The organism is Betaproteobacteria bacterium (genome assembly GCA_016720925.1).
Taxonomy (GTDB): Bacteria; Pseudomonadota; Gammaproteobacteria; order Burkholderiales; family Usitatibacteraceae; genus UKL13-2.
On record JADKJR010000038.1, the window covers coordinates 1 to 57,671 of the forward strand.

The 57,671-nt window shown below is 57.8% G+C and carries 38 protein-coding genes and 8 pseudogenes (1 of these 46 running past the window's edge); 20 read left to right on the forward strand and 26 right to left on the reverse strand.

Going from position 1 to position 57,671, the window contains the following annotated elements; all coding sequences use genetic code 11:
- Window positions 1-223 (reverse strand): hypothetical protein (locus IPP88_24445; protein ID MBL0125676.1); only part of this gene is annotated, 223 nt, incomplete at its 3' end.
- A gap of 541 nt (window positions 224-764) precedes the next feature.
- The gene (locus IPP88_24450; protein MBL0125677.1) at window positions 765-938 is read right to left on the reverse strand and encodes a hypothetical protein; all 174 of its coding nucleotides are present in this window, start codon (window positions 936-938) and stop codon (window positions 765-767) included.
- A gap of 2,239 nt (window positions 939-3,177) precedes the next feature.
- Between IPP88_24450 and IPP88_24455 the strand changes: the two genes are divergently transcribed.
- Together IPP88_24455 and IPP88_24460 are read left to right on the forward strand one after the other, a co-directional pair.
- The gene (locus IPP88_24455) at window positions 3,178-3,453 is read left to right on the forward strand and encodes a hypothetical protein (protein ID MBL0125678.1); all 276 of its coding nucleotides are present in this window, start codon (window positions 3,178-3,180) and stop codon (window positions 3,451-3,453) included.
- A gap of 30 nt (window positions 3,454-3,483) precedes the next feature.
- Window positions 3,484-3,801: pseudogene (locus IPP88_24460) on the forward strand (class I SAM-dependent methyltransferase).
- Between the two features lie 321 nt (window positions 3,802-4,122).
- On the opposite strand, the pseudogene frdD reads toward IPP88_24460, so the two are convergent.
- The 5 pseudogenes from frdD to IPP88_24485 form a co-directional block, all read right to left on the reverse strand.
- Window positions 4,123-4,477: pseudogene (gene frdD / locus IPP88_24465) on the reverse strand (fumarate reductase subunit FrdD).
- A 48-nt stretch (window positions 4,478-4,525) separates the two neighbouring features.
- Window positions 4,526-4,869: pseudogene (locus tag IPP88_24470) on the reverse strand (fumarate reductase subunit C).
- A pseudogene (locus tag IPP88_24475) lies at window positions 4,866-5,620 on the reverse strand (succinate dehydrogenase/fumarate reductase iron-sulfur subunit). The pseudogenes IPP88_24470 and IPP88_24475 overlap by 4 nt, the downstream one beginning before the upstream one ends.
- Window positions 5,589-7,409 (reverse strand): annotated as a pseudogene (frdA, locus tag IPP88_24480) (fumarate reductase (quinol) flavoprotein subunit). The pseudogenes IPP88_24475 and frdA overlap by 32 nt, the downstream one beginning before the upstream one ends.
- 92 nt (window positions 7,410-7,501) lie before the next feature.
- Window positions 7,502-7,772: pseudogene (locus IPP88_24485) on the reverse strand (c-type cytochrome).
- Window positions 7,773-7,922: 150 nt separating this feature from the next.
- Between IPP88_24485 and IPP88_24490 the strand changes: the two are divergent.
- The 3 genes and pseudogenes from IPP88_24490 to IPP88_24500 all read left to right on the forward strand — a co-directional run bounded on the left by IPP88_24490 (window position 7,923) and on the right by IPP88_24500 (window position 13,163).
- Window positions 7,923-9,912 (forward strand): annotated as a pseudogene (locus IPP88_24490) (cytochrome b/b6 domain-containing protein).
- A 198-nt stretch (window positions 9,913-10,110) separates the two neighbouring features.
- Complete coding sequence (locus tag IPP88_24495) at window positions 10,111-11,742, forward strand: HAMP domain-containing protein (GenBank protein MBL0125679.1); 1,632 nt, start codon at window positions 10,111-10,113, stop codon at window positions 11,740-11,742.
- Window positions 11,739-13,163, forward strand: a complete 1,425-nt coding sequence (locus IPP88_24500) for a sigma-54-dependent Fis family transcriptional regulator (GenBank protein ID MBL0125680.1) — start codon at window positions 11,739-11,741, stop codon at window positions 13,161-13,163. The genes IPP88_24495 and IPP88_24500 overlap by 4 nt, the downstream gene beginning before the upstream one ends.
- A gap of 71 nt (window positions 13,164-13,234) precedes the next feature.
- On the opposite strand, the gene IPP88_24505 is transcribed toward IPP88_24500, so the two are convergent.
- The 7 genes from IPP88_24505 to IPP88_24535 form a co-directional block, all read right to left on the reverse strand.
- Window positions 13,235-13,876: a cytochrome b/b6 domain-containing protein gene (locus IPP88_24505; protein MBL0125681.1), complete on the reverse strand. Its 642-nt coding sequence runs from the start codon at window positions 13,874-13,876 to the stop codon at window positions 13,235-13,237.
- A gap of 12 nt (window positions 13,877-13,888) precedes the next feature.
- Entirely contained in the window at window positions 13,889-15,310 is a 1,422-nt protein-coding gene (locus IPP88_24510; GenBank protein MBL0125682.1) for a hypothetical protein, read from the reverse strand.
- Between the two features lie 149 nt (window positions 15,311-15,459).
- A complete protein-coding gene (locus IPP88_24515) occupies window positions 15,460-16,203 on the reverse strand; it encodes a response regulator (protein ID MBL0125683.1) in 744 nt (247 codons plus the stop codon).
- A gap of 86 nt (window positions 16,204-16,289) precedes the next feature.
- The gene (locus IPP88_24520; GenBank protein ID MBL0125684.1) at window positions 16,290-16,709 is read right to left on the reverse strand and encodes a response regulator; all 420 of its coding nucleotides are present in this window, start codon (window positions 16,707-16,709) and stop codon (window positions 16,290-16,292) included.
- A gap of 107 nt (window positions 16,710-16,816) precedes the next feature.
- The gene (locus IPP88_24525; protein ID MBL0125685.1) at window positions 16,817-17,011 is read right to left on the reverse strand and encodes a hypothetical protein; all 195 of its coding nucleotides are present in this window, start codon (window positions 17,009-17,011) and stop codon (window positions 16,817-16,819) included.
- Between the two features lie 382 nt (window positions 17,012-17,393).
- A complete protein-coding gene (locus IPP88_24530) occupies window positions 17,394-19,835 on the reverse strand; it encodes an MtrB/PioB family outer membrane beta-barrel protein (protein MBL0125686.1) in 2,442 nt (813 codons plus the stop codon).
- Between the two features lie 16 nt (window positions 19,836-19,851).
- Complete coding sequence (locus IPP88_24535; GenBank protein ID MBL0125687.1) at window positions 19,852-20,850, reverse strand: DmsE family decaheme c-type cytochrome; 999 nt, start codon at window positions 20,848-20,850, stop codon at window positions 19,852-19,854.
- A 360-nt stretch (window positions 20,851-21,210) separates the two neighbouring features.
- On the opposite strand from IPP88_24535, the gene IPP88_24540 reads away from it, so the two are divergent.
- The gene (locus IPP88_24540) at window positions 21,211-21,936 is read left to right on the forward strand and encodes a Crp/Fnr family transcriptional regulator (GenBank protein ID MBL0125688.1); all 726 of its coding nucleotides are present in this window, start codon (window positions 21,211-21,213) and stop codon (window positions 21,934-21,936) included.
- A 65-nt stretch (window positions 21,937-22,001) separates the two neighbouring features.
- On the opposite strand, the gene IPP88_24545 is transcribed toward IPP88_24540, so the two are convergent.
- Window positions 22,002-23,018, reverse strand: coding sequence for an LLM class flavin-dependent oxidoreductase (locus IPP88_24545; protein ID MBL0125689.1), 1,017 nt, complete (start codon window positions 23,016-23,018; stop codon window positions 22,002-22,004).
- A gap of 5 nt (window positions 23,019-23,023) precedes the next feature.
- Window positions 23,024-24,709 (reverse strand): hypothetical protein, encoded by a 1,686-nt coding sequence (locus IPP88_24550; protein ID MBL0125690.1) that lies wholly within the window; start codon window positions 24,707-24,709, stop codon window positions 23,024-23,026.
- A gap of 422 nt (window positions 24,710-25,131) precedes the next feature.
- Between IPP88_24550 and IPP88_24555 the strand changes: the two genes are divergently transcribed.
- The 3 genes from IPP88_24555 (at window position 25,132) to IPP88_24565 (ending at window position 28,419) form a co-directional block, all read left to right on the forward strand.
- The gene (locus IPP88_24555) at window positions 25,132-25,314 is read left to right on the forward strand and encodes a hypothetical protein (protein ID MBL0125691.1); all 183 of its coding nucleotides are present in this window, start codon (window positions 25,132-25,134) and stop codon (window positions 25,312-25,314) included.
- Window positions 25,315-25,675: 361 nt separating this feature from the next.
- Window positions 25,676-27,457, forward strand: coding sequence for a tetratricopeptide repeat protein (locus IPP88_24560; GenBank protein ID MBL0125692.1), 1,782 nt, complete (start codon window positions 25,676-25,678; stop codon window positions 27,455-27,457).
- The gene (locus IPP88_24565) at window positions 27,457-28,419 is read left to right on the forward strand and encodes a helix-turn-helix transcriptional regulator (protein MBL0125693.1); all 963 of its coding nucleotides are present in this window, start codon (window positions 27,457-27,459) and stop codon (window positions 28,417-28,419) included. The genes IPP88_24560 and IPP88_24565 overlap by 1 nt, the downstream gene beginning before the upstream one ends.
- A gap of 237 nt (window positions 28,420-28,656) precedes the next feature.
- Here IPP88_24565 and IPP88_24570 read toward each other — a convergent pair whose 3' ends face one another.
- Complete coding sequence (locus IPP88_24570) at window positions 28,657-28,815, reverse strand: hypothetical protein (protein ID MBL0125694.1); 159 nt, start codon at window positions 28,813-28,815, stop codon at window positions 28,657-28,659.
- Window positions 28,816-29,572: 757 nt separating this feature from the next.
- On the opposite strand from IPP88_24570, the gene IPP88_24575 reads away from it, so the two are divergent.
- The 4 genes from IPP88_24575 to IPP88_24590 all read left to right on the forward strand — a co-directional run bounded on the left by IPP88_24575 (window position 29,573) and on the right by IPP88_24590 (window position 37,862).
- Complete coding sequence (locus tag IPP88_24575; protein MBL0125695.1) at window positions 29,573-32,503, forward strand: TonB-dependent receptor; 2,931 nt, start codon at window positions 29,573-29,575, stop codon at window positions 32,501-32,503.
- A 165-nt stretch (window positions 32,504-32,668) separates the two neighbouring features.
- Window positions 32,669-35,347: a TonB-dependent receptor gene (locus IPP88_24580; protein ID MBL0125696.1), complete on the forward strand. Its 2,679-nt coding sequence runs from the start codon at window positions 32,669-32,671 to the stop codon at window positions 35,345-35,347.
- A gap of 358 nt (window positions 35,348-35,705) precedes the next feature.
- Complete coding sequence (locus IPP88_24585) at window positions 35,706-37,043, forward strand: hypothetical protein (GenBank protein MBL0125697.1); 1,338 nt, start codon at window positions 35,706-35,708, stop codon at window positions 37,041-37,043.
- Between the two features lie 72 nt (window positions 37,044-37,115).
- Window positions 37,116-37,862 (forward strand): response regulator, encoded by a 747-nt coding sequence (locus IPP88_24590; protein ID MBL0125698.1) that lies wholly within the window; start codon window positions 37,116-37,118, stop codon window positions 37,860-37,862.
- A 147-nt stretch (window positions 37,863-38,009) separates the two neighbouring features.
- Here the strand turns inward: IPP88_24590 and IPP88_24595 are convergent, their stop codons facing one another.
- The 5 genes from IPP88_24595 to IPP88_24615 form a co-directional block, all read right to left on the reverse strand.
- Entirely contained in the window at window positions 38,010-39,641 is a 1,632-nt protein-coding gene (locus IPP88_24595; protein ID MBL0125699.1) for an exo-alpha-sialidase, read from the reverse strand.
- Window positions 39,642-39,699: 58 nt separating this feature from the next.
- Window positions 39,700-39,909: a DUF1161 domain-containing protein gene (locus IPP88_24600; GenBank protein ID MBL0125700.1), complete on the reverse strand. Its 210-nt coding sequence runs from the start codon at window positions 39,907-39,909 to the stop codon at window positions 39,700-39,702.
- 75 nt (window positions 39,910-39,984) lie between these two features.
- Entirely contained in the window at window positions 39,985-40,980 is a 996-nt protein-coding gene (locus IPP88_24605) for a zinc-dependent alcohol dehydrogenase family protein (GenBank protein ID MBL0125701.1), read from the reverse strand.
- Window positions 40,981-41,039: 59 nt separating this feature from the next.
- Window positions 41,040-42,311 (reverse strand): MFS transporter, encoded by a 1,272-nt coding sequence (locus IPP88_24610; GenBank protein MBL0125702.1) that lies wholly within the window; start codon window positions 42,309-42,311, stop codon window positions 41,040-41,042.
- 2 nt (window positions 42,312-42,313) lie between these two features.
- Window positions 42,314-42,775 (reverse strand): MarR family transcriptional regulator, encoded by a 462-nt coding sequence (locus IPP88_24615; protein ID MBL0125703.1) that lies wholly within the window; start codon window positions 42,773-42,775, stop codon window positions 42,314-42,316.
- A 369-nt stretch (window positions 42,776-43,144) separates the two neighbouring features.
- Between IPP88_24615 and IPP88_24620 the strand changes: the two genes are divergently transcribed.
- The 3 genes from IPP88_24620 (at window position 43,145) to IPP88_24630 (ending at window position 44,386) form a co-directional block, all read left to right on the forward strand.
- Window positions 43,145-43,351: a cold-shock protein gene (locus IPP88_24620; GenBank protein MBL0125704.1), complete on the forward strand. Its 207-nt coding sequence runs from the start codon at window positions 43,145-43,147 to the stop codon at window positions 43,349-43,351.
- A gap of 222 nt (window positions 43,352-43,573) precedes the next feature.
- Entirely contained in the window at window positions 43,574-43,837 is a 264-nt protein-coding gene (locus IPP88_24625; protein ID MBL0125705.1) for a hypothetical protein, read from the forward strand.
- 165 nt (window positions 43,838-44,002) lie between these two features.
- A complete protein-coding gene (locus tag IPP88_24630) occupies window positions 44,003-44,386 on the forward strand; it encodes a YXWGXW repeat-containing protein (protein ID MBL0125706.1) in 384 nt (127 codons plus the stop codon).
- Window positions 44,387-44,412: 26 nt separating this feature from the next.
- Here the strand turns inward: IPP88_24630 and IPP88_24635 are convergent.
- From IPP88_24635 to IPP88_24645, 3 genes and pseudogenes are all read right to left on the reverse strand, one after another.
- A pseudogene (locus IPP88_24635) lies at window positions 44,413-46,198 on the reverse strand (glutamine--tRNA ligase/YqeY domain fusion protein).
- Window positions 46,199-46,271: 73 nt separating this feature from the next.
- Window positions 46,272-46,787: a trypsin-like peptidase domain-containing protein gene (locus tag IPP88_24640; protein MBL0125707.1), complete on the reverse strand. Its 516-nt coding sequence runs from the start codon at window positions 46,785-46,787 to the stop codon at window positions 46,272-46,274.
- 666 nt (window positions 46,788-47,453) lie between these two features.
- Entirely contained in the window at window positions 47,454-48,671 is a 1,218-nt protein-coding gene (locus tag IPP88_24645; protein ID MBL0125708.1) for an MFS transporter, read from the reverse strand.
- Between the two features lie 429 nt (window positions 48,672-49,100).
- Here IPP88_24645 and IPP88_24650 point away from each other — a divergent pair, with 429 nt between their 5' ends.
- Both IPP88_24650 and IPP88_24655 read left to right on the forward strand, forming a co-directional pair.
- Window positions 49,101-51,125 carry a S9 family peptidase gene (locus IPP88_24650; GenBank protein ID MBL0125709.1) on the forward strand — a complete coding sequence of 675 codons (2,025 nt, stop codon included), beginning with the start codon at window positions 49,101-49,103 and terminating at the stop codon, window positions 51,123-51,125.
- A gap of 167 nt (window positions 51,126-51,292) precedes the next feature.
- Window positions 51,293-53,344, forward strand: coding sequence for an elongation factor G (locus IPP88_24655; protein MBL0125710.1), 2,052 nt, complete (start codon window positions 51,293-51,295; stop codon window positions 53,342-53,344).
- A 200-nt stretch (window positions 53,345-53,544) separates the two neighbouring features.
- Here the strand turns inward: IPP88_24655 and IPP88_24660 are convergent, their stop codons facing one another.
- Complete coding sequence (locus IPP88_24660; protein ID MBL0125711.1) at window positions 53,545-54,900, reverse strand: hypothetical protein; 1,356 nt, start codon at window positions 54,898-54,900, stop codon at window positions 53,545-53,547.
- 162 nt (window positions 54,901-55,062) lie between these two features.
- Between IPP88_24660 and IPP88_24665 the strand changes: the two genes are divergently transcribed.
- Together IPP88_24665 and IPP88_24670 are read left to right on the forward strand one after the other, a co-directional pair.
- Entirely contained in the window at window positions 55,063-56,010 is a 948-nt protein-coding gene (locus IPP88_24665) for an ABC transporter ATP-binding protein (GenBank protein ID MBL0125712.1), read from the forward strand.
- A 15-nt stretch (window positions 56,011-56,025) separates the two neighbouring features.
- Window positions 56,026-57,671, forward strand: the beginning of a protein-coding gene (locus IPP88_24670) for an ABC transporter permease (GenBank protein ID MBL0125713.1). 1,963 nt of this gene lie beyond the right edge of the window; only the first 1,646 of its 3,609 coding nucleotides appear in the window; the start codon lies at window positions 56,026-56,028; its stop codon lies off the right edge, out of view.

The window sequence follows — 57,671 nt, forward strand, 5'->3', positions numbered from 1 at the left end:
TGCGTCCGGTTCGCCCCTCGAAGTAGACCAGCAGCAGCGTCAACAGCGCCAGCAGGGAGAACGATCGACCGTATTGTCGGATTGCTGTGTGAAAACTTGGCAGGGACTCAGCCAGCTGGGTCGGGTTGGGATGATCATAGAACAGGGTGCCGGGCCCGGGCCCGTCAGCGACAGCGAGGCGGGCAGTGGGGGAATTGCCAAGCGCCTTGTTCGATCGGTTCACCACATCCCATCCGTCTGCCCTCTTTTGCCCAATTAGAAAAACACCAAGTGCCGCCCACGATGTCGGTGGCAAGAGTTTGGGGATGGTAAACATAAAGCTGCGCCAAACCATCGGGAACGCTTCAGAGCAGAGGCTCGGTTCCGCATCTGTCGTTGCACGTAGGATGCAGATGCCCTCCGAAACTGGGCTCGCGTGTGGTGAATTCACATCAATTATCTGTAGCTGGTGGAAAAATAATATGTCTTTGAAGCCGGTGAACCAGGACGACGTGGTTTCCTGTGCGTGACACGGCCCCGGCGACCGCAAATCGGGGCGAAAGCCCGCCATGGCGGGCGCGTAACATCTTGAGGCGCGATTTCAGACCGCAATGCGCGTCCGGAAACACCTGGGCCGGCGCGCGATATTGCCGAAGCGCTTCGCCGGCGCTTGGCGGCAACGGCAAAGGCGCCATCCTTCGTCCCGCGCCCCACGGTCTAACCAGGGCGCGGTATCGCTGTGGTGTGTTTTTTTTTCCAGCCAGGCACGCGTAACCGAACCCGCATCAGATCTTGTTGGGAGCAACACGGCTGGCAACGACTATGGCGATAATCTCGATATTGAATTTTGGATCGGCGTAGCGTTTGAACAGGTGCCACGTTGTCGTGAAGTGGATCTTGATCCCTGCCGGCGGGCTGAGGCCCTTCGCCCTTATCGGGTTGTCCGAATGTTCCATCATCGGGCGGCCATCGGCTTCAAAGGCCTGACATGTTCTGGGAATTCCGCCACTCCCACCACAGACAGACGACCGGTGGCGGCCTCGCTGGCGGTGCCCTCTGGCCGCGCGAACTTCGGCGTGTCCACCCGCTTCGACATAGACGACACACCGATTTGCCGTCCGGCGGTGAAGCGCTGTACGCGAAATTGCTGGTTTCCACGACAGACATCACCGATCGAGTGGCGACCGGTGGGGGGAACAGTTCACCTTCCTTCGAGCCCGGTTTGCCGAACTTGACGTAATTTGCCGGTGTGCTTGTTCAGCACATGCACTTGGTGGTGAAGGATGTCGACGGCGTGAGCCTCGCCGGCGATGACGGTAATCGGTCGGCCCGGAATTGGTCCTACTCGCCATGGGCGCCCTTGTACCGGTTGTCACGATCGTAAATGAGTACCTGGTTCTTGCCGGTGTCGGTGACGTGTTGGTGCAGTCGGTATCAATGGTTACGTTGATCAGCGGCTTCATTTTTCCGCCGCCGGACCGGTGAACATGCTGAACTGTTGCCCGGCGAGGTCGAAAATGGCGGCCCCGCCCTCTTGCTGTCCACGGCGTAGAGCCGGCCTTCGAAAGTGCGCGACACCGTAAATCTGCGCCAGACTCTGGCCTTTTTCCTCGCCGGCGGCGACAAATTGCGCGGATTCACTGCGTTTGGCGGCAATCCACGTTCGCCGGTAAGGTCACCAGATGCTGGAAACGCGAAGTGGATTAGGCGGAGGCGGGTGAAAGTCACCGTTGAGGTCCTGCCGGTTTTTCTCTGCGGCGGCGCGCCCGCGCGACCGCCAGCCTGGCAATGATCAAATTTTAGCGAAAGATATGGCCTGCCACGGCGGTAGGCGAACTCAAAGGTCACGAGTATCGATTCCTGTGAAAGTGTGGAAAACGATACCTGTTACGCCGTAAGCTCCCAGGACGCCATCAAGGCGCCCGCATGATTAATAAATCTTCTACATGCGGTCGTCCATGCCCGATGACAGGCAAGTCGGCTACCATCAAAAAAAACTCTTTTGCATGATCCCACGATGGCAAGGGAGATCACCAACGAGGGAAACCAGCAACGGAGGTCATTACAAGACTGCTGGCCACTGCAGGGTGCGCCGCAAACCCACTGAACACGCAACGCACTGTTCAACGTTTGGAACCTTACCAACAAGCTAATTGGCGCTGGCAGGTTTGCATACCGAGCTCGATGCCATCAGGGAGCTTTGACAAGCTTTCCAGCCGCGGCCGCCGAAACGTGTTATACGTCGTGGCAGGATGCGCGCACTCCATTTTTCCACCGTGCGACATATTGCTGGCAATCTGCCAACGCGGGTCTGTGCCGGACCCAATTGTCACCACTGGCATCGTAATCGCATTCAGCGCCGTCAGCCGTCGCCAATGCGGCGTCGCCACGTAAACCCGATCAGATGGTCGTTTGTGAGGTTGATACCGAGATTATCCGCCGGTGAGAAGCGTCGTTCCTGTTGCCACCGCCGAAACTATTCCACCGCAACCGTGCCATCCACGGGGCAGGAAGGCAAAGTTTCGATCTTCGATCCATCTGGGCAATCTGGAGTTCGTGGTTGACGATGTATATACGGTGTAAGTCGCGACAAAGTTCGCGTGGTTCCGTAGCGGCGCGTCCGCGATCGGCCCGTATTAGTGCGGCGCGTGGCGAGACAACGCAAATTTGCCCGCCGGACCACGCGGCCACCGGGAAATCATGCGCCGATCCAACGGTGGTGCCGGCACTCGATGCCAGTCCCGCCAGCGCCAGCGCGGCGCCCAACAAACTGCTTCAATTGCGCTTCTCCATATTCATTGCCTTACTCTTATAAGACGCTTGGTTGAAATGCACAAACAGGTCCAAATTTTTATAGGCCAATTCTCATTTTCTTAGGCCTGACTTTTTGACCGGCGCCGACGATTTGAATATTTTGTGAAAAGTTTTGCACTGGTATTTGATCCATCACAAAACTGCCTGCTGGTTAGCTGGACGAGCATTGCACTGTCGCTCTTTGATGCATCGCAAGCGATCCGCAATGGAGTCACAACTTGGGGTCATCAAGAAAATAGGTGCCAATTGATGATTGCACTCTGTGGAAAAAGTGGTGCGTTTGTTGTCCCTCAAACTGCCTGACACGCGGAGAGGCATGCGCGACCAAGTAAGATTCCTGGCACGCGCGAGGCGTCGCACGGTACAATGTAAGGATAGGGCGTCATGAGAACACTGCAGCTGACGTTACCGGAAGCAACGCGTGCAGGCGTTCATTGGTTGGCGCAACAACAGGCAGAAGCCAAGAAAAATATGAGTGTTGGGGCAGTCAAGGTCAGCTTCGATTTACCGCCCCCCGCGCGTCCCGCGCATCTAGAGAAGACCTATCGGTGGGCCTACGTGTCCGCGAAGACGGTGAAGATTTTCGAACGGCAATGGTTGGTGAATGCACGATCCTGCGAGGAATCTCTCCCCTCGGTTGCGCGACGCCACGCTGGATGAACTTAGCCAACACATTCGAGGACGCCACCCCTGCAGATTGCTTGCGTGTATGGCGATTTTCCTCGCGGCGTGATGGGACGGCTCGCGCGAGGCGCTACGCTGGACGTGGTGGACGTGCTGCCAATCCAGCTCGACAACCTGCGCAAAAAACTCGCGCAAGACGCGCGCGTCACGCCGGTGTTGTGCGATTCTGCCGATCTCCGATTCGCCGATGCGACCTACGATCAGACCATCCTGTTTTTCCTGTTGCACGAGCAGCCCGAAGCAGTGCGCAGGCGGACACTAAGCGAGGCGGTGCGGGTCACGCGGCCTGGCGGCAGGATTGTCATCGTCGACAAATATCACTAGCCGAAACGCTTTCATCCGCTGCGGTATCTGTTCCAGCCGGTGTTGCACGTGCTGGAGCCGTTCGCGCTGGACCTGTGGAATCACGACCTGACAACGTGGTTGCCGGACACAATTCGCCCCGAGCAGCTCCGGAAGGAAACCTCGTTTGGCGGGTTGTATCAGAAGGTAGTCATCACGGTTTGAGACCCGCCCCAAACTTCCGTAGATCGCCATCTGGCGGGGCGTTTCAGGCATTTTCGGCCGAAAAGTCCCGCCAGTGCTGGGGTTTAATCCCCGGACACGGCGGCTCAGAATGATCCGCCTCTAATCCTGAGGTGTTGACTACCAGCCGAGGCGAAGCAGGGCGTAGCCTGTCGCCAGCGTTCCGACCAGCGCGCCGCCGTAGCAAATCAGTTTGGCGCCGAGGCCGGCGTGGATGCCGATATCGTGCAGGGTGTGGAAAATCCGGTGCACGCTGTGCCACAGGAACAGCGAAATGATCACGAACAGGAAGCCTTTGCCGGCCCAGTTCTGCGAGAACGCCAGCACCTGCGAATAGCTCAACATGTCGCGCGACAAGAAAGTCCCCTAGGCGCGGCAATGCCGGTAATAAACACCAGCACGGCGCCGATCAGTGCGGACAGCATCCGCCCGCGCCAAACAGGGCCCAGAAGATGGGAGCATTCGAGCGTTTCATGATGCCAACCTCGCGGCAACTAGCAAAAACAGCAGGCTCGCGCAACGGTGCGGCAAGGCCGGTACGGGTGATGGTGGTCGCCTTCACGCGTTCGCCACCGATCAGCATCGGCGGCAGCGTGCGCGGCATGATGTTGAACCAGGTCCAGGTGTGATACAGGAATCCAGCCAGCAGCACCACGTGCAGCACAATGGAAAGCGGGCTCGTCAGGAACCCCAGCCACCTGTTCCATGCCGCCTCGCCTCGGCCAGCGCAATCACGCCCTGCAGCAGGATGAGCGCGTAGGCGGCGACAAAAAATGCCGTGCCCTCATGCACCATGTACTCGACAAAGAAGGGGTTCTTTCGCCACCAGCCGCCCATCGGCCTCAGGTAGGGTCGCCGCGCGCTCATTTTCCGGTCCCTTTCGGTGCGACGAAGCGCAGGAAATAATCCTTGGCGCTCTCGGTCTTGTTGATGTTGACGGCATTGGCCGGATCGACGTTCTTCGGACACACCTCGGAGCAGTAGCCGACCGCGGTGCAGTTGAACACGCCCTCCTCGGCATGCACCAGCGGCATCCGCTGTTCCTTGCCGCTGTCGCGCGAATCGAGGTTGTAGCGATGCAGCAGCGCCATCGCGCCGGGACCGATGAATTTCGAATTGAGGCCGTACTGCGGGCAGGCGGCGTAGCACAGCATGCAATTGATGCAGGAACTGAATTGCTCAAACGTCCAGCTCCGCGGGCGTCTGCAGGTATTCGCCCTCGGCCAGCGCGCGTGGCTTTTCCGGGATGATGTAGGGCTTGATGCTTTCCAGCTTCTGGATGAAGTCATCCAGGACGATGACCAGATCGCGCTCGATCGGAAAATGCGCCAGCGCTTCGACGCGCACGGTGTTCGGGTAAAGATCGCGCAGGAAAGGTCTGGCAGCTCAGTTTTGGCACGCCGCCGATCATCATGCCGCAACTGCCGCAGATGGCCATGCGACAGGACCAGCGAAAGGACAGCGAGCCATCGAGTTCATCCTTGATGTACTGCAGGCCTTGCAGCACCGACATGTCGTCGGTAAACGGCACGATGAAGTCCTGATGGACGGGCTCCTTGTCCTTCTCCGGCCGGTAGCGCAGGACTTCAATGCTGATGTTCCTGGTCACGGCATTCATGCCTTTCGCCTCTGCTGCCGCTTCGGCTTTTCGCCCGCCGGCGCCCGTAGGCGCGAACCGCAGGCTGGGAATGGGTGATCTTCACCTCGCCGTAACTAATCACCGGCGTGTCCTGGCCGGGCATACGTCGCCAGCGAGTGCTTGAGGTAATTGACGTCGTCGCGCTCCGTATAGCCATCCAGGCGCTGGTGTGCGCCCGCGCGATTCCTTGCGATGCAGCGCCGAAACCGCCATGGCCTGCGCGACTTCGAGCTGGTAGCCGAGTTCAATCGCCAGCAGCCACTCGGTATTAAACACGCTAGACTTGTCTTCCACCTTGACATTCTTGAATCGCTCGCGCAATTCGCCAGCTTGTCGCAGGTCCGCTGCATTTCATCACCCATGCGATAGATGCCGCAGCCGCGCTCCATGGTTTCCGCCATTTCGCGCCGCAACGAAATGCGCGTTCGGTGCCTTGCCTTGCCTTCAGCCTTCACCACGTTGAGCGCGCGTTGCTGCGCGATGTCTGCCTGTTTCCGCAGCGTGGCGTGTTGCCGGGCGCCACGGATTTGGCGAATTTTGCCGCTTGCTCGCCGGCCACCTTGCCGAACACGCACAGCTCGGCCAGCGAATTCGAGCCCAGCCGGTTGGCGCCATGGATGCCGACGCTGGAACACTCGCCGGCAGCATAGAGGCCGGGCAGCGGCGCGGCGCAATTGCCGTCGACCGTGATGCCGCCCATCGTGTAGTGCACCGCGGGACGGACCGGAATCGGCGTCTGTGCCGGATCAACGCCGAGGAACTCCTCGGCCAGTTCGTAAATCTGCGGCAGGCGCTCACGCAGGTATTTTTCGCCGAGGTGGCGCAGATCCAGATGCACCACCGAGCCGTGAATGCCCTCGATGGTGCGGCCCTTCTGCTGCTCGTACCAGAACGCCTGGCTCAGGCGATCGCGCGGACCGAGTTCCATCGCCTTGTTGACCGGCTTCGGCATCGCCGGGCCCGAGGCCATAGTCCTGCAGATAGCGATAGCCGTCCTTGTTGACCAGGAATCCGCCTTCGCCGCGGCAGGCCTCGGTGAACAGCAGGCCGGTGCCCGGCATGCAGGTCGGGTGGTATTGCACGAATTCCATGTCGCGCAGCGGCACGCCGTGGCGATAGGCCAGCGCCATGCCGTCGCCGGTGACGATGCCGCCGTTGGTGTTCTCGCGGAACACGCGGCCGGCGCCGCCGGTGGCGATGATCACCGACTTGGCTTCGATCAGGGTGAATTCGCCGGACGCAATCTCGATCGCCAGCACGCCCTGTACGCGGCCATCCTCCACCAGCAGTTCGACGCAGAAATGTTCGTCGAAACGCTTGATCGACGGGTACTTGATCGAGGTCTGGAACAGCGTGTGCAGCATGTGGAAGCCGGACTTGTCCGCGGCAAACCAGGTGCGCTCGATCTTCATGCCGCCGAAGGCGCGCACGTTGATGTGACCATCGGGTTTGCGGCTCCACGGGCAGCCCCAATGCTCAAGCTGCACCATTTCCTCGGCGCAATTCGCAACAAAATAATCGACGACATCCTGTTCGCACAGCCAGTCGCCACCGGCGACGGTATCGTGAAAATGATGTTCCAGGCTGTCATGCGCCTGCACCACACCGGCCGAACCGCCTTCCGCCGCCACCGTGTGGCTGCGCATCGGATAGACCTGGAGATGAGCGCAATCTTCAAGTTCGGGTCGGATTCGGCAACCGCAATGGCCGCGCGCAATCCCGCTCCGCCTGCTCCAATAATTGCTACATCCGCCTTGAATACTTCCACAAGTCCCCTTTTCACGGCTTGAACGCGGCTTGAGCCAAGCCCCTTTTGAATTTGCAGGTTAGATCATTGCCGCGCACGGGGTTGATACAGATCAAACTTTTGTGCTCTTCTTCCGTGCCGTCCTCAAACTTCACCTTGGGTGCCTTGGTGATGTTGTCGATCAGCTTGGCTTCAGCGTCGGTCTTGCCTTTCCACTTCGACGCGGACTTTTTGATAAGAGGGCCCTTTTTTTGCCTTGTCAATCGCGTGGCATTTCATGCAGCCACTCTTCTTGGCCAGGGCTTGTGCGGCGTCGGCATCGGCGGCTACAGCAGGGGTTGCACTATAACAATACAAAATACAATAAAACTTCGTTTGATCCACATCAAGAGCGATCTTAATTTGATCGGCATCATTGCACACGGCGCGTTAAAAGCTGCAGTCGACCTGACTTGCTATTTATTGCCGCCTGAATCCGCTTTTTAAGGGCTTGTCGCGAATAGCGCGCGTGAACTGCAAAGGGAAAAATACAAAATGTCTGCCAAACACTCTGCTCGCTGGTTGATCGCCGTATTCGCCTGCCTGGCCTGGAATATGCTGGCGCCTGCCGCCGCGGCACCGGTCGTGACCCCGCTGGCGGCGCCTGCGGGCGCCACCAAGCTGGACAACGCGACCTGCCAAACCTGCCATGACGGCAGCAAGAGCGATGTCTCGACCACCGACGCGAAGGGCAAGAAACGCGCGCTGCACAGTGTAAGCAATGACAAGATGGCAAAGAGCGTGCATGCGAAAATGCAATGCGTCGATTGTCACAAGGACATCACCGACAACGTCAGCCCGCATGCGAAAGGCACAGTCGCCAAAGCCGATTGCCTCCAGTGCCATCAGGCGCTCTGGGAAACGGTCAAGAAGGAAAACAAGACCGCGGAGCAGCCCGGCCTTGGCCGCGTGGCATCGCAGATCGACGCACAGAAACTTTCGATTCATGCGAAGGCGAGCAAGGATGACCCGACGCAGACCAACGCGACGTGTTCAGGCTGCCACGACTCGCACGCAATCATCCCCCACAAGATCGGAACGCCGGAACATGCCGCATGGCGCCTGGCGGTGCCAGCCGCATGCGGCACCTGCCACGAAGAGCACCTGGAGGAATACTCCAGGTCAATTCATGGCAAAGCGGTCGTCGACAAGAAGGACCCCAAGGCCGCGATCTGCACCGATTGCCACAATGTGCATGGGCGTTGATCAGACCTCCAAAGACGCAGCCAAACAAGGCATGGTCGCCGCGTGCAGCAATTGCCACAAGGAAAATGCCAAATCCTATCGTGACACGTATCACGGGCAGATCACGACGCTCGGATACACCAATGCCGCGATGTGTTTCAGCTGTCACGGCAGTCATGATCTGCGTTCGCCGAAAGATCCGAAATCAAAAGTCCATCCGGACAATCGCCTGAAGACCTGCCAGAAGTGCCACAAGGACGCGACGGCGGGCTTTGTCACCTATGAGCCGCATGGCAACGCCCACGATTTCAAGCGCTATCCGCAAATCTGGCTCACCACGCATGGCATGATCGGGCTGCTGCTTGGCACGTTTGCGTTCTTCTGGGTACATGTGATCCTCTGGTTGTATCGCGAAATCCAGGATCGCAAACAAGGCAAGACCCGTCCGCACGTGCAGGTCGACATGCTGAATATTCCGGCGGGGAAACAGTTCCAGCGTTTCGGACCCTGGTGGAGATTGGGGCACCTGCTGTTTGCGGTAAGCCTGATGATCCTGACCTTGACCGGCATGACACTGATGTACGCCGGCAGTTCGTGGGCACCGGTGGTCATGCAGATGCTTGGCGGGCCAAAGGTCGCGGCTATTATTCACCGCGTCAACGCAGTGATATTTGCCGGCATATTTGTCATACACCTGATTTACATCGTGATTCGCCTCGCCAGAAGCTGGCGTACGTTCAAGATATTCGGGCCGGATTCGCTCGTACCCGGCCCGCAGGATCTTTTCGACGTGATTGCCATGTTCAAATGGTTCTTTGGCCTGGCGCCGCGCCCGGTGTTCGATCGCTGGACCTACTGGGAAAAGTTCGACTACTGGGCACCATTCTGGGGGGTCGCGATCGTGGGCTTCAGCGGCATGATCATGTGGTTCCCCAACCAGACTGCTTCGTTCCTGCCGGGCTGGGTGTTTAACGTGGCGGTTATTACGCACGGCGAGGAAGCGTTCCTGGCGGCGGTATTCCTGTTTACTGTCCACTTCTTCAACAATCACTTCCGCCCAGAGAAATTCCCGCTGGACACGATCATGTTTACCGGCGCCATGACGCTGGAGCACTTCGCCCGCGATCACACGCTGCACTACAAGCGGTTGGTTGAGAGCGGTGAGCTGCACAAATATCTGGTGGATGAGCCGTCGAAACCGATGAAATTGGGCTCGAAGATACTTGGCTTTACGCTGATTGCCTTCGGATTGACCTTGCTGGTGCTGATCGCAAACGGGTTCATCGGAAGTCTGGGGTAAAGCTTTCGGCATAGAGGCAGCAGAAGCACGCGGGCTGTCTGCGCGCGTGAAGAAAGAGAATTCCTCCGGCGAAAGATCGCTGCATGATTCGCCGGGGGAGCAATGCCATGGATTGATATTCATGGCGTTGATTTGCGGATGATGTACTCACAGGCGCCGAAGCAGAATCAGTTCCGTATATGCGGATCGACCTGGTAAATGTTCCAACAAAATCTTAGACTAAAAGTCGGCCTGTATCTGGCTATCGCGCTGTCACCTGCGATGGTTCTGTTCCCTTTTCTCATCGTCAAGCACCAGCAGGAGCACCTGCAGGATGAGATTGCCGCGCACGTCACCCAAATCGCTGAAGTGGTGGTTAGAAGTACCCGTCATACGATGCTGTTGAACAAGCGCGACATCGCTGACAAAATCATTCAGGATATCGGCAAACAGCGGGGCATCGAGCGTCTCCGGGTGATGAACAAGGACGGCACCATCATCCATTCCAACCGGTCCGCGGAGATCGGGTTTTCGGTCGATCAGCAGGCAATGCCTTGCGTTCAGTGCCATCAGACCAGCAAACCACTGGCGCATGTACCCGATGACAAGCGTTGGCGATTAAGCAAGGCCAGGGAAGGGCACCGGTCGCTTGACACGATGGCAGTTATACGAAATGAGCCGACATGTTCATCCGCATCCTGTCATGAACATTCGGCCAGCCAATCCGTACTTGGCATTGTCGAGATCGCCTATTCCCTCGATGAAATTGACCGGTCATTGGAGAAGCACGGCCTGGTTCTTGCCGGCATTACGCTTGGAATCATCCTGCTGGTCGCGGCCAGCGTCGGCGCCCTGCTTCAGCGCCTGATTTATCGTCCGCTGAATGACCTCGAATCCGGCGCTGGAAGGATCGCGCTCGGCGACCTCGACCACACGATTCCCAAGCGCAGCAATGATGAATTCGGTCGGGTCGCGAGTTCAATGAATCAAATGACCACGGCGCTGAAGAAATCGCACGCGGAGCTGCAGGAGTTGATACAAACGCTGGAGTCGAAAGTGGAAGAACGAACGCAGGAGCTTCTGATCGCCGAGGCCGAAGTTGCGCAGGGAGAAAAGCTGGCCTCCGTCGGAATGCTGGCTTCCGGGATTGCCCATGAATTGAACAATCCGCTGACCGGTGTGCTGACATTTACGTCACTGTTACGCAAGAAGATGGCGGACGGCAGTCAGGATGCGGAGGATCTGGACCTGGTCATTCGCGAGACCAAGCGTTGCGCAAGCATCATCAGGCGGCTTCTCGATTTCGCGCGGGAAAAAGTGCCCGTAAAAGGACATTTCAGCCTCAATCAACTGATCGAGGATACGGTACGTTTTGTCGATCGACCCGCATCATTGCAGAATATCCAGATCACGATGGCCCTCGATCCCGGCCTGCCGCAAGTTTGGGGTGACGCCGACCTCATCAAGCAAGTGGTATTGAACATTCTGGTCAACGCACAGCAAGCCATCGAGGGCACCGGAACCGTCAGGGTTGAGAGTCACTACATTACCAACCCGCCGCCAAAACCTGGCGTCAATACAGTGCCGATCGCGGAAATTGCCATCACCGACAATGGCTGCGGAATTCCTGAGGCCAACTTGCAACGGATTTTTGACCCGTTCTTTACATCGAAGGAAGTGGGCAAGGGGACAGGGCTGGGCTTATCCGTCAGCTATGGCATCGTCAAAGCCCATGGCGGCAGGATCACGGTCGAAAGCACGCTGGGTGTGGGGACCACTTTTCGCATCCTGCTTCCGATAACATCACCCTTTAATGAAACCGAACACAACGCAAGTGAAAGTGCCGAATGAGCGCCAGGATTCTGATCGTTGACGACGAGGAAATAGTCATCCGGAGTTGCGTGCGCATCCTCGCCGATGACAGCCATATCGTCGATTCCGTCGAGGACGGCTGGGAGGCGCTGAGAAAGGTCGACGACACCCATTACGACGTTATTGTTCTCGATATCATGATGCCCAAGATCGATGGACTTGAGGTCTTGCAACATGTGAAGGAGAGGCATCCGGACACCGATGTCATCATGATGACCGGGCTATCGCAGGTGCAAACAGCCGTGAAGGCGATGAAGCTCGGCGCGTTTGATTACTTGTCCAAGCCTTTTGATCCCGATCAGCTCAAGCACGTGGTGGATCGGGCGCTGGAGCGGCAGCGCTTGCTGAAGGAAAATCGCAGCCTCAAAAGCGAAGTCAGTTCCAAGTATCGATTCGAGAACATCATCGGCTCCAGTCCGCCGATGCAGAACGTCTTTGGCCTGATCGCAAAGTGCGCGCCGACCAACACCACGGTGCTGATCACGGGCGAGAGCGGCACCGGCAAGGAAATGATTGCGCGGGCGATCCATTACAACAGCCTGCGAAAGGATCAGCCATTTGTCACGGTCGACTGCAACACGCTCAGTGAAAATCTGCTGGAAAGTGAATTGTTCGGTCACACCAAGGGTTCATTTACCGGTGCGGTCGCCAACAAGCGTGGCATGTTCGAGATCGCCAATAACGGCACCCTTTTCCTCGATGAATTCGGCAATATTCCGCTATCCACGCAGGCGAAGTTGCTGCGCGTGATCCAGGAACGGGAATTCCGGGCGGTGGGAAGTACCACTGTCCAAAAAACCAATGTGAGACTGGTCGCCGCGACCAACAAGGATCTCAAGGCGCTCGTCGCTGACGGCACGTTCCGCGAAGATCTCTATTACCGCATCAATGTCTTCCCCATCCATTCGCCCGCCCTGAGGGAGCGTCGCGACGATATTCCTGCGCTGGCGTTTCACTTCCTCAAGCTGTTTTGCGCCGAGCTCGAAAAACCGATGGCGGAAATTTCCGAAGGAGCCATGAGCCTGCTCACAAATTACGACTGGCCGGGTAACGTGCGGGAACTTGAAAACACCATTCAGCGGGCCGTGATCCTGACGTCAGACAATGTCATCCGCCAAGCCCATTTGGCAAACATAATCGATACGTCGCCACGTCTGGATCTGGAAGTGCCGAGAACCAGCGAGGACCTCAAGCGAATCAAGAAAATCGCCCGGGAAAAATCGGTGGAAGAGGTCGAGAAGTTGTTCATTCAGGAGACGCTGAAACGGAATGCGTCAAACGTGACCCGCAGCGCGGAAGAAACCGGCATGCAGCGCGCGAATTTTCAGGCGCTCATGAAGAAGTACAACATCCGGGTCCGCGATACGGAATACGATTCGGGTGAGGCAGAGTCTTCCTGAACGAGCGCGACAGCGCGAAACTCGCGATGCGCCGCAAGAAGTAGCACCGTCACCCCAGCGAAGCCACCGTGTCAAGTGTGGTCGGCTTCATGCTTGTCTTCCACTTCCTCATACCCCGTAATCATTGCCTTGAAATGGGCGGTCGGCGTGTGGCCAAGGCTGGCCAGGTAGATATGCACGATGATGAATCCGCTGAAAAAGATGAATATCAGCATGTGCACCGTATCCACGACACGCAACCCGCCGAACATTTCCACCATGGATGTAAAGCGCGCGACATCCCAGAGCAGCACGCCGGTGAAAAACTGTACCGGCACGAGCACCATCATGATGATTTGGTACATATTGCTTTGCAGGGGATTGAATTTGCGATACACGCTGACGTGGTGTGGGTTGGGGTCGCCCCTGAAGATGCCGTAACCATAAAACTGCATTTGCCGGAATGTCGCGCGAAAATACTTGGTCGGGCTAAGTTCGGGGTGATAGACCTTGATCTTGTCCGAGAACAGATAAAAAGTCAGCCACACAAAAAAGTTCGCGGTCAGGAAGAAGCCGCACCAGCTGTGAACGACGACAGCAGTCTTGAACGACATGAAATCGATCTGGCCGACATACCGGATCTGTACACCGGTGGCAATCAATACCAGAAAACCGATCGCATTGATCCAGTGCCAGACCCTGACGGCAAGCGGATGGATATAAATTTTTTGCATGACTTTCTCCTGCTATTCGGGTTTACCGTCACGATCGGAATGATCGCCGGGGAGTGGCTGGACCGGATGCTGGCCGGTGGCAGCTGATACGGCAGCGTTTATCTCGGCGGCACGTCTTTCGCGAAATCCTTTGAACAAGCGCTTGACCGTCATGTGCGCGAGTGGCCCGGCGATGCTACCCAGCAACACCATGATCAACAACGTATCCAGCAGCTTGATGCGGGTGCTGCCGATGACATAAAACCCGCGGATTGACTCAACGGATAGCAGCGAATTCAGGACTTCCTTCTGGACACCGTGTCGCAACGGCCTGCCATCCGGTCCGGCTATCGTCAGGGTAACGCTTTGGAATGGTTCAGCGCCCGCCTGATGACAGAATTTGCAGTCCTTGATCGCTTTGGATTTTTCGCTCAGCTGATGCGCTTCCACGCCGCTTTTTACTTCAAGCCGGCCACGCAAGACGGTCTTTCCTTCACCGCCATCCTGGTTGAATTCCTTTAGGAGGCTCCACAGCGCCCGCTCATCCAGCCCGGCATTTTTTGCGTCGGCGGCGTGGGTCCGTTTTTCAAACAGCGGTACGCCGGATTTCTCGGACAATTGATGATGCTTCGCACCCTCGCCATCATAGAGTCTCAGGTTCACGCGCCGTTGCGCATCCGGCGCATGGCAGACCGGGCACGAGATGGACTCAAAGTGCAGTTCTGATTTCGGCAGCCAGTCCTGATGCTCCTTGACCGCATTTTTGTGGCATGTAAGACACGCATCCTTGATACCCGCACCAAGCGATGCCGCCTTCACGTTATGGGCCTTGTGGCAGTCGGCGCACAGGGGCGCGGCCTTGCCCTTGGCAACACGCTCGAGACCGTGCACATCCTTTGAGTAGGCTTTGAATATATCGCCGTGACAATTGGCGCAGGGTGTGTCCGCGATCGGCGCGGGTATTTTCCAGGAACGAACCGTATGCGGATTGTGGCAGTCCGCGCACATCGGCGCTTTCTTGTTGCCGCCTTTTATGAGTGCCGCGTGGACGCTGTCGTCATACTCCTTGAATTTCTGCTTGTGGCAGTCGCGGCAGGATTCGCGCATGGACGTGGCGAATTCGCGCTTGCTCTTGGTAACGGTCTTTTCCTTGCCGTGGGTCTTGGCGTCGATGTCGGTGTGGCAGTCCTCGCAGTTGGTCTCGTTGTGCATCGACTCGCCATAAGCCTTGGTGGAGATCTGCAAGGAAAGTGTCTCGCCGCTCTCGAGCTTTTTTTCGAGGCCAACTTTGTCGTGACATTTCAGGCACGACTCGCTTTCTTTCGACAAATCTCCTGCGCTGGCGGGCGCGGGGGCGCCCAAAACGAAAATAGCCAGGCTGGCCAACCCGGCGAGAATCAGTTGCCTTGTGCGTGGCAAGAGTGCCACCTGGCCTGTGTTGCAGGCACTTTTCATTGTGGATTCCCTTTGTTTGCGGACATGCGGGTCAAAAAAACAATCGGGGAAGGCAGCCTTCCCCGATGTTGTTCACCTCATTCTGGCGATTACAGGTAGCGCGGCTTTTGTGATTCTCTACCTGTTTTTCCGCACGGTGTTGATCTACCTCATACCGCCCGCACTTTCATCATCAGTCCCTTGACCGCAAACCAGGCCAGCATGGCCGCGCCGATGATCGGGAACAGGATGATAAAGGCCAACCCGACGAACGGTGCCGCAACGAACTTGCCGACATTCTTCAGGAAAGTGAGCGCACGTCCTGCCGCCGGCACCTTCTTGACCAGCGCCTTGACCGCCATGCTCGTCACAATACCGATCCCGACGAAGGGAAGCATCACCGCATAGAGCAAGCCAATGAACGGCGCCAGCATGAACAGGGCGATGTTCTTCAACAGGTTTTCCTTGACCACCGCCCTGATTTCCACCGCTTCTGCCGGTGCCGCGACGACCGGTTCGACGGCCGGTTCAAATGCCACCGGTTCCGTTGCCCGCATCGCGTTCAACGCACTTTCTTCAATCATTTCCGGCGACAACGGTTTTTGCAGGAAAGCCGACACCCCCGCCGCCCGGGCGCGGGCTTCATTGGCCGCCGTGCCATAACCGGTCACGATCACCACCGGCGTCCAGGGGGTCCTGGCTTTGACGCGTTCGGCCAGCTCCAGGCCATCCATGCCCGGCATGCGGATATCGGTAAAGACGGCGTCGTAGCCACCTTCCTGCAGCTTGGTCAGGGCTTCCTGCGCGTTTTGCGCGGTGATGACCACATAACCTTTGTTTGACAGCACACGGTTGAAACTTTTTCCAACCACCGGGTCGTCATCGACAACCAGCACTTTATGATTTGCACGCATGATGTTTCTCCTTCATTTGACTGGCTCAGTGCGCAAGATTGCGACGAGTCTTAACTTGATTCTTGAATTGATTCTTTCGTGGATTCCTATTGAAGCCCGGCACCCTGATTCGACCGGTCACAGCGCAGCGCCCAGCGTTTATGCAGCATCGCTCCGTTGGCGGCGTTGATCACATCGTCCGGACCGACCGGTTTGGCGAGGTAGTCGTAGGCGCCCAGCGTGACCGCTTCCTTGGCCGCGTCCACCGCCGGATAGCCGGTGATGATGATGACTTCGCTGTCGGGCCATTTTTGCTTGATGGTTTTGAGCACCGCCATGCCGTCCATTCCCGGCATCCGTACATCGAGCAGCACGACATCGAACGGTTGTTGTTCCATCCTCCGCAGTGCATCGTTGCCATTGGTGACCGCTTCGACGTTGCTGTGTGCACCCGATAACACGCGCAGATGACTGAGGCGGACGATTTCTTCATCGTCGACGATCAGGATTTTGGTTTTATCGGTCATTTGGTTTGCCTCTTTGTGTTCTTTTCTCTTGGCTATGTATGAGCAATCCCCGTGCCATGTGCGGCCGCTCGTGAGACTTCAATTTGGTATCAATGACTTAGGTGACTTCATGGACGGTTTGCCCCGATTTCGTCTGCGCCGCAAGGCAGGACGAAGTACATTTTTTCCATGCGCTTTTTGGGCGCGCGGAGAATAGTCTTCGCGGAATCAACAGCTTGCGGAGTTCCGGCCGAGATGTTTTTTGCATACACCTGCGTGACGGCATTCCCGCGCAGTCCGGTAGGGTGGGCAATTTCGAACATCAAACACCAGCACCGGCGCGCCGTTCAGGCCTTAATCGCCTGAAACGCCGCGCCAGTGCGAGGGTCTGGCATTGTTACCGTCTGCCCACACAATCGCCTTCGCCACGAAGAAACTTTTCTACGGCGACAACCTGCAAATCCACGGGAACATTTTTCAAACCGGCTTTCACCGCGTATGGTGGGCACGCTGCGCTTTGCCCACCATACAAATCATCGCGCTCTAGAATTGAAGAGCCATGATTGCGTGCGCCGCCGCGATGAAGTCCTGCGCAATCCCTGGTCGCCGTGCATGTCGTGGTTGATACGCCGCGCACAAAAAAAACGGGGGCGATGTGATCGCCCCCGTTCATCCTGCTACTGCCAGACGTCGGCAGTGGTGCTATTACCGGAACTTGTAGATATAAGTCACACCCACGAAGGTCACCGTTTGATCGACCTGCTGTTTGACCGACGTGTTGTCGGAGAAGACGAACGGATTGTTGGTTGTTCCCCAGACCCAGTCGTCGTACTTGGCTTTTTGATGCGCCAGATCCAGACGAACATCCGATTTCTTGTCCAGCGTGTACTGACCAAAGACGCTCACGATGGCTTTGCGGAACGTGACATCCGGCAGGCCGACCGCCGCCTGTGCGAGATTCGTCGCGCTTGGTTGCGTGACGGTCAGTCCGGTCAGGCGGTCGCCGGAGGTTCCGGTGGCGGCTGCCGAGCCGTACTTGTTGATGTCATTTATGTAGGTCAGGTTGGCGCCCACTTGCAACTTGCTGCTCGCCTGGCCGGTCAATGACATTCCCAGCGCTTCGCTGCGATTTTTCAGGTCGCCAACGTAGCCGGTGCTGTGGTTGATATGGTTCGTTTGTTCACCCTGCGAGACATAGCCGGTCAATCTCCAGCTATCCGACAAGGCATAGGTCACATCAACGCCGTAGAACGAGACACCACTGTCGCGCCAGCCCTTTCCGCCGGCCGCCGGATCAACCGGCATGGTATTTTTGTCCTTGCCATCTTCAGCCGTCAGTTGCAGGCTGAGTTTCTCAAACGGCGTCCAGTCGACGGACACTTTCCATTTGTCGCGCTGCACGTCCGCCATTGAGGACGGGAACGGTGTGTTTGCGCTCAACTGGAGAATGGCGCCGGCTGGCAGCACCTGTCCATAACACTCGCGTCCACCGCAATAAGTGTTGATCAGGTAGGTGTTGACCGCGCTGATGGTTGTCGGTGCGCCGGGATTGAGAGTAGAGAGATTGGTCCAATCCGAGCCGCCGCGCTTGCTGGTGGACACACCGATGCTGCCGTTGAGAGTGTCCGACATGTTGCGACGCAGATCGATGCGATAACCGGTTTCGGTGTTCTTCTCGCGCAATGGGCCCAAGCCCGCCAGTGCTTCTTCGACACGCGATTCCGGTACCAGACGCTCGTGCAGCCGGTAGTCCACGCCCGCCGTCAGCCGGAAATTTTCCGGCAGCCGATAGGTGGCTTCCAGTTTACCGACGAGGTTGGTATTGGACACATGGTTGTTATTCCACACCGCGCCCGGCACACCAATCTGATTCAGGTTGGTGTAACTGGTCGGTGTCGTGGCCGGAAAGACTGCCTTGGCTTCGACGTTATAAAGCGCGTTAGGCGTCTTGTCTTCTTTTCTCGCGTAGTTGATGTTGGCCAGCAGATTCAGATCCCGCATCGGCTTGTACGTAAGGCCAAATTGCGCGGCGACCGTATCCACGCGACCGCCCAGATTCTCGGCGCCCGGCGCGCTTCCACTCAGTCCCATGCCGGCGAAATCCCTGTTCTGGCTGGCGTGGGTGTAGGAGTACTTGAAGGTTGCCTTGACCTTTGGCGAGAACGCGTAATTGCCGGCCAGTGAAAACTGATGTGCCTGGTTGTCGGGTTGCAAGGCCATCGGCGATTGCAGCACGTTCTGCAGGCTGGTGCCGCCACCGGCGATGATGTTGGTACCCACGGCCGGATACAACGCGGCGACCAGTGTCTGGTTGCCGCCGTAAAGGCTGTTTGGCACGACCGGGCTGATGTTGCCGTTTTCGTTGGTGTAGAACGAGCCGTAGTAAGCGGCAGTCAGATTCATCTTTTCGTCATGGAAGACGAACTTGGCATCGAACTGCTTGATATTGGAGTTGATCGGCTCCGGAATCATCAGGATGGCATTTTTCAGGAAGTTGGCCTGATTGATCGCGGTAGTAGTCGAGCTGCCGCATACATACCCGGCGCAGTCATAGCCGCGACCCCACATGCGGGTGCCGTCTTTATCTTCGCTCTTGATGGTGGCTTCGAATTTCAGGTTGGGCGACAGCCATTTTTCCATGCCGGCCGATGCCGCTTTGCGCTGCAACTTGAAGTCGAGGTCATTGCCGGTGCCCGCGACCGGAATCGCGATGACGATCGGCTTGGTCGAGCCGGCATTCTGCATCGCGGTGTTAACCGAGAAGGGGCTGTAACGGATGATCTCGTTGTATTCGCCGTAGACTTTCCAGTCGCCTTGCTTTTGCATGCCGCCGCGGAGTTCGCGATTGCTCAGGCCGAGATTGCGGCCTTGCAATGTGGTCCAGGTGCCGGTGGCGTTGTCGCGCGTGGCGTAGTCGAGATCGAACAACAGGTAGCCGCTGTCCTTGCGCATGCCGTTGAACATGCCATATTGCGCGCGATCTTTTTCGTCGCCGTCGACACCGCCCACACCGATGGTGACTGAACTGTCTGGTGTGGTGAGGTCTTTAACAACGTCCGTCTGGGCGCGGGCCTGGCCAATCGCCGCAAGCACGGCGATGGCGAGGATGGTTTGACTGACACAGAGATTTTGTTTGATGGTTTTCATTTTGAATGACCCTTTCTCAGCGCAACATGAATTGCGGGGTTGGGTTGGTGGCGCTCGGATTGTTGCTTCCGTGCACCTCTGTGTGGCAATTCAGGCAGGAGCGTCCTTGCGTGACGTTGGTCGTGCCTTTGCCGAGCCCGTTCGCGGTCGTGGGCTTGAGTCCCGTGACCTGGCTGCCGACCAATGCCGGGATGAAGCCGCCGTGCGGGGTGTGGCACTGATGGCACAGGAACGGTGCGCGAACTTTCAACATGCTTTCGACGACGGTGCCGTGCGGGTTGTGGCAATTGCCGCAATCTTCGCTGACCGGTTCGTGGTTATGCACGAATGGTCCGCGTTTTTCAGCATGACACTGGTAGCAGGTATCGACCACGCTGTCGCGCTTCATCAGTTTCGGTCCGACCGAGCCGTGGGTGTTATGGCAATCCGAGCAGGCAACCTTGCCTTCCAGGACCGGGTGATGCGAGGGACGATTTACCTGGGCGCGCTGTTCCTTGTGGCACGCGAAGCAGACTTCAAATTCGGTTGCCTTGCTCAGGATCTTGTCCTTGGCAACGTGCAGCGAGTGGCAGTTGGTGCAGCTCACGTCGCGCGTCTGGTGGGCGCTGCCATCCCAGTGTGTTCGTTTCGCGTCGCTCTTGTGGCAGGCGATGCACGAAGCGCTTTGTGCTTCTGCGGAGGAGCCACCTTTTTTCGAGAATACGACATCGGGTTTGGTGGGCTTCTTGTCGCCGCCGGCGCTGGCGCTCTTGATGTGGTTTGCGCTATCGCCGTGACAGCTGGTGCAGGTGGGTGTGCGGCCATCGGCTACCGTGCCATGCTTGGTCTTGCCGATGTGCAGGATCTTGGGTCCATCGCCTTCATCGTGGCATTCCGTACATTTTGCATCGCCTTTGAGAAACAGGTCGACCTTCGGTTTGGCGGGCTTTGGATCGGCGGCGGCCCAAGTGGCCGTTGCCGCGCCGAACATGCCAACGACAGTCAACGCTGTGAGCGCATTTCTGAGTAATTTCATCGGTAATTTCATATGGATCTCCCTGAAAGGGTGGCGTGGTGCGGTAGTGAAGCTAAAAGGAACTGAAAAAAATGCTGAAAGAGGGAACTGGAAAAAGACTTGTAAACAACGGCATTCGGAAGCTTTTCTTGAGGTTTGCTGTTTGAAAATGTCACCGACCATTTATTGCATTGCGCAAATTTATGAGAAAGCGATTAGTGGATGTTTGCGTTAGATCAAACGACGTGCAAGCGCGGGAACTTTTCGGCAAAAATGCAACAAATCATTTTTTCGCGATCGTGTTTTGTTTGATCCAGATCAAAAAGTCCCGGTTGCTGGCGCGCACGATGTGGCCAAGGAAACACCAAACCGGGGGCGATCATGGACGCAAAACGGCAGCAGCAAATCAGCACCCTCGCCAAAGCGGCGATGTTCATTCAGTTGCCGGATGCGACGCTGGAGCGGCTCGCGGCCGGGATGACCGAATCGCTGTTCCGGCGCGGCAATGTGGTATTTGGACGCGGGGCCGCCGCCACCGGCATGTATATCGTGGCATCCGGCCAATTGAAGCTCACGCAGGAAACGCGCGAGGGCGCCGAACACGTGGTCGAGTTGTTGCAGGAGGGTGACAGTTTCGGCGAAGCGGCATTGCTGACCCAACGCCTGCATCTGGTGACGGCAACGGCGGTCAGCGAATGCAAAGTGCTGCATATACGTCGCCAGACACTGTTGAACGAACTGGAGAACGATCAGGCGTTCGCGCGAACAGCAATCAGCATGCTTAGCGACCGTCTCTACCGTCAAACGGCTGAAATGGAAAGCGTATTGCTGCTGACGGCGGCCGCGCGCGTGGCGCGATTTATCTTTCACCGATTGAATTTGAATGTCGCCAAGGCCAGCCGGCGCGTGGCGCTGCCGTTCAGAAAATGCCTGATTGCCTCACATCTGAACATGACCCCGGAACATTTCTCGCGAACCCTGCGCGACCTGACCATGATTGGACTCATCAGCGTCAAGGGCGGCCTGGTGGATATCATTGAAGTTGACCGGCTTCGCGATGCGGCCGGATTGATGATTGCGCCGGTAAATTCGCGGTTGGCCGCGTAGGGCCGGGAATTTTGACGCCGTCCGGCGATTGGCCGAATGCAATTCGCGCCTCCGCCGGGCCCGCGCTAGTTCGCTACGGTCAAGCCCAACTCTTTTCCCAGCAACGCATACGAGCGATGCCGTGCCGCGGGATCGTGCGTCCAGGTATTGACGACGATTTCATCGAGCGAGAATCTCTCCGCCAGTTCACGCAGCCGTGCGGCGACTTGCGATGCCGTGCCGACGATAGCCTTCCTGCGCAACGATTCAATGGTTGCGCGCTCGGTATCCGTATAGCCGGAATAAGCGGCCTCTGCGTCCTGAGGCGACATCAGCGGCGTGCGCAAACCTTTCTCGAAACCGACGCGCCAATGCTCGCGCGTCATCAGCAACCGTCGTGCTTCGGCTTCGGTGTCCGCCGCCAGCGCCCAGACGCAAATCGTCGCCTGTGGCGCGGGATAACGCGCGCTGGGGCGATAGCGGTGGCGATACAGTTCCAGCGCCTGTTCGGTGCCGCGACCTTCGGTGAAAAAGTATGCGTAGGCATAGGGCAAGCCAAAATGCGCGGCCAGTTGCGCGCCGTAATCGGAGCTGCCGAGAATCCACAGCTCGGGACTGGTCGGACCCAGTGGATGCGCCTTGATCGCGCCGAACGCGTGCCCCGGTTCGAGCGGAAGGCCCGAGACCCACGCCTGCAGGTCCAGCACCTGCTGGGGAAATTCTTCCGCCGCGTTTTGAAAGGGGTTCAATGCCAGCGCCGTCTGCCGATCCGAACCCGGCGCGCGACCGACACCCAGGTCAATGCGACCGGGCGCGATTCCTTCCAGCACACGAAACTGTTCGGCGACTTTCAGCGCCGAATAGTGTGGCAGCATCACACCCGCGCTACCGACGCGAATACGCGTGGTTGTCGCCGCAATCGCCGCGATCAGGATTTCCGGCGCCGTGCCGACAATGCTGTCGCTATTGTGGTGCTCCGACACCCAGTAGCGGTGATAGCCGAGTTGATCGCAGTGACGCGCCAGCGCCAGGCTTTCCTGAATGGCGAGATGCTGGCTCTTGCCGTGGGCAGCGGGGGATTGGTCGAGGACGGAGATTTTCATGACGCTTAAAATGAGTATTCGGTTTTTACCAGGAACTGAACCGGCTTGACGCCCGGTGCACGATTCAGCGGCACCGCGATATCGGCGTGAAGGACATTGGCGAATGCTGCACGGTCGAGCGCGATGCGCAAGCCCATTCCCACATCCGAGAGTGTGCCGCCGTTGATGGTGTTCTGGTTCAATCCCCCCCAGGCGCGACCGGCGTCGAAGAAAACGGCGCCGCCGATACGCAATAGCCGGAACGGGTACCAGGTCGTGAAGGCGCGCTTTTCGATGGATAGCAGCATGCGTTGCTCGCCCGCCTGGTAACGCGAGGGGTAGCCCCTCAATCCATAAATGCCGCCGATCATCAATTGATCGGCGATGCCACCGCCGCTGATTCGGTCTGCCGACAACGATGCGTAAAGCAAGGAGCGTCTGGCTTGCGGCGCATAGTACTTCAAGCTCGCGGTGGCCCGGGTCATAGGTTGTCCGGTGCTGGCAATGCGCCGTTCAACGGCTGCGCCGGCCTGAACGATATGGTTCGACGAAAAGACATGTCCATCGTGGACCGACGCGGCGAAAAGCCAGTCAGAGCGGGTGGACCCCAATGCGGCCAACGACTTCGTCAGTTGCGCGCGAGCGTTGAAGCCGACGACGAGGAATTCGGCCCGCTCGATCAGGTTGTAGTTTTTCACCTTGAGAAACCCGTCCTCGACGAGCTCGACACGCAGGAACATTGCCCGCAGGTCATTGTCGATGGGTAGCGGAACGGGCGCTGTTTTCCCAGGCTCGGGGTGATAGGTATTGTCCAGAATGAGCGATCCGGCGGAATAGCGCTGGGTCCATCCATTGACGAGGCCAGGTGACCAGCCGCCGGAAAATTCCGCCGATTTGATCCGATGGCGGTATTCGCTGACGATATCGCCCGCGTTATAGATCGAATCGATGCGGTCCTCGTCGCTCCATGTGCTGCGTGCCGCGAACCGCGTATCGAGAGAATAGAACGGACGATCGACAATGAATGCCGTGCGCTTGCCGTCATTGAAGCGTCCACGCTCGAACGCGATGCTGGTCCAGCCATCGAAGGCCTGTGCGTACGAAACGTAGAGCTCTGAACCCTTGCGGTCGAGGTCGGATGTACGCGAATATCCAACGGCAATACCGGTGCCGAACAGATTTCTTTCCTTGAGTCCGAAGGCGGTCTTGTTATCGCCGCCCGAACGCGAATAGGTACCCGTAAAATCGAGCGACCAGGCATCGCGCGTCGAGACTTCTATATCGACGACACCATCCTTGTAAGCGGTTGGTGTGATATCCACATCGTAGCGAATGCTTGAAGCCCTGAGCAGCCGCTCGGTCTCATTGATTTTCTGCAGGGAAACCCGCTGGCCGCTCTTGAACAGCAGCACTTTGGCGATAACCTCCGCGTGGGTAGGAACATGCAGGCGATTTACCAGCCGGTAAAGCACATTGTTCTCGGCATCGTCGGTGAGGTCGAAGATATTGTGGGGCTTGATTTGTATCTGGCCGATGACCGCGCCGGCGGATTCGAGTTCGGCAAAACTTGGCAGACTGTTTTGGGTCGTTGCCACATTGGCCAATGCGAGGTTGGCGAATGCAACATGAGCCGGCAGGAAGCAGCAGAAAAAAAACAAGCGGCACGCACTTCGAAAAGTGGCGTCAGGAATATCAGTGCGGAAGAGCGTCATGGGGAAAGCATAACCGGGATTGCGGCGCGCGGATTTTGCGTAACATCAATGGCGCGCAATTTTTTTTTTGCGACCGCGCCGGAATGCTGCCGGCGTCATTCGAAGGATTGCCCTGGCAATTGAAGCGGGGTCGGCAATCGATGCTGCGCGATGGGCGAAACACCAGCGCGGGCGCGGGCCGCAGGCCGAAAATGGCCGCTAAGGCGCGTGGAATGGCGCTTTACGTATTTGCGCTTGAATCTTCTCGCAAATATTTTTCGGCATGCGGGTGATGCATTGACGCTGCGCTCGCAGTTACGCCGTTGCGGCATCACCGTCCGGCGCGAGGCAACGGGATTCGCCAGCGTGAATACTATCCGGCAGGCCGTCTGCAGTTCGTGCTTAACTACCATCTGCTCAACTTCACGAGTCCGGGGTAAATCATGGCATCAGTCACTGTCTGTTCGTATGAATGTTATGAAGCCAGTTCGGACAACGCCGGCGGCAAGCGCCGCAAGATCAAGAAGTCCCTCATTCCGTTCATGAGCAGTTGCGCGCCGGTCGATGGCACCGATGAAGTGGTGGATGATGCGCGGCTCGATGAGGATGGTTTCCTCGTCAGGTAGGACGGTTTGTTTGTTGGCCAGTACTTTGCGGAGGCGCTGTCGCGACAAAGAGCTTGCCCGCAAATTAGATACGATGCCTGACTTGCCCTTTTTTGCCTCACTCTGCGTTGCGTTTTCTTGCAATAGGTCGCTATTGCCGCGAAAAGCACGCCTTGATTGAGACAGAAATTGCTGCGTCATGCATTCGCGCATATTTACGGACAAGTTCCAAGCCTTCCACGCCTTTCATTGGCGCGGCACGCCGTTGGAGGGACAGCCTTAGATCGGAAATCGCTGTCCACAATAATTAACAATTGAAGTGGGCTAAAATCTGCGGCAAGGCCTTACAATCGGCTCATCTGCCCTTAACAAACGTATAGCCTTGAATCTCGAGCTCGAACCCGAAATCCACGCAACCCTTCCCTTGTCGGTATCGCTTGAGGCAGCGGAGGCTCGCTTGCTGGATCGCACTCACCCGGAGGGCTACCGGATGTTCGATGCTTTGCTCAGGCGCATGCAAGTGCCGTTGGAGGCGGGGGATGCCCAGATGGCGAGCAACGTGGCGTTGCGGATATGCCAGAAGCTGTATTCCAATGCCCGATCGTTCGATGCGCTGCCATTTGGCCGGGCCAATCTGGTATTGGCGGAACATGCAAATGATGCGGCGCTGAAGCGCCGTTCGCATACGGCATGCGGATTATTGCTCGCGGATACCGCTGATATCGCCGGCGCGATCGAGCAGCATATGCACGCACTGAAACTGGCTGCGGCGGTGGACGACACCATCGAGATGAGCCGTATCTGGAACAACATTGGTGCTGCATTCATGGTGTCCGGGCGTTTTGCGCTTGCAGTGGGGTGCTATCGACGGGTGCTCACACTTTTGCAATCGCAGCCGGATCCCGTCTATAGCCGTTATGCCGCACTCACCAATCTCGCGCACTGTCATTATCACCTCGATGAATGGCAGGAAGGGCTGCACTTCGCCGCGAAGGCATTGGCGGAAATGACGCCGGAGTTTGGTCAGCAGGACCCGAACGGTGCGCTGTTGCTGCAGCGCAATTGCGTGAAACTGTATCTCGCGACAGGGCGCCTCGACGAAGCACGCAAGCACGTCGAGGAAGCGGTCCGGATGGCGGAGCGCGCCGGCACGCTGCGGGCTTCGATTGCGGCATCCACCGCGCAGGCTGCGTATGAAATGGCGCGCGGTGATCACGATCTGGGCCTGACCCGGCTCGATCAGGCGCTGGTGATGTCGCGTGCCGTGCCCGCGACCTTGCGCGACACGCTCGTGACCATCATTCGTGCCGAAGAAAAGGCCGGATTTCCGGCGCATGCGCTGGTCAGGATGCAGGAGTTGTCGGACCACGTTTACCGCATGGCGATTGGCCAGATTCGCCGCCACGTCGAACTGGCCGAGCTGGCGCCGGCGTGGAGCCCCAGCACGGAGCAGGCCCTTGAGCAAACCAGGGCGCGTTTGACGGCAAGCCTTTCCGTACCTAGCGAACCCGCGGAATGGAAAACCCTGCAACGCCTCGCCGTCGGCGCGGCATTTCGTATCGACAGCTCTGGCTGGCATGGTATTCGTGTCGGGGCGTTGACGCAGGCGTTGGCACTGGAATACGGCATGTCGCCGATTCAGGCGCTGGAATTCGGACTGGCCGCTGAGCTGCACGATATTGGCATGGCATCCGTCCCTGAGCGTATCCTGTCGAAACCGGATGGGCTGAATGAGGTCGAACGTGCCCTCATGCGGAAGCACACCACGGCCGGCGCGGAAATACTCGCGGGTGATCAACATCCGCGGATGGTCATCGCCGCCGATATCGCGAATTACCATCACGCGCGCTGGGATGGTGAAGGCTATCCGGCACACGTGGCGGGAGAATCAATCCCGTTGGCCGCGCGCATGTGCGCGGTCGCGGATGTATATGACACACTGGTGACCGACCGGCCATATCGGATGGCGTGGTCGATGGAAAGTGCGTTGGAAGAATTGCAGCGCGTGGCCGGATCGCAACTCGATCCGGATCTGGTACGCTGCTTTGAAGTGGTCATTCGCCGTGAATCGGCGAATGAAGGCATAGACCCGTCCGTAGATGGCGGGCTGAAGAATTTCCAAAAATTGATCGTTGCACTTACAGAGGACAGGGGCTTTCTATGATGAAAAATTCAATTGTTAACGACAAAGAACTGAAGATGCTGGAATTGCTCGCGCAAGGCGGCACGAGCCGATCGATGGCACTGAACATGGGTTTCAAAGAGGGAACGATGCGTGTCTATATGCATCACCTCTACCGAAAGCTGGGGGTGAATTCCAAGACACGCGCCGTGACCTGGTACCTGGCGAATGTGAGCCGTGATGTCGATGGCAGTCCGGAAGAAGCCACGGTGGCGCGGGGCCCCGCGGGCGAAGAGACTTTCGGCGATATGGCGTTGCGTACCAGTTTGATGGCTTCGCTCGGGGTCATGAACATGTTCATCGGCGCCTACGGACGCATGTGGGAAGTAGCGACACGATTGAAGGGGACCACCATTGACAAGGCAACGGATCAAACCCGCCGTACATCACGCTTATTGTGGGAAGCGCTGCTGGCGGGGGATTTTGCGTTTGGCAAACGCCTGTACGATCGCGGTGTCGTGCCGAAGCTGTTCATCGATTCGCCATCGGATTGCCTGCTGGTGGCCGTCATGCTTCTCATCGGTGGCTACACAAACGCGGCGGATCAGGTCATCATTCAACTCAAGCGGCGCGAAAAAGGTCGTCTCGGCGTTTCGGCGAGCGAACACAAGATGATTCGTGTACTGCGTGATGCCGTCAATCCGCACGGTGGAAACAGTGAAAACGCGCTGGCGAGCCTGTATCAAATGGCGTCGGAGAATACCTCTCAGCCGGTATTCAAGCACCTGGCGATGACGTCGCTATTCTATGTTTACCGGGACCGTCAGGACCTCGACCGGGCACGTGGCGCCGCCAATGCGATCTTGGCCGAAGCCGAAGGTGTACGTAAGCATTTGCAAGCGATGGGGGAAAAGCCGCTTTACAAAGAAGCTTCCCTGCCGGCGCCCGCCGATTTTTCAGCGCCGGAATTGCGCGCGTACATGGACAAACTTGCCGTCGCCTAGTTTAGTTGCCTTCGCGGCTCCCCTCGGGAGAGGGCAAAAGGCGGTTGTGTATTCAGAATTGCCGGGAAGCATTCCCGGCTGCACGCTCACATGAGCGTGCGTTACCGATCATCCACTGAGTGGCGAAAGCGCGCGAGCCGATTGGTTCGCGCGCCGTTTCATTCGGGGCAACAATTGCCGGGGCCGCCGCGCTGAATCGCATCGATGGCGCCCGCTGCCGCTCATATCCCGATCGGGCTACCAGCACACAACACCTTCGCCGCCGCCTGCCATCGCCAGTTCCCACTCTTCGAGTGCCGGGAATTCACATTCTTTTCTATCCGCGTGCGATTCGACTTTCGAAAGGCTATTCGCAAATTCGACGGCGTTGACGTTGTTCGCTTTGATCATGTCCATGTGAGTTCCTTTGAGTGTGGGTGGGGTTTGGGGCGCCGCCTGTGCGAGGCCTGACAACATTATTGCTAAAGTTATTTTTTACCGCAATAGGTATATCACATGCTATATTAGTCGCTTTTTCTCGATGATGTCGACGACACGATCCAGGGCAGGCAATGGGGACGAGGAGACGTGCAATAGTCAGTAGCTGAGTGCGCAAATCTTCGTATTTGCAGCGCACGCGGGTATGCGCGGGGAAGGCATGCTCGATTCGAGCGAGAGTGAGGCATGGCCGGGACCGACCGCGGCCTTCTTGACCGTTCCTGCGCGAATGCAAATCGGGTTCAGTGATTTGGCACGGCAACGAAGAGCGCCATTCCACGCGCCTTTCCAGACATTTTTCGCCTAAAAGGCGCGCCTGCGCTTGAGTTTGATGCACGCAAGCGCTCGGGGATGTGGCTTTCCAATTCCTGTCGTTGCTTACTGTTGCAGGCGTGCAACAAAAATATTGGCACGTATCGAAGTTCGGCCATGCCGAATGTATCCGGTGTTATCGCCATTGGCGGTGATATCACAGAAATGCATCGAATATGACCAAACCTGTCCGCGCGGCATGCATGCGCAATATTCGAAATCGCTTCCGTTTCGAATCGATATAGATCGGTGCAATCCGTCGCCGCGCCTCCGTCGATGATGCGTCCTTGCTAATCCGCCGGCACTGCACTGTATCGCAGCGCCTACGGACCAACCATTGACCGACCATCACAGGGAGAGATTCATGCGCAAGCAAAAGCAGGCAGGCCAATCCTTTGCCAGAAAACCCAGTGTCATTGCCACGAGTATTGCGATATCGCTGATGGCGATCCAATCGAGTTACGCGCAGCAAGCTCCTGTGCAGAAAGTTGAAAGGATCGAGATAACCGGATCGTCGATCAAGCAAATCGCCCAGGAAGGCGCGCTGCCGATTACGACGCTTACCAAGGCAGATATCGAAAAGTCCGGGGCCACGTCCGTGACCGACCTGATCCAGATGCTTCCGTCAATGCAGAACTTTGTGCCGGCGGCCAGTTCGGTAAACGGCGGCGGCGCCGGTGTTACGACGGCCGCATTGCATTCGCTGCCTTCCAAGTACACGCTGGTACTGCTCGATGGGCAGCGAGTGGCACCGCTGGCACTCGGTGCCGTACAAGGCGGCGGGTTCGGCGTCAATCTTTCAAGCATTCCCATCGGTGCAGTGGAACGCGTGGAAATTCTGACCGACGGCGCCTCGGCGTTATATGGCTCGGACGCGATTGCCGGCGTGGTCAACTTCATCCTGAAGAAGAACAAGACCGACGGTGAAATTTCCTTGACTTACAACAAGCCGCAGCACCCGGGTGCGGAAAGCTACAACGTCGCAATGAGCAAGGGTTTTGGCGAACTGTCCAAGGACGGCTTCAACGTATTGTTCGGCTTCAGTTACGACAAACAGGAAAGGCTACGAGCGAGCCAGCGCAAATTCTCGGCCGTGGGCGCATTTTTCCCGTTTTCGTTCAATGGCACGAATTACATATTCAATCAGGCGACTGCCAATACCGAGCCCGCCAACATTACCTTCAACGCGAGACCGAACGCCGGCGGCACCGCAACTGCCTACTCTATAAACCCCTACTACCGTCGCAACGGCAATTGCGGCACATCATTTGCCAACATCATCGCCGACCCGGTTGCCCTTGGCGCAATCGGCGAATCGTGCCGCTTCAATTACGCGGCGACGGTGGAGAACATCCCGGCATCGGAGCGTTCCAGCGGATTGATGAAAGGCGCCTTGAAAATCAACGACGACACAACGGCGTGGGCCACTTTGGCTCTGTCGAGCTTCACCATCACGCCGCAATTTGCGCCGGCCGCCCAGCCGTTTCCGCTCGATGCCGCCACCCGCTTCCCAACGCTGTACAACCAATACATCGTGCCGTACCTGACCGCCAACAATCTGACTTTCACCGGCGCGGCCAGACTGGGTTATCGTGCCGTGCAAAGCGGGGGCCGCACGGATGAATTCAAGACCGACACCACAATGTTTTCGACCGGCATCGATGGTAGCGCGATGGGTTGGGACTACAAGGCTAGCGCCACATTTTCGCGAGCCAAATTTACCGATACCGCTGCCGGCGGTTACCTCGATTTCGACAAGCTGAATGCAGCCATCGCCAACGGCACCTACGATCCGGTTCTGGGAACGGGCGTGGAAGCCCTCTCGTCGGCCGTGCTGGGTTCGCAACTCACGAAGTCCATATCGGACCTGAATTCACTGCATTTCGGGGCGCAGCACGACGTGTTCCAGATGGCAGGCGGCACCTCCGTGGTCGCGCTCGGCGTCGATTACTCGACCTTCCATTACAAGGTCGACCCGAGCGATCTGTTTCTTTCCTCGAGCGGATTCTCTACCCAACCGGCCTCGGCCAACTTCCCGGTGGGCGGTGCTTCGGGCCTCGTGCCGTTCGATGCGAAGCGAACCAACTGGGGTGTCTACGGCGAGTGGCTGTTTCCCGTTACCAAGCAATTGGACGTGACGGCCTCGGCGCGCTACGACAACTATTCCAAGACGCACAGCAAATTCCAATTCGGTACCGACCCCGATCCCGTCACCGGTCTGATCAACAAGGCGCCTGATGCCGACGTTGGCAACACATTCAACTCTGCTACCGGCAAAGTGAGCATGCGTTTCGTTCCCGTTGAGAACGTCTTGCTGCGTGGCTCCTTTGGCACCGGCTTCAAGGCACCGAACATCAGCGACATTGCCGGTGCGCTGGCGTTCAATGGGAGCACGGCCGGTAGCTACTCTTGCCCCTTCCCAGGCTCGAACGGCTGTGCCCCAGGTAGCGCCCAGTACGATCTGGTGGCCGGCCCCAATGGACTCTCCGGTGATGCCGGTCTGAAGGCGGAAAAATCGACGCAATATTCGTTGGGCCTCCGGGTCGATCCAGTGCCGGGCCTGTCGCTTGGCCTCGATTGGTGGGACGTTAAGATCAAGAATCAGGTCCTCTCGCAAGGCATTGCGGAACAGGTGGGGTTCGCCAGTCCGCAACAGTACGCGAGCCTGTTCATCAACCCCTACCAGGACCCGGCCGGATTTACCACCATCGCCTTTCAACAAGTGCCGTTCAACGGCGGCGAAGCGATTTATCAGGGAATTGACTGGGACTTCAGCTACAAGAGCAAGATCCCGCTGGGTGCCATGGCATTGAACTGGACCGGTACCTACATGATGAAGCAGAAATACAACTTCGGTCCGGGCCTGCCGTTCAATACCAATCTGGGCGTTTTCGGGCCGGATCAGCAAGTGGTCTTTCGTACCGTCATGAATTTATCCGCGACCTTGCAGACAGGTGCGTTCACCAATACGCTGACGGCGCATTACAAGTCCGGATATCAGGACACAACTTTCCCCGCCAACACCAGTGTGTTTCTCGCCAAACCGGATGGCTCGTTGGGTGCGTCAGTCGCTTTTTCCGGCCTTCGCGTGCCCTCGTATACCACCTTCGATTGGCAAACCAAGTTTGCTTGGAACAAGTCATTCTCGGCGATTTTCGGCATAAAGAATCTGCTCGATCGCGATCCGCCGTTAACGCTGCAAAACGGCGGTGGCGGCAATCAGATTGGTTATGACGGCCGCTATACCGATCCAATCGGGCGTCAGTTTTATCTCACCGGTCAATACAGGTTCTAGCCAGTTCTCGCAATCCCGATTGCCGACAGACGGCCCGGGTATCCTCCGGGCCGCCGAAGAAATTCACTCAAAGGAAAACAAAAAATGCAGGCGAGAAGAAAGCAGTTAGTCAATTCAATTGCAGCAATCTGTGCACTTGGTGCTGCGGGCGCCACACCTATTGTGATGGCGCAGACAACGCCGGCGGCACAAAGAGTCGAAAAGATCGAAGTCACCGGGTCCAACATCAAGCGAGTAGATGCCGAAACATCGTCGCCTATTACTATCATCACATCTGAAGACATCAAACGCAGTGGCGCGACATCCGTGCAAGAACTCCTGAATACGCTGTCGATTTCATCGGGCAGCGCGCTAAGCGATATAGATGGTGGAAATGGATTTTCCCCCGGCAGTGCCACGGTGGCGTTGCGTGGCCTTGGCTCCGCTGGAACATTGACACTGATCAACGGCCGTCGAATCAGTCCGGCGGCGTTCAACGACCCGAATATTGGCTCGACAATCGTGACGAATCTCAATTCAATTCCGACTGCCGCCATTGAGCGAATTGAAGTTCTGCGGGATGGTGCCTCCGCCATTTACGGCTCCGATGCCATCGCAGGTGTGGTTAATATCATCTTGCGCAAAGACTTCCAGGGCGCGTTAGTCTCGGGGACTGTTTCGCAGAGCCCAAGAAACGAATTCCTGATAAAGCAGGCGAGCGTGGCGTTCGGATTTGGTGACATTGCCAAGGATCGCTACAACGTCTTCGGCACTTACGAGCGTTTCGAGCGCGATCCGGTGTTGATTCGAAGCGAGGACAACGTCAGTCCGTTCCTGCAAAACACGACCTTCATTCAACGCCGAACCGTGCTGAGTTCACTCTCCTATCCTGGCAATTACTATCGCGAGGGCGTGCGCGGCAGCGGTATCTTCGGGACATTTCAGGCAGCCCGCGCCGGGTGTCCAGCCAACCTGGTGATTGGGGGTCTGTGCCGTTACAACCAGTGGGATGATCTCGAGCAAAGTGGCAAATCAATTCGTGACACCGCGTTTGTGCGCGGTACGCTTGACGTCAACCCGAATATTTCCGCATTTGCTGAAGCCAGCTTTTCAAAAGCAGTCAACACCTTTACAGGCGCACCGATTTCGAGCAACCCCCAGGCGGCGACGTTTTGGCGCGATCCGGCCGGCCAACTCCTGCGTTTCCAGTTGGTATTGCCGGTCGGGCATCGCGAGAATCCGTTCGCCTTTCCGATTGGCTTGCGCTATCGATGGGTCGACTTGGGTCGGTCAGTAGTAATCAGCAAAACTGAAGACTCGCGATTGCTCGCCGGGCTGAAAGGAACTGTCGGCGCATGGGACTGGGAATCTTCTTTTCTTTACAACAAAAGCACCTCCGACACTGTCGCTGGCCGTCGGCTACTCTTTCCTGCCATACAGACTGCCATAAACGATGGGTCTTACCGATTCGATGGGCAGAACAGTCAGGAAGTGATCAATCGGGTCAGCACGTTCACGACCAACAAAGGCGAGGGCAGTGCAAAAATCTGGGATATCAAGGGGACTACTGAATTTGGCTCGTTGGCGGGTGGGCCGATTGGGGTCGCGGCAGGCGCTGAATTCCGCAAGGACAGCATCGTTATCCAACCCGATCAAAACATTGCAGCCGGGAATATTGTTGGCCTTGGCGCCTCCTTTTCAGATGGCACGCGCAACGTCTCCTCGGCGTACGTGGAAGCGGCGTTGCCGTTAACGCGCAGCCTGGAAGCAACTCTCGCGGCCCGCTATGACCGCTACTCCGACTTCGGCAGCAGCACCAATCCCAAAATCGGGCTGAAGTGGAAGGCGCTGCCAAATGTGGTGTTTCGCTCCAGTTACTCGACCGGGTTCCGGGCACCGACACTTTCGCAAACGAATCGATCTGCCATTCGCAGTTTCCAAGCGGTAAACGATCCCATCCGCTGTCCGGTAACAAATACCGATGAAGACTGTGGCCGTATTGGATCCGTCTCTTCGCGGATCGTGTTCAATCCAAACATCCAGCCGGAAACATCGAGAAACCGCAGCCTTGGCATGGTCTGGGACGTCAGCAAGGATATGAACTTTTCGTTGGATTATTTCGACATTCGCCGTGACTCTGAGATTGACCGTTTTTCATCCGGTTTTCAGGTCAACGCGCTCTTCAACGGCGACCAGCGGTTCGCACCCTTTGTCTTCCGAGACTCAAATCCACTTTCCTGGATACCGGGCGTCCCGAATTCCGGCCCGGTCATTGGCGTTGATCGGGCGTGGTTGAATCTTGGTACATCGCAAATGACAGGTGTCGACCTCGAAATGTCTCATCGCGCCAACTTTGGAGAAATGGGCAAAGTGACGAGCACGGCGTCCATGACTTACAACATCAGCGCAAAGGCATCGCGCGAAAAAGGCGACCCTCTGATTGACTATGTTGGTGGCGTCAACACCGTCACAACTGGAAATGGTTTGCCACGTTTTCGCGGAAACATAGGCTTCAATTGGGAGCGTGGCGATTGGTCCGCGGGTGCCCGCCTCAATTACATTGGTGGCTGGAACAACTATAGCAGCCAGTTCGATTGTGCAGGCAATTTGGGGGCTGCCGTCAGCGCTGCCATCCCGGAAGTGTGCCGCACACGTTCCTGGCGTACGGTCGATGTCAATGCGACTTATACCGGAATCAAGAATCTCACCTTGCGTCTGGTGATCCGAAACTTGACGGATGAGATGCCGCCCTTTGACTACAATGATGTTCTCAACGCTGCCAACGTAACGCTGGGTTATAACCCGCAATTCCACAACGCGCTGGGGATCTACCCCTCTTTGAGCGCCACTTACAAATTCAAGTGAAAGGAGCAATGACTCGGCAATCGACAGGCACGATGTGAAATCTCTCCAGCCGCGATGCGCCATACGATGCGAGCCAGCCCACGCCCGGTTTCAACCCGTCGTTCCACAATCCGTATGGCAAGAATTGTGTCGCGACGGCGTCATGCAAGTACAAGTAAACATCGCATTTGTGCGTGCCGGCGTGCAGGCGGAGCGACATACTCCGCTTGCTTGTTGTGCGCGGGATGCCTTCACAGCCCCTGAGATCGTAGCCGTGCACGGCGGCTCCCGATCAATCCGATAAACGGTCCGTCACCGGTCGATTCAATTTGTCGCAGTTTGTTGCATTTCGAGTCGTCCGTGGCTGATACGATAGCTGATGGGTAAACTCTTCCTCAAACTTTGGGCGCTCGTGCTATTGACGTCGTTGACGTCGTATCAAATCCAGCGGTTTGTTTTCGACTGGTCTTCGGACGCGACCGCTGTTTCCAATTCGAATGAACGCTTCAGGCGCAACTTTGTGATGATAGAAGAGGTGCTGGCGCCGTTTCCACAGGAAGAATGGCCCGAACGATTTGAGCGGCTCAAGGCAAAGGTCGGTTCGCCCGATGTGTTTTTGGGGCCATCACAAATTGTGAAGGTCGATGAACTTGCCAGAAACAAGGATTTTTCCGCGGAAATTTTGGAACAGATTCGATCTGAAAAACCTTTTTCGAAGGAGTTGCCGAGTGGCAATGGGTATGAAATTTTTCATACGATCCTGGGGACGGATTTTGTGGTCGTCCTGAAAGCCCCCTTCGCAAGACAGCGGCCGATGCTTATTCTCGGCGCGTTGACGCCGACCCAGTTCACGTGGTTGGTCGAGTCGTCGATGTACGCGCTGGCCATACTGTTGTGGCTTCGATTATTCCGGCGCGATATGCTGACGCTGGAAAAAGCCGCCACCCGCGTTGGCGAAGGACATTTCGATTTTCACGTCAACATGGGCAAGGGTGCGGCACTTTATCCCCTCGCCGATTCATTTAACAAAATGAAAGAGCGCATCGCCGCGTTGCTTGGTTCGCACAAGAATTTGACCAATGCCGTTTCGCACGAATTTCGCACGCCGATCACCCGCCTCAGGTTTCGCCACGAGTTGGCAATCAACGCGGTTACGCTGGCGGAAAAAGATCTTGAACTTCAACATATGTATTCCGCGATCGATCAGCTCGATGATCTATCCACCGAATTGCTCGAGTATGCGAGGCTCGACCGCGAGGACCCAAAAATCGATTTGGCGCCCATTGATGTCGAGCCTTGGCTAAACGAGCTGGCGCATGATGCGCGCGAAATGGCGAGTGCCACGGGACGCGCCGTGAAAATATCCGTTCACCGGGGCTGTGAGGAAGTGGATGGTGACTATCGCTATTTGTCCCGCGCGGCCGCCAATTTGCTGCACAACGCGGTTCGATACGCAACGCAACGTGTCGAGCTGAGGGTGGAGCTTGCCGATGGCAAGCGCTGCCTGCATGTGGATGACGATGGCGCTGGAATCCCGGCGGCGGACCGCGAGCGCTTGTTTGAGCCATTCACGCGCCTCGACAGCAGCCGTGACCGGCAATCCGGCGGTTCCGGGATTGGCCTGGCCATCGTCAAGCAGATTGCACGCTGGCACGGCGGTACCGCGCGGATATCTGAATCCGGACTTGGCGGTACCCGCGTCTCAATCACATGGTGAGCAATTGAGTATTTGATGATCACGGCGATTTTACCGAAGCATCGTTCAACAAACGAGCGGGAGCGGCCCCTGATGAATGCACTGAATGAAGCTATTTCACTGGAAAAAGACGCCGCCACTGCTACTCGTGTGCTGCTGGTGGAGGATGACGCCGATCTATGCCGCGCGATTTCCGATTATCTGGGCAAGCAAGGCATCGTCGTGGCGGTGGAAGGCCGCGGCGATCATGCGCATAGGCGAGTCACGGCGGATAAGCCTGACCTGGTGATTCTCGATGTGATGTTGCCAGGCAAGGATGGGTTTGATGTCTGTCGCGAGATTCGTGGCGCTGGCAATTCCGTTCCGATCATCATCCTTACCGCCAAAGAGGAAGATTTCGATCAGGTACTCGGCCTGGAATTGGGTGCCGACGACTATCTGGCGAAGCCGGTGCAGCCGCGGGTGTTGCTGGCGCGAATCAAGGCGATCACGCGGCGTCTGCAAGGTCACGCGGCCACGGTCGCGGACGGCGATATCCTGCAATTCGGCCGCCTGAGAATTCACGGCGTCAATCGCGAAGTCATGCTTGACGATAAGCGCATTGAACTCTCACCCGCGGAGTTCGATTTGCTGTGGCTGCTCGCAAGCAATGCGGGCAAGGTAATGCAGCGCAACGACATCCTCAAATCCTTGCGCGGTCTTCACTACAGCAATGCCGATCGCTCGGTCGATGCGCGGCTGTATCGGTTGCGGCGGCGCTTCAGCCAGGACAAGGAATCCGGCTGGAAGATAAAGACCGTGCGGCCGCACGGGTACATGTTTTGTCTGGAGCCTTGGTAGGCGGTGCTGTGTACATTTGGACACGCGGATTGGTTGTCGCCAACGACACATTACACGTAGAACGCCATTTCACGGGAGTCGGCAGCCATTTGTGGCTGGAAAGCCGCACCAGTGCTTGAGTTTGCTAACCAGTTTTTGTTCTGCAAGCTATGGCGTGTCAGCGCGCCATCCCCGCCTGCTTGCCCAGCCTGGCGCCCGTTGCTCCATGGCACGGACGATGTTGGCATGCACGCGCTGCCGGTGTTCCTCGGTTGGCGAGAATGCCCGTGGTTCATCAGCGAGCCGCAGGTTGATGCTTGATTCCGCCGATGCCATTGGAACCGCCATCGGCGTAATGTAGACATCGTTGCGATTGGCGAGGTCGTTGTTGGTGCGGACGTAGAACGGGAAAAATGTCGTGCCGCTGCTGACGAGGCCCATGTAGTCGCCGAGGAAATAGCCGCGGGCAACGGGTGCCAAGGCAAGATCAAATGAAGCTGTCGTCACGCGCCGGTCGATCCACGCAGCGGTATCGCGCGTCGTGGCCAGCCAATGATCGACCAGTAACGTGTTTGTGTCGCTGGTGTTGTTGCGCATGTCGGCATAGCCCACGCCGATGATGCCGTCGGCACGGGCATTCACGGTACCAATCATCGCCTGTACGCTTGGATCGGCATTGACGCGTTGCGGTCCGGACCAGGTGAGGCCGCCATCGATTGAACGCGAAAGGGCGATTGCATCGCGAACGCCATTGGAAAAACGCGCGTCCTGCCAGACCGCATAGAGCTGGCCTTGCGGTCCCACGGAGATCTGACCGAGATAGCCGGCATCACGAATCGCAGCGCCGGTTTCCGGATCGCGCGTGCCGATTCCGAAGAAATCCGCCACCTTGATCGGTGCCGACCAGGTGGCCCCTTTGTCGCTAGATCGCATGACCTGAAAGCTGCCGACAAGCGCGTTGTTCACGGTAATGAGCTGGTTGAAGAAGTTGATCAGCGTGCCGTCGGGAAGCACGACGATGATCGAGCCGAGGGTTTGATTGTTGATTCCAGGATCGTGGATTGCGCGCGCGGTTTCCCACGTCACGCCGCCATCGGTGGTGCGCGCAAAAAACGCCGGGCCGCGGTTGTCCTGGGTGAGTCGATCCCACACGGCGTAGACAAAGCGCGAATCGGTCGGGTCCGCGGTGATCGAATTCTTGTCATTGAAGAACTGGTCGCCGTCGCGGATCAGCGTCACAGCATTGCTCCAGTTTCTGCCGCCATCGACGGATCGAAACACCAGCATTGCGGATTGAGAACCGGGTTCCAGCGTCGCGCCACTGACCGCCAATGACATCTGGTACGCAGTGCCGTTGGGGGAGATGGTTACCCACGGATCTGACGCGCGCTCATAGTCGCCACTGTTCGCCGCATTCCCGCCTCCGCAGCGCGATGCCGGCAGCGGTCGCGTGCTCCAGGTGGCTCCTGCGTCGAACGAGACACCCACGGCATTTCCCTGCGAGGCGCCATTGGACCAGCGATCCTGTTGCCACGAGCCGATCAGGTTATTCGGGTTGGCGGGGTTGATCGCAAGATGTGGCTCGACTTCGGCATTGGTGTACAGCGTTCCCGGATTTGGGACGCCCGCACAGTTGACGGCAAAGGCCGATGCGGATGAAACCAGGCCTGACGGTGTCGGCGGTGAAACCGGCGCCGGCGGCGTGACCGAGGATGAACCGCCACCTCCGCCGCCTGAGCATGCGCCCAGCGCTAGCACAAACATGCCGGCCAGTTTGACAGCGAGAAAGCGAGTGCGCATTCGATGGCATCGCCGAATGGGAAACCCCTTGCCGGGAAGCGAACGCAGCTGTTTGAATTTACCCACGTTTGTAGATAATTTTTTTCGTCCCGCCATCACAGGTGCCGACGACGCGAAGATCGGTCTTCGCCTCTGTTGGCACAATGGTCAGCGTAAAAGCCTTGACGCCTTTGTCCTTGATTTTCGTTTCAATTTCCGCCATCAGGATTTCGCAGGAGGTCCTGGCAATCACCGGACCGCTGACTATGCCGGCTACGAGGGCCAGCATTGCTGGCACGTTTGCGAATTTCATTGTGAACGCATCCTTTCCACTGAATCAGTCACGCAATTGCCTCGCCATGGGTCAACCCTTTGGCACCATGAGAATCTTGCCGTCACGCTCGCCAGCGGCTGCCGCGGCAACGGCTTCCTTGACCTGGCTGATATCGTAAGTCGCCTGAATGCGGGTTTTCAATTTCCCCGTGGCAATCAGTTTCGCGATTTCACCGAATACCTTCATCTGTTGCGGCGGCGAGGCCTTGCGGAACCACAGCGCCAGCCAGAATCCACGGAGCGTCACATCGCGAAACACAAATGAAGCGGGCGAAACCTGACACGGCTCACCGCTCATCATGCCGTAGTTGACGAGCGTGCCGCCTTCCGCAAGACACGTCGCCAGGTTATCGGTGGATTTACCGCCGACCGCGTCAATTGCCAGCCGGATTTTTGCGCCGCCGGTTGCCTCCGCCACACGTTTCGCGAGGCCGCCGCCATCGACCAGCGCGACATCGCCACCAAGTTCTTTCACACCCGCCATGGCGGATTCGCGGCGGACGATATTGACAGTTTTCAGGCCGCGAATCCTGGCGAGCTGGATCAGGTACGCGCCAACGCCCGAGTTCGCGGCATTCTGGATCACCCATTCGCCCGGCTGCAGATCGACGAATTCGCTCAGCATCAGCATTGCGGTTGGCGGATTCACCGTCATCATCGCAAGTTGCAGTGGATCGGCGTCGTTGGGTAATGGCAGCAGTTTTTTTGCTTCGCCCACGACGTGTGTAGACCAGGTACCGCTGCCCACCGGTAACAACACCGTTTGCCCCACGGCGGGGAACGTTACATCCGGACCGAGCGCGATCACCTTGCCTACACCCTCGTTGCCGCCGACAGCAGGCAGCGGCGGCAGCATTCCATATGCGCCGGTCAGGGTCAGCACATCGGAGGGATTGATGGGGGCCGCAAGGACTTGGATCAACACCTGTCCACTGCCGAGCGTTGGCAGCTCGAAATTGACGGCTTCAATAAATTCCTGCGGCATCGGGCCGCGTTGGGAATATTGGGCATGTTGTGCGTTTTTCATCTTGAGTTTTCCGGGCGTGGGCAGGTGGAAAATCAGTCTAGCATGGCAGCCTGTGCGAGCTAGGCGGCCTTCAGTGTTCGTGACGGAGATCCAACGGGCCCTTCCTTGATCGGCAAATTGCACAAGGCTGCCGCAGAGGCCAGGGCAATATCCGCATACCACATCCAGTCGTAACTGCGTTGTTGCGTGATCGCAATGCCGCCGAGCCATGCGCCAAAGAAACCGCCGGTCTGGTGCGACAAAAGCGTCAGGCCGAACAAGGTACCGAGGTAGCGAATGCCGAACAGCTTTCCCACAACACCCGCTGTCGGCGGCACGGTGGCGAGCCAAGTGAGCCCGAGCCCGGCGGCAAACAGATAGAAAGTGAGATCGGTTTTCGGCAGCATCAAGTAAACGGCCACCAGGACAGCGCGCGAGGCGTACATCCAGAAGAGAATGTATTTGCTGCGGTAGTGCTGCATGCCCCAGCCCGCGCAAAGGCTGCCGATGATATTGGTGAGGCCGATGATGGCCAACGACCAGCTTGCCACCTCGACCGGGAGGCCGCAGAGCTGGACTTCCCCCGGTAGATGCGTGACCAGAAACGCAATGTGAAATCCGCAGGTGAAGAACCCTGCGTGCAACAGCAGATAGCTGGGATTGCCAAGTGCCTCCTTTAACGCAGCGCGCAACGTTTGCTCTGGCGCGGCGAGCACGTGAGCGGTCGCGGCGGCGGAATGTGCGGCGTTCGCGGAATGAGGCAGGCGACGCAGCACCCGGGTCAAGGGCAATGCGGCCAAGGTGATTAGCGCCATCGACCACATTGCTCCCATCCACCCGAAGGTGGAGATCAGGCGCTGCACGAGCGGCGCGAAGACGAACTGTCCAAAGGAGCCGCCGGCATTGACGATGCCTGACGCCATGCCGCGTTGTTCAGGCTTGATGCGTTGTGCGGCTGCGCCAATCAGCACGGAGAAACTGCTGCCGCCGGAACCGATGGCGGACAGGAGGCCAAGTGAGAAAACCATTCCCCAGGCGCTGGTCATGTAAGGCGTCAACGCACTACCCATGGCGAGAAGGATCAGTCCCGTGGACAGCACCCGTCCCGGCCCATATTTGTCGGCGATCGCGCCGGCAATGGGTTGGATCGCGCCCCACGTGAACTGCGCGATCGCCAGTGCGAAGCTGATGGTCGTGATGCCAAGGCCGGTTGACGTGTTGAGCGGAGAAAGAAACAATCCCATCGAATTGCGTACACCCATTGTGATCATCAGGATGGCCGCCGCGACCAGCGTGATCGTCCAGTAGCTTTGTGCTCGGGGCTGAGCAGTTGGTTGCTGTTCGATTGTCATGATCAATTGTCGTCAGGCAAGAGCGGTTTGAGTTGCGCAAGGGCGCGTTCGAGCTGCATATTGAGATCGGCGACGAATTTTCTGCCGAGTTGCGCCTCCAGTGCGGTTTGTGCGCCACTCCACACCGCTTGCGCACGATCGCGGAAGCGTTCTCCGGCATCAGTGAGTATCAGCAGTCGCTGGCGCCCATCTTCGCTGGCCAACTCGGCCACCCAGCCGTTATCCACCAGCGGCTTCAGGCTCCGGGTCAAGGTGGTGCGATCCATTTCCAGGCGGTCCGCCAACTGAAGCAATGCTTGCGCTTCCGCCGAAATATTCATCAGTACCGAGAATTGCGACAGCTTGAGTCCGATGGTGCGCAAACGCTGTTCGTAAAACGACGTCATGCGACGCGTGAGCTTGCGCAGGCGCGCGCCAGTGCAGGGCAGGGGGACCAATGCGATGGATGGCGAGGCGCTTTTCATGTCGTATGGGATATAAACGTGTATATGCACATAATATCAGAAAATCCGGTGTGTGATGCGGCGCCAGCGATCATGCCATTGGCGTCAATTTCGCCGGAATGGGCCGAGCTAGCGCCGACAGCTGATCTTCATAAGTGCGGAATAACCGCTTTTTGCAGTCGTCAGAGGAACTTTTCATTTTCCTTGACGAATCAATGGGTTTGCCGTATCTTTCGTTTCGCAGTCGCTTGCGCAGTGTATGCACTTAGGTCGTGCTGAAGTATCGCTCAAAGTACCGGGCACTCTTTGCTCCCCATTTTCGCTACCTGATTTTTGTTGGCTGCCTTTCCTCCGGGGAGTTGCCCGGTGTATTTTTCCAAAGGAAAATTTATGAGCAATACAGGTACCGTTAAATGGTTTAACGACGCTAAAGGTTTTGGTTTTATCACTCCCGATGGTGGTGGCGAAGATTTGTTCGCACACTTTTCGGCGATCGAAGGCAATGGCTTCAAATCGCTGAAAGAAAACCAGAAGGTGTCGTTTGAAATCACGACCGGCCCCAAGGGCAAGCAAGCTACCGCCATCAAGCCGCTGTAATCTGGCTTAACCGGTTAGCAAGGAAAACGGCAACCTTCGGGTTGCCGTTTTTTTTCGCGGGCATTCCGGTATCTCCGAGTGCCGGTCGCGCCTATGCAATGTCGGATGATGTTTCGCCGGTGTGACGCCACGAAACAAGCAAGAAGTGCATTGACCTGTCACTCAACAATCGTCACGCCATTGCGGGTACGATAACTGTTCACAAATTGTTCAGGAACCACTATGCCCGCAGATAATCCATCCGACGTTCACAGTCCCGTGCGGGACATGGCGGCGCAAATATACGTGCAACTCGTCAGCGCTCAGGTCGCAATTAGTGGAGACGCCATCAAGATCGGCACGAATCCCGAAGGCCTCGCCAAAGTCAGTTTCAAGCTGGCCGAGGCATTTCTCACAGCCGAAAAAGAAATCAAAGCCAGCGCCGCGCCAACATCGGTGAAGTTCGACGTCAACAAGCTGGATTTTGATGCCTGGACGACCAAGTAGTACGGTTGGAATCAGCGGATGATGGACGTTACGTCTGATTACAATTTCCCGGTGCCAAATCGGTAAACCGTACTCCCGCCGTGGCGTTATCGGGATGTGTGATTGCTTGTCGCCCGGTCATTCGATTCAGTAAAACATGGGGCGGCCTTACGGGAGGTCCCGATCATGGTTAAGACCAAGTACGCGCGAAAATTTCTGTCTGCTTTACTGATTGCAACGGGCACCCTGGGTGCCGCGGCGATTCCGCAGGTGAGTGTGGCAGCGGTAGGCATTCATGTACAGGTTGCTCCGCCAGCGCCTCGATTCGAGCGAGTGCCGGTACCGCGCCGGGGCTATCTTTGGGTGCCCGGTTACTGGGATTGGCGCGGCCATCGCCACGTCTGGGTTGGCGGCACATGGGTGAAGGAACGGCGCGGTTATTACTACCAACCGCATCGCTGGGTTGAACGCAATGGTGGCTGGTATCTGGATCGCGGACGCTGGGACCGTGATCGCGACGGCATCCCCGACCGGGTCGACCGGCATCCCAACAATCCCTACCGGCCATGAGTCGCGGCGACGCGGCAATTTAAACGCTACTTTCGCGCCGTCCACGGATCTTTCAGGGTGACGGCACGATTGAACACCGGAAGGCCGGGTTTTGAGTCAACGCGATCTGCAACGAAATAGCCATGGCGTTCAAACTGGAACCGGTCTTCCGGGTGCGCAGTTTTCAGCGACGGTTCCAGAAAGGCGCTGATGGTTTTTTTTGAATCGGGATTGAGGTCATCAAGATAGTTTCCTGAGTCGCGCCCCGGATAAGCAGCCTTGAACAGGCGGTCATACAGCCGCACTTCGGCCGGCCAGGCGCCCTTGGCGCACAACCAGTGGATGTTGCCCTTGACCTTGTAATTATCGCTGCCGGGTGAGCCGGATTTGCTGTCGGGGAAGTATTCGGCGAGCACCTTGGTGACATTGCCGGCCACATCCTTCTCGCATCCGGTGCACTGGATCACGAAACCATAGCGCAGGCGCACCTTGTTGCCCGGAAACAGCCGAAAGTATCCTTTGGCCGGGGTTTCCTGGAAGTCCTCGCGCTCGATCCACAGTTCACCGGAAAACGGCACGGCGCGTTTGCCCAGTTCCGCCTTTTGCGGGTGATTCGGTGCAAACGCTTCCTCACTTTGACCCTCGGGGTAATTGGTGATGACGAGCTTGACGGGATCGAGTACCGCGACGCGGCGCGGTGCGACTTCATTCAAATGCTCGCGCATGCATTCCTCGACCAGGCTGTAGTCGATCCAGCCGGCCGCCTTGCTCACACCCGCACGCTCCGCCATCAGGTGAATTCCCTCCGGCGTGTAGCCGCGTCGGCGTGCGCCCGCGAGAGTGGGCATGCGCGGGTCGTCCCAGCCATCGACGTGCTTCTCCGTGACCAGCTGATTCAGGTGGCGCTTGGAGAGAACAATGTAAGTGAGGTTGAGGCGTGAAAACTCATACTGCTTCGGCAGCGGTTCGGCGAAGTAGCCGCTGTCGCGCAAATGTTCCAGCAGCCAGTCGTAGAACGGCCTCTGATCCTCGAACTCGAGCGTGCAGATCGAATGCGTGATCTGCTCAAGCGCGTCTTCCAGCGGATGCGCGTACGTGTACATCGGGTAGATGCACCATTTGTCACCGGTGCGATGATGGTGCCCGCGCTTGATGCGATACAGCACCGGGTCTCGCAGGTTGATGTTGGGTGAGGCCATGTCGATTTTTGCGCGCAGGACCAGTGTGCCGTCCGCGTATTTGCCATCGCGCATTTCGCGGAACAGTGTCAGGTTCTCGTCGATGCAGCGCGCGCGATGCGGAGAGTCGCGTCCCGGCTCCGTCAAAGTACCGCGGTAATCCCGTATCTCGTCGGCGGTCAGGTCATCGACGTAGGCGAGTCCCTTTTCGATCAGGGACTCGGCGAATTGATACATCCGGTCAAAATAATCCGACGCGTAATAGAGGTTACTTTCGCCGTCTTTCTCGTAGTCGAAGCCCAGCCAATGGACACTGTCGAGAATGGAGTCGACGTATTCCTGCTCTTCCTTCGCCGGATTGGTGTCGTCGAAACGCAGGTGACAGCGTACCGCCATAGTCGCGGGCGATGCCGAAGTTCAGGCAGATCGATTTGGCGTGGCCGATGTGAAGATAGCCGTTCGGCTCCGGCGGAAAGCGGGTGCGGATTTTTGCGCGATCCGGCGCGCCAGTAGCGTGCTCGGCAGCGATGCCGGGCTTGCCGGCCCATTTGCGGGAGGCGAATTTGTTCGCGGCGAGATCTGCATCGACAATATTGCGGATGAAATTGGTGACGTGCGCGGCGTCGTTTGCGGGATGTTCGTTGCCGTTGGACATGGTGGCGTATTGTCAAGTTGCGTAATCTGAAATTTTCTCATACGCGCGAGGCAAATACGAATCCTGCAGGTGCTTATTTGGCTATTGCAAACTCGGGCCCGGAGCCGCCACGCGGCGCCATATCCGCGATCCAGTCGGCGGGCACCGCGAAGTTGAGGTTTTGTCCTGTCCGGTGCTGAAAAGTGGTGATACCGATCAACTGACTGGAAATATTGAACAACCCGCCGCCACTGGAGCCGGGCGAAATTGCCGCCGTCGTCTGCAGGATCTTGCCGAGGCTGGTTTCCCGCAGCGAGGAAACGATGCCCTCGCTGATGGTGAGGTCAAGACCTTGCGGCGCACCGATGGCAAAGACTTTCTGCCCCGTGCGCACATATTGCATATTGCCGATCTCCACCGCGGGAGCGCTGAAGCCGCCGGCGACATTGAGCTGACAAAGGTCGTAGGTTTCATCCGCGAGCGAAATTGTTGCCGGGAAACTGTCCTTGTCCGCGCGCACCTCGATGATCGGGCCCTTCAGGGCGACGTGGCAATTGGTGATGACAGTCGCGCGGGCGGTCACCACACCACTGCCGCCGCCGATCGGCATATGCGATTCATCCAGAACCACAATCCGAACGATGCTGCGCGACACTTCGGCGAACACTTGATCACCGGTGCGCGGCGCGGTGTTGGCGGGATTCTGTTGCGCTGGGGCAGGCGCCTGCGCCGAAGTTAGCGGCTCGGAAGAAACCGGGATGCTCGATGCGCTCGTGACACTTGGCGCGACGACGATCTGAGCAGTGGGCACCGAAGATTTGCCGGCAAACATCAAGCCGGCCAACACGGTCAGCAACGCTGCACCGGCTGCAACGGCGATACCAATCCATTTTCTGCGCGTCCCGGTGTCAGATCTGTCGCGGCCAAGGTCGGCATCCATCGCGTCCATCGAGAATTCACTCGGCGGCGCGACCACGGCGCGCAATCGCGGCGGAGGCGCTGGCGGCTCGCTCAGCGACAGATCGTATGCCGCGCGGTTGCGCTCGTCGAACAGCGTTTCATAGGCATCTTTCAGCAGTGCCAGCGTATCCGGGTCCTCGATGCCGGACTGCGCAACGCGGTCGCGCGCGCGATAGTAGGCATCGCCGATCTGTTCCGCCGTTGCGTCGTTCTTGATGCGCAGAATCTGGTAATAGTTTTTTTGCATGAAGGACCGGAGCCGCGTGCGTGTGAATCATCATTATTCAGCCGCAAGTATAGCCGAGCGGGCAAGGCGCTATCGTGCGGCCTCGCGCCCGCGCGCCTCGTTCACGCCCGCCAGGACCAGTAGCGCCGCAATGAAGAATACGATCGTGATCAGCATCGCGAGGCGATGATTGCCGCCGCTGGCCCACGATACCGCGCCGTAAGTCAGCGGGCCGAGAATGGCCGACAATCGCGTCGCCACGCCCCATAATCCGAAAAATTCCGCGGCGCGATCGGGTGGCGAGAAAAACGCAACCAGTGCGCGACCTGCCGATTGGCTGGAGCCCATGCAGATGCCCGCAAGATTCGCCGCGACCCAGAACAGCGGCGGGGTGGTAGCGAACCAGGCGAACCCCACCATCGCCATCCAGCCCAGCAGCGTTATCGCCAATGCGTTCTTCTTGCCGATGGCGTCCTGCACATAGCCAAACGCCAGCGCGCCGATACAGGCGGTGACGTTGACCACCAGTACCAGGACCAAGGTGTCCTGTGTCGAGAATCCCATCACCTGCTGGGCATAAATGGCCGCCAGCGTAATGACGGTCGCGACACCCGCCTGATAGAACGTGCCGCAAAGGAACACGCGCAACAAGTCGTTGTAGCGGATCGCTTCGTGAGCGGTTCGGGCGAGACGACGGAAAGCGCTCATCGTGTCCTTCGACGGTGGCGCAGGCTCTGCGCGCTCCTTGAGCCAGAAAAACGTGACACTTGCCCCAAGCGCAAAGACGGCGGCGGTGATCAGATTGGTTGCGGGCACGGCTTCTGACGTGGATTGACCACGCGCCGCGGCCGTCATGATCCACGCCAGACAAAGGCCCAGCGCCACCAACCCGCCTACGTATCCCAAACTCCAGCCCCACCCGGAAACCTTTCCCAGCGCCTCTGGCCGCGCCAGCTCCGGCAGGAATGCCGCCGTGATGTTCTCGCCGATGGCATAGCAGAAATTGGAAATGATGATAAATACCGCCGCCCACGCAATGGTTCCCGGACCGGCCCGATACAGCAGAGCCGTCGAAATCACGCAGCCGATGGTGGCCACCATCAACACCTGCTTCTTCGCCGCGTGCGCGTCCGCGTAGGCGCCGATGATGGGTCCGGCAATCATCACCGCCAGATAGGAAACCGCGAGAATCGCCGTCCATGCAAACGTCGCCCACTCGGCCTTCTGCGCGATGACCGAAACGAAATAGGCGTTGAATACGGCCGTGAGGACGACCGTCGTGTAGCCCGAGTTCGCGAAGTCGTACATCGACCAGGCGAAAACTTCGCGTTTCATTACGCCGGGGTTGAGGGCAGAGGGCGCAGCAGGGGCGGAGGAGGCAGAAGTCATGGCGCATGATAGCTGACCATTTGTCTTCCCGGCATTTCATGCGGGCGCGATTGTAATCCGCGCGCCTTTGGATTTCCCTACCCATTCGCGTGGGAAATGGCGAGGTCGAAAAATAAAATTGCAGACGCGGTCAGCCGTTAGCATTTCTCGATAGATTGTCGACTGAACAACCAATGCGCAGTTGCAGTGCCGGTGGCACACCTAAGTTGTTACCGCTACATGCCCAGCATAATTAGTTGTAAATCGCCATTTGGCGAGGTGTTTCAGCCATTTTCCATTGAAATGCCGCGCCAGTGCTTGAGTTTGTCATTGGCGGCGATACAACCGATCACGAAAGGAAGGCCGCTGGTGACAATCGCAAACGGGATGAGGAATGCAACGGTCGCGTTTGCATTGATGTTGCCGGGTTTGGCTGGCGCGGCGCCATCTGTTCCGCTTGCGGATTTTTTCCGCTACCCGGCTGCTTCGCAGGCCATCATGTCGCCCTCAGGCCGGTATGTCGCGGCGACCATGAAGGGCGGCGCCAAAGGCCGGCTGGGACTGGTGATGATCGATTTGACCGCCGCCGGACAATCGCGGGCATTGGCCCTGTATGCCGACGCCGATGTCGTATCAGTGCGCTGGGTCAACGATGACCGGCTGATTTTCAGTGTGGTTGATTTTCAGTCACCTGCCGGTGAGCAGATTGGCGGTGGGCTGTTCGCGGTGGACCGGGAAGGCAAGGAGCAACCGCGCAACCTCATCCGCCGCCAGTTTTCGACCGATGAAGTGGGCGGCGTCGTTGCTGTGTCGGGAACGCGCCTCACGGAAGCGGGTTTGTCCATTTTCCACCGCTTTCACTCGGTGGTGCGCGATGGCAGCAACGATATCATCGTGCAGCGCGTGGATCGCGACGATCGCTATCAGGTCCGCGGATACTCACTGCTGCGTCTGGATACCGTCAATGGCAAGACGCGCATCCTCACCCAAGGCGGGCCGGACTTTGTCCACACCTGGGCGCTCGATCGCAATGGAACGCTGCGGGCGGGCATCAGTCATTTCGAGGGCAAATCGCGCCTTTACTGGAAGGCTTCGGCGGACGCGCCATGGAGCAAGGTTTCGGAATGGGCGACCTACGGCGATACGCGTGACCATATCAATTTGGTTGCCGTCGAAGGCACTAGCATGTTGTATGTTGCGGGCCGTCGCGGCAAGGATTCCGACAAGGAAGTCCTTTCACGTATCGACATGAGCCGCCCGAATATCGAGTGGACGCCTCTGGTCGAACTCGATGGTTACGACTTTTTTGGCTGGCTGGTTTTTGGCCGTAACAATGCGGTCGTCGGCGTTCATTTCCTGACCGATGCGCGCGGCACACACTGGTTTGATGCAACGTTGAAGGGCATGCAGGCGCGCATAGACAAGGCGCTTCCGGGGCGCATCAATGAGATCAGTTGTGGGGATTGCATTGATCCGCAAAGACTGCTGGTGCGATCCTGGTCTGATCGGCAGCCGGCAATCATGTACATATTCGACGCGAACGCGGGCACGCTCTCGGTGCTGACCGAATCGCGGCCGTGGCTGAAAGCGCAAGCCATGTCGGGCCGGGAAATGCGCCGCGTCGTCGCGCGCGATGGATTGAGTATTCCCGTGCATGTGACCCGGCCAACCGGCCAGAAAGGGCCCGCGCCGATGGTGGTATTGGTGCATGGCGGACCCTATGTGCGCGGCGGCGAATGGGCGTGGGACGCCAATTCGCAGTTCCTCGCGTCGCGAGGTTATGTTGTGCTGGAGCCCGAGTTTCGCGGTAGCGCGGGGTTCGGCTTCAAGCACTTTCGCGCGGGGTGGAAGCAATGGGGACTCGCCATGCAGGACGACATCGCCGATGCCACCCGCTGGGCCATCGAGCAGGGCATCGCGGACCCTGGCCGGATTTGCATCGCCGGCGCCAGCTATGGCGGATACGCGACGTTGATGGGGCTCATTCGTTATCCGGATCTCTATCGCTGCGGCGTCAATTGGGTGGGCGTCACGGATCTGGACCTGCTCTTTACCAGCCGCTGGAGCGATTTCAGTGACCTGTGGCGGGAATATGGCATGCCGGTATTGGTCGGAGACCGCGACAAGGACGCGGCGCAATTCGCCGCGACTTCGCCAGTGAAGCAGGCCGCGAAACTGACCCAGCCGCTATTGATGGCGTACGGTGGCGATGATCGCCGCGTGCCGATGGTTCACGGCATCACGCTGCGCAGCGCCGTGGCGTCGCACAACAAGAACCTGGAATGGGTAACCTATCCTGACGAGGGGCATGGCTGGATGCTCGAAGCGAACACCTTTGATTTCTGGACGCGGGTGGAAAAGTTTCTGGACAAGAATCTGAAGCAGGCAAACTGAGCGGGCTGCGTTGGCGCTGCGCCGCACTCCATTGCGCACAAGACATCCGATGACGTCCAGAGGGAGCGCAATATTTCAGCATTCTTTGATCTAACCCTTTGATGCAAATCCAACTCGGTGGTAGGCTATTTTCAGCAACCAGAAAATAATTCCGCATTGGAGAATTCATGTCGACCTACACGACGCAACAGATCCGCACCATCGCACTTGTCGGCCACGGCGCCGGCGGCAAGACGACCCTGGCTGAAGCCATGCTGCACCGCACCGGGACGATCGCGACGCCCGGCAGTGTAGAAAAGGGGACGACAGTCGCCGACTTCGATCCCCTCGAAAAAACCTACCAGCACTCGCTCAATTCCTCCCTCCTGCATTTCTCCCACCTCGACACCCACATCCACCTGATTGACACCCCCGGGTACCCGAATTTCATGGGCCCGGCGATATCGGCGCTGGATGCGGTCGAAACCGTGGCGGTGGTGATCAATGCACAGAATGGAATCGAACTCACCACGCACCGCATGATGACGCTGGCGCAAAAACGCCATCTCTGCCGGATGATTGTGATCAACAAGATCGATGCGGATAACGTCGATTTGCCGGCTCTGCTGCTGGAAATTCAGGAAGCGTTCGGCAAGGAATGCTTGCCGATCAATCTCCCTTCGAACGGCGGCAAGGCGGTGATCGATTGTTTTTTCAATCCGGCAGGCGATGCGGATTTCTCATCGGTGGCCGCGGCGCACTCCGCGCTCGTCGATCAGGTGGTGGAAGTCGATGAAGCCTTGATGACACTGTATCTGGAGCAGGGCGATTCGATCACGCCCGAGCAATTACATGCGCCTTTCGAAAAAGCGCTGCGCGACGGGCACCTGATTCCGGTGTGCTTCGTCTCGGCACGCACGGGTGCGGGCGTGCCGGAGTTGCTGGATATTCTTGCCAAGCTTGCACCCAATCCCATGGAGGGCAATCCGCCGCTGTTCGTCAAGGGCGAGGGCAAGGACGCCGCGGAATTCCGTTCCGTGCCGGCTTCCAACATGCACGTCATTGCCCATGTTTTCAAAGTCATTGTTGACCCTTTTGTCGGCAAGGTCGGCGTGTTTCGCGTGCATCAGGGAACCATCACCCCCAATACGCCGCTGTACGTCGGCGAGACCAACAAGCCGTTCAAGGCCGGGCACCTTTACATGCTGCAGGGCAAGGAATACCAGGAGGTGAAACAACTGGTGCCGGGTGATCTGGGTGCAGTGGCAAAGGTCGAGCACATCGCGTTCGATTCCGTGTTGCACGATTCGCATGACGAGGACCAGATTCACCTGTTGCCGCTGGAGTTTCCGCAGCCGATGTACGGCCTTGCCGTGGAGCCGAAGCGCCGCGGCGACGAGCAACGCATTTTCGAAGTGCTGCACAAGCTGGAAATGGAAGACCCGTGCTTTGTGATGGAGCGGCATCCCACCACGCACGAAACGGTGATCAACGGCTTGGGCGATTTGCACATGCGCATCATGCTCGAGCGCATGAACAAGCAATACAACCTGGAAATCATCACCAAGCCGCCGAAGATTCCCTATCGTGAGACCGTGATGGCCAAGGCCGACGGCCATTGCCGCCACAAGAAGCAATCGGGCGGGGCGGGACAATTCGGCGAAGTCTTCCTGCGCATCGAGCCACTGGCGCGCGGCGCGGGTTTTGAATTCGTCAACGATATCCACGGCGGCACCATTCCCACGCAATTCATCCCTGCCGTGGAAAAAGGCATTCGCGAGGTTCTGGTTTCAGGCCCGCTGGCGAGTTTTCCGGTGCACGATGTGCGCGTCATCATTTACGACGGCAAAAGTCATCCGGTGGATTCGAAGGAAGTGGCCTTTGCCACCGCGGGACGCAAGGCGTTCATCGATGCGATTTCCAAGGCGCGGTCCGTGCTGCTGGAACCGATCGTGAATGCCGAGGTCACGGTACCCGATACATACATCGGCGCGGTGACCGGCGATTTGTCCTCGCGCCGGGGGCAGATTACCGGCACGCGCGGACTTTCCGCCGGCGTGTCGGTGGTGACGGGGGTCGTGCCGCTGTCGGAATTGCGTGACTACCAGACGCGACTGAAGTCACTTACCGGCGGGCATGGCAGCTATGGAATCGAGCTCTCACATTACGAACCGGTGCCGGCGCATACGCAGGCGGAGTTGGTGAAGATTTACAAAGTGCATGCGACGGAAGAAGACTGACGGCGAGTATTGATAGCCGGGGAATCCCGACCAGGGTTCATGCATAAAACGCTAGCACTGGCGCGCTGTTCAGGCCGAAAAGGTCTGAAAAGGCGCGCCAATGCTGGAGTTTTGCAATTATTCTCTATATACCGCGCCGCGCTGATGGAGACGTCCACCGGGATAGCCTCCGGTTCCCCCGGCGTCGCGACGCTGGATCTTCATTTTTGTCTGGACCTTGATTTTTCCTTGAGGAACGCGTCCGCGGCTTCCAGCGCCCGATCACGATTGAACAGAATATCCTCGCGCGTCAGTTTGATTTCGATATCCGGTTTCACGCCTTCGCCTTCAATGCGTTTTCCTTTCGGCGAAACGAAGCCGATCTCGCTGTATGCCAATTGTCCCCCACCGGGTAAGTCGGCGTAGCCCAGATAACCTAGCAGGCATCCACAACTGCGCTGCCCGATCACGGTTGCGCGCCCCAGATCCTGCAGCGTGCTGGAAAATATTTCGGATGCGGATGCGCTGAGTTCGTTGGTCAGTATGACCAGCGGTTTCTTATAGGCATTTTCCTTGCTGCCGTTGAGTTCCGTTTCCAGTTTGATGACGGGAATGAACGCCACCGTGACTGGCTGGCCGCTGCGTGTCAGGACGCGTGCCCCCTTGGCTTTTTCGCTCAGGAATCGTGTGATCAAGGTGCTCGACATGGCGAGCGATCCACCGCCGTTGTTGCGAAGATCGACGACCATGCCAGGCGTGTCTTTCATGTTGTCAATGGCGCTGAGTATGCCGTCCTCCATTCCCCCCAGGAAATTGGTAAACCGCACGTAGCCATGCCCGGATGGCAATATGCGCCAAGTGATTTCCGGCGGTATACGGAATATCCGGCGTTTCATCGTGACCGGAATATCGGCACCAGCACTGTCGGCAGTTCCGGAGCGGGCGAACGTCATGCTGACCATGCTATCAACATCGCCGGCGGTAATTTTGCGAATCGCGCCGCGCGTGCGTGCCCACGGCGTGGACGAATCGCGTACCTCCGTCATCAGGCGTTTGTAGCGCGCCATCGCGGGTTCGCCTTCGATCGACTTGAGCGTCATTCCCGCGCGGACGCCTGCCCAGTAGGCATCCGACTGTATATGTACACTGGTGACGACGAGCTCATCGCCAATTTCCAGGAAACCGATACCGAGCGAATGTGATTCGTGATCGCGCTGCTGCGCGACCTGCTTGGGGCCGTGCACCCGCGTGTGCGAATCCCTGAGTTCGCCGGTCATGCGGTCCAGCGCCTCCCAGTAATCGTCATCGCTGGCGGCGGACAAGATGGACGATTCGTATTTCCGGCGGGCGGCGCCCCAGTCAACACCGTTCAGCTTCGGGTCGTAGTACTTCTCGTTGATCGTTGTCCACACGTAGTCAAGTGCCGCCTGCCGCCACGAGTTGTCAGTCGATGGCACCGGTACGTTACTGGCGGGTTGATCCGGATAATGCCGGCCGACGATATTGTGCGGATCGAGCACGGCACAACCCGGGATGAGCATCAATACACCGAGAATCAATGGGAGCAGTTTGATCATGTTGGCGATGGACGCCGAAAATTGAATCGACAATTATCTGCGATTCAACCGCGATATCGCGAACATCGTCACGCCTTTCAGCCGTTTCGTCGCCCTTGGCTTGTTTCTGGGTGGGGGCAAAGGGATACTGCCAGCTTCGACCACTCTGCACGGAAAAATTCCATGGAACTCGTGATCAACGGTCTTTCCAAGACCTATCCCAACGGCGTGCAAGCGTTGAAAAATGTCACGCTGACCATCCCAACGGGAATGTTTGGCCTGCTCGGCCCCAACGGCGCGGGTAAATCCACACTCATGCGTACGCTCGCGACCTTGCAGGACGCCGATGCCGGTTCCGTGCGTCTGGGCGACATCGACGTGCTCAAGGATAAAGACGCGGTGCGCCGGCAACTGGGCTATCTGCCGCAGGAGTTCGGCGTCTACCCCAAGGTGTCGGCCATGGACATGCTGAATCATCTGGCGGAACTGAAGGGGTTATCCAACAAAAAAGAACGGATGGAGGTCGTATCCGGCCTGCTCAAACAAACGAATCTTCATGACGTGCGCGACAAAGCCCTGGGAGGATTCTCCGGCGGCATGCGCCAGCGCTTCGGCATCGCGCAGGCGCTGCTGGGAAACCCGAAACTCATTATTGTTGACGAGCCCACGGCCGGCCTGGATCCGGAAGAGCGGGTGCGTTTCCACAATCTGCTGGCGGAGATCGGCGAGCAGGTGATCGTGGTGTTGTCCACGCATATCGTGTCCGACGTCAGCGATTTGTGTCCGAACATGGCAATCATTAACAAAGGGGAGGTTCTGTTGACCGGCAAGCCGGCCGAACTTACGCGTGCGCTGGAGGGCCGCCTGTGGGCGACTTCCGTGCCACGCGCTGAATTGGCGGCGGCCAAGCAACGGTACCCGGTGATTTCAACGCGACTCATTTCCGGCAAGACGCGAATTCACGTCATCGGCAACAGGCAGCCCGATTCGGCGTTCCTGCCAGTTGCGCCGGAACTCGAGGACACCTACTTTGCGGCCATCGGCGGTTTTCTGGGTGACCAGACGGCTCAACCCACGGAATCCACGGAATCCAATGAACCCGCGGAATCCGCCGAATCCGCTCTCGCATAGGCAGCACACGAAATGATGACCTCCATTGCGCTGTTTGAATTCAAGACCCGCGTTTCGCGGCTTTCGACCTGGATTTATTTCCTGGTGTTCTTTGTCATGGCCATGCTGTGGATCGCCGCTGCCGGCGGGTTGTTCAAGGATGCCAACATCTCCTTTGGCTCCGGAAAGGTGTTCGTCAATTCGCCGTTCGCGCTCGCGCAGACAGTCTCGTTGCTGGGCATGTTCGGTGTGATTGTGATGGCGGCGGTGATGGGGCGCGCCGTGCAGCAGGATGCCGAATACCGATCGCATCATTTTTTCTTTACCTCGCCGATTTCGAAACTCGAATATCTTGGCGGCCGGTTCATTGGCGCGTTCGGCGTACTGCTGGTGATCTTCGCCAGCATCGGGCTCGGTGCCTGGCTGGCGACGCTGCTGCCGGGCATGGATGCCGAACGCCTGGGGCACAATTTGTGGTCCGCCTATTTGCGGCCCTATGCACTGGTGCTGCTGCCCAACGCGCTTCTCATCGGCTGCATTTTCTTTGTTACCGCGGCGCTCACCAAAAAGATGTTGCCGGTCTATATCGGCAGTGTGCTGTGCCTGATTGGCTATCTGATTTCGCTCCAGTTGCTGCGCGATATCGACAACAAGACCATCGCCGCGCTCATCGACCCGTTTGGCATGTCCGCGATCGGCCGCCTCGCCGAATACTGGACCGTGGCCGAGCGCAATACACGCCCGATTCCGTTTGAGGGCATATTGCTTTGGAACCGTTTGCTGTGGTTGGGGGTTGCCACGCTGATCGCAGCTTTTGGCTTCTGGCGTTTCTCGTTTGCAGGATTTTCCGCCGAACGCGCCGCAGGCAAGACGAAAAAACTCATCGACACGGGCGGTGACGATGCATCGCGTTCCGCATCGATGGCCCGACCGGCCGCCACGCCTGCGGCAGCCCAAATTTCGATCAGGCCCGCCGGCTTGAACCTGTTGCCGCACCTCGTCTGGCTGAATCTGCGCGAGACAATCAAAAACATTTACTTCGGCGTGCTGGTGTTTGCCGGGATCCTGTTTCTGATCTTTGCGAGCACCACGCTGGGAAGTCGTTTCGGCACCAATACCTGGCCGGTCACTTATCAAATGGCTGAACTGCTGGCGGGTACGTTTGCGTTGTTCATGCTCATCATCATCGCTTTCTATGCGGGCGAACTGGTATGGCGCGAGCGCGACAATCGTCTCGACCAGATCATCGATGCGACCCCGGTGCCGACCTGGCTGCCGCTCCTGTCAAAGCTGCTGGCGCTGATGCTGGTGCCGGTGCTGCTCCAATTCCTGCTGATGCTTTGCGGCATGACGATCCAGGCATTCAAGGGCTATTACCACTTCGAGATCGGCCTGTACTTGAAAGGGTTGCTCGGCTTGCAACTGATGGAGTACTGGCTGCTGTGCGCGCTCGCCATTGCGATACACAGCGTCGTGAATCACAAATACCTCGGCCATTTCGTGATGATTGTGTACTACATCATCATTTCGTTCTCAGGCGGTCTCGGCTTTGAACACAATCTGTACAAATACGGATCAATTCCGGCGTTTACGTATTCGGACATGAATGGTTTCGGGCATTTCCTGCCGCGCGCATTTACCTTCCAGGCGTACTGGACGACGGCGGCGCTGCTGTTGGTGAT

Coding starts and splice junctions, on each gene's coding strand:
- IPP88_24585 (MBL0125697.1), top strand. CDS start 35,706: ATGGGTAAACTCTTCCTCAAACTTTGGGCGCTCGTGCTATTGACGTCG.
- IPP88_24660 (MBL0125711.1), bottom strand. CDS start 54,900: ATGATCAAACTGCTCCCATTGATTCTCGGTGTATTGATGCTCATCCCG.
- IPP88_24600 (MBL0125700.1), bottom strand. CDS start 39,909: ATGCTGGCCCTCGTAGCCGGCATAGTCAGCGGTCCGGTGATTGCCAGG.
- IPP88_24530 (MBL0125686.1), bottom strand. CDS start 19,835: ATGAAAACCATCAAACAAAATCTCTGTGTCAGTCAAACCATCCTCGCC.
- IPP88_24575 (MBL0125695.1), top strand. CDS start 29,573: ATGCGCAAGCAAAAGCAGGCAGGCCAATCCTTTGCCAGAAAACCCAGT.
- IPP88_24525 (MBL0125685.1), bottom strand. CDS start 17,011: ATGTTCGAAATTGCCCACCCTACCGGACTGCGCGGGAATGCCGTCACG.
- IPP88_24570 (MBL0125694.1), bottom strand. CDS start 28,815: ATGGACATGATCAAAGCGAACAACGTCAACGCCGTCGAATTTGCGAAT.
- IPP88_24505 (MBL0125681.1), bottom strand. CDS start 13,876: ATGCAAAAAATTTATATCCATCCGCTTGCCGTCAGGGTCTGGCACTGG.
- IPP88_24665 (MBL0125712.1), top strand. CDS start 55,063: ATGGAACTCGTGATCAACGGTCTTTCCAAGACCTATCCCAACGGCGTG.
- IPP88_24565 (MBL0125693.1), top strand. CDS start 27,457: ATGAAAAATTCAATTGTTAACGACAAAGAACTGAAGATGCTGGAATTG.
- IPP88_24500 (MBL0125680.1), top strand. CDS start 11,739: ATGAGCGCCAGGATTCTGATCGTTGACGACGAGGAAATAGTCATCCGG.
- IPP88_24620 (MBL0125704.1), top strand. CDS start 43,145: ATGAGCAATACAGGTACCGTTAAATGGTTTAACGACGCTAAAGGTTTT.
- IPP88_24645 (MBL0125708.1), bottom strand. CDS start 48,671: ATGTACGACTTCGCGAACTCGGGCTACACGACGGTCGTCCTCACGGCC.
- IPP88_24595 (MBL0125699.1), bottom strand. CDS start 39,641: ATGCGCACTCGCTTTCTCGCTGTCAAACTGGCCGGCATGTTTGTGCTA.
- IPP88_24510 (MBL0125682.1), bottom strand. CDS start 15,310: ATGAAAAGTGCCTGCAACACAGGCCAGGTGGCACTCTTGCCACGCACA.
- IPP88_24590 (MBL0125698.1), top strand. CDS start 37,116: ATGAATGCACTGAATGAAGCTATTTCACTGGAAAAAGACGCCGCCACT.
- IPP88_24545 (MBL0125689.1), bottom strand. CDS start 23,018: ATGAAAATCTCCGTCCTCGACCAATCCCCCGCTGCCCACGGCAAGAGC.
- IPP88_24515 (MBL0125683.1), bottom strand. CDS start 16,203: ATGCGTGCAAATCATAAAGTGCTGGTTGTCGATGACGACCCGGTGGTT.
- IPP88_24520 (MBL0125684.1), bottom strand. CDS start 16,709: ATGACCGATAAAACCAAAATCCTGATCGTCGACGATGAAGAAATCGTC.
- IPP88_24630 (MBL0125706.1), top strand. CDS start 44,003: ATGGTTAAGACCAAGTACGCGCGAAAATTTCTGTCTGCTTTACTGATT.
- IPP88_24615 (MBL0125703.1), bottom strand. CDS start 42,775: ATGAAAAGCGCCTCGCCATCCATCGCATTGGTCCCCCTGCCCTGCACT.
- IPP88_24495 (MBL0125679.1), top strand. CDS start 10,111: ATGTTCCAACAAAATCTTAGACTAAAAGTCGGCCTGTATCTGGCTATC.
- IPP88_24625 (MBL0125705.1), top strand. CDS start 43,574: ATGCCCGCAGATAATCCATCCGACGTTCACAGTCCCGTGCGGGACATG.
- IPP88_24655 (MBL0125710.1), top strand. CDS start 51,293: ATGTCGACCTACACGACGCAACAGATCCGCACCATCGCACTTGTCGGC.
- IPP88_24555 (MBL0125691.1), top strand. CDS start 25,132: ATGGCATCAGTCACTGTCTGTTCGTATGAATGTTATGAAGCCAGTTCG.
- IPP88_24540 (MBL0125688.1), top strand. CDS start 21,211: ATGGACGCAAAACGGCAGCAGCAAATCAGCACCCTCGCCAAAGCGGCG.
- IPP88_24640 (MBL0125707.1), bottom strand. CDS start 46,787: ATGCCGATCGGCGGCGGCAGTGGTGTGGTGACCGCCCGCGCGACTGTC.
- IPP88_24450 (MBL0125677.1), bottom strand. CDS start 938: ATGATGGAACATTCGGACAACCCGATAAGGGCGAAGGGCCTCAGCCCG.
- IPP88_24455 (MBL0125678.1), top strand. CDS start 3,178: ATGAGAACACTGCAGCTGACGTTACCGGAAGCAACGCGTGCAGGCGTT.
- IPP88_24535 (MBL0125687.1), bottom strand. CDS start 20,850: ATGAAATTACTCAGAAATGCGCTCACAGCGTTGACTGTCGTTGGCATG.
- IPP88_24580 (MBL0125696.1), top strand. CDS start 32,669: ATGGCGCAGACAACGCCGGCGGCACAAAGAGTCGAAAAGATCGAAGTC.
- IPP88_24550 (MBL0125690.1), bottom strand. CDS start 24,709: ATGACGCTCTTCCGCACTGATATTCCTGACGCCACTTTTCGAAGTGCG.
- IPP88_24605 (MBL0125701.1), bottom strand. CDS start 40,980: ATGAAAAACGCACAACATGCCCAATATTCCCAACGCGGCCCGATGCCG.
- IPP88_24610 (MBL0125702.1), bottom strand. CDS start 42,311: ATGACAATCGAACAGCAACCAACTGCTCAGCCCCGAGCACAAAGCTAC.